The following is a 52,346-nucleotide window of genomic DNA, read 5'->3' on the forward strand; positions in this document are numbered from 1 at the left end:
ATACACAAGATTTAATAATTTTTGTAAAACTTGTAACTTTTTTGTAATCTATTGTTACCAACTATGTAGTATTATTTTATTAAGAATTATTTATTTTGAATTATTTTGAGAATTATTTAAAACTTTACAAATCTTGTATAAAAAATATTTTAATTTAAATTTACTATTTTATCCAATGTATCACTTAAATATACATTTGTAACCTTTATTATATCCTAATAATGGTTTTATGTAAAGTTTTTTACAATTTTCGTCATATTTTCCTGTAGAATTTTTATACTAACAGGTATTTTTTTATGCAATTCTATACTTAATCTCAAAAATCCTTCCTTAATCTATTTATATAAATATCTATTTTATATACATTCATCATTGTTACTCTTTCTATATTATTTTTTAATTTTTTTTGTATTTCTTCAATTTTTTTAAAAATTATTGGACTTTTAATATTCACATTTAAAAATATCTTTATATTATTATTTGCATTAAATACCTCTACTTTATTTACTTTTTCTATTTCATTTATTTGCCTTAACTCATATCTTATAATTTGATGTATGACATTAGGGCTTATATAAAATTTTCCCATATAGCTAAATGTTGGTCTAATAATAGTTTTTTCTATTAGTTTACAATCTTTATTCTTTTTTCTAAATAATTTTTTTATAGAGTTTATACTTAATCCAGTAGCTATTTGTTTTATTTCCACACTTGGTACGGGTATTATATGATTACCCCTTCTTCTAGATTCTCTTGCTATTTCTATCTCCCTATCACTACTTATATCTCTTATATCTATTGATTTATATTCTGTTCCTATTTCCAATCTTTTTACTATTTTATCTATCATTTTTTTTGATGTTCCTAGTATTAATAGATTCTCTACTTGTTCGTTTTTTATCTTTGATTTAACCGATTGTCTATGTAATTCATCATTAAATATAGCTCTTTTTACTGCCTCCATAGTTGTTTTCGCTTGTTTCGCAGATACTCCAGCTAATATCTTATTTTTATGTATAAGAAGACCATCATCTATTATATAATCTATATCTTTTTCATATGCCAACTCTAAAGCTCTATAACTCTTACCTGTCCCACTTGAACCAATAAGTGCATAAATTCTCATAATAACACCTCTATGTCCCATAAATTTTAATACTATATAAATTATTTTCATTTATATTTTTAAGATAACATAATAAATAAGGCTATAGATTAATCTATAGCCTTATTTATTATATATTATAGCAGAATTCTCCATTTTCTTTTAGACTTAAGAAATCTGCATAACCTATATCAAATATTCTATTTTCTAAGTTTTCTATTTCTATCTTATTTTTAATTAAATAAGTTATAGTTCCTATATAAGATATATCACCTTGAGCAATAGCTCCATATATAACATTATCTTTATATATAAATTTCTTGTAATTATTATTATCCTTTCTAATTGCAACTTCGTATGATTCATCTATAGGTTCTACCATTCCAAGGGATACTGTCGCTATTCCCATAAAGTTCATACTATTTTTTGCTGCAAAACTATCATCTATTAATCTTTCTTTTCCGTACATATTATAGGCTGAGACTAAGCCTTGTTTTACAGCTATTGGCCATATAGCATTTTTACCTACTACATCCCCTGCTGCATATACATCTTTTTGCGTAGTTTCACATTTGTCACTTATAACTATTCCTTTATCATAGGATATGTTAGTGTTCTTTATAAAATCTGCATTTGGTCTAACTCCTGTAGCCACAATAATCATTTCGCATTCAACCAAAGTTCCATCTTCTAACAATATCCCTACTATATCCTTATTGTCCTTTATTACTATTTCTTTTATGGCTACACCTTGATATAGCTTTCCACCGTTTTCTATAAATTTTTTCTCATATGTTGATGCACTATACTTATCTAATTGTTTATTAAGTATAAATTGACCTGTGTTTACTAAAGATACTTCAATATTTTTGTACTCTAACAACCCAACAAGAGCATCTATTCCAACTAATCCAGCCCCTATAATGGCTACTTTATTTATTTTTTTAACTTTATCTTTTATATTATATGCATCTTCTATATCTCTTAATGGGTATACATTGTTTGCTTCTCTTAAATTCTTTATTGACGGTATAAATGCAGATGCACCTGTAGCTATTAGAAGTTTATTATATCCTATAGCTTGATTTTCTAATATTACCTTTTTAGAATTTGTGTCTAAAGATTTAACACTTGTTCCTTTTACCCATATAATATTATTTTCTTTCATAAATTCTTCATCTACAAAGTTTATTTCCTCTACAGTTCTATGGTTAGATATAACATGATGCAACATACAACGCGAATATATTTTATCATCCTTCGATACTATTACTATGCTACCCTCCTTATCTAATTCCCTTAATGTTTTAGCTGCACTTATTCCTGCTGCACTTGCACCTAATATAACATAATCAATACTTTTTTTACTTCTAAATATGTTTAATATTTTATCTAACATAATGATTCTCCCTTCTGTAGCTCTAGTGCTCCAGTTGGACAATTTGCTACACACTTAGGATTTTCTTCATTTATACATAAATCACACTTTAATACAACTTGCTTTGTTTTATCATCTACTTTTAAAACCCCATAAGGACAAGACATTATACACATATAACATGAACCACATTTCTTTTCATCATAGGAAACTATTCCTGTTTTTTCATCTTTAACCATTGCTCCACTCATACAAGTTAAAACACATTCTGGCTCATCACAATGTCTGCATATAATTGGCACTGGTTTATTATCTTTATCTAATTCTATATGCCCTCTACTATCATTATCTATATCATCTAGATTAAGTGTATACATGTTGCTATTTTCACTATGCTTTAACATACAAGCTAAAACACAACTTTTACATCCAGTACATAATTCTTTATTAATTATAATTCTATGCATAAGATTCCACTTCCTTTAACCCAAGTTTTTGTCTTCTATCGATTATTATTTCTTCTAATTGCTCTGCTGACGATTTTGGGTCTGGATTAACTATAACGTGGCCTCCTGTTAAATCTTTTAATTTTTCTGTAAGCACTTCTGTTACTAGTTTTCCTCCTGTTATAAATGGTGGTAATGCTAAGTGAAGTGGTAATCCTAGTGCTAAACCAAATGCCCCATCAGCTAATGCTTGCTCCTCTAGCCATTGTGGTGCTGATAGTACAAGTGGTAATTGAGGTAAATCTATACCTAATTCTGCTGCTATTTCTGTAGCAACTATTTCTAATCTTCCTATTGCTAAACATGGTCCAAAGTTTAGTACTGGTGGTATTCCTAAAGACTTACAAACTTCTTTTAAGTTATCCCCTGCTAATTCTTCTGCCCCTGGAGACATAAGCCCTACATTTTCAAGCCCTCCTGTTGAACATCCAGCAGAAAGAACTATTATATCTCTCTTAATTAATTCTTTAGTTAATTCAACTGTATTTATATCGTGTCCACCAGCAGTCATATTTGAGCATCCAACTACAGCAGCTATACCTTTAATTTTTCCTTCTGCAATTAAGTTTATTAATGGTTTCCATGAATCTCCTAAGAATGCTTTTAAGTTCTTTTCACTTACTCCTGTTAAAGATTTTTCGTATCCATGGTCACTTGGTATATCTATTTCTACTACATTTCTTCTTTCTTTATATGCTTCTAATGCTTTATTTATTAGACTTTCGCTTATAGATTCTATATTCTCTCTATCAAATGGTATATACTCTGCATTTGCTTTTTTCGCTACATCATCTAAGCAAACCATCTTAACTTTATATTTATCTGCTATTGGCTCAAGTCCTGGTATTGTACAGTTAAATTCTGATAGTACCATGTCTATAGCACCTGTTGAAAGTACAGCCTCACTAGTGAAGTTATTTCCTGCATGACCCACAAATACCTCTTGGTAATGTTCTCCTCTTAACTGTAAATCTTGACCTACACAAGTACATCCAACTAATTTAAACCCTTTAGCTCCTACCGATTTTGCTAATTCTACTACATCGTTGTCTTTTAATCTATCTTGGAAATGAGAAAATACTGAATGTTGATGTCCTGTTATCATTATATTTATATAATCTTTATCTATAACATTAAATCCTACTGGAGCCATTCTTATAACTGGCTCTCCTAACATAACATCATTTAAAAGGTTAGTTAATGTAAGACCATATAAGCCTGTTGATATACCTAAATTTAAGCAATTAACCAACATATCTACTGGATCACTATTTAAGTTTGTAGATGATTTTACTATTGCATCAAAGACTTCTGACTTAGCTCCATCTGGCATTATTCCTAGCTCTTTCCATTTATCTACTCTTGGTCCATATGCTACCTTTTCAACTAATTCCATTTTCTCGTATCTTGGCTTATATAAGTCATTTAACACCTTATTGGCTATATCTATACATTTTTGATGATTATCTTTAGATTCTATTCCAAACATTTCAGCTAAATTATTTAGTGCATTTAATCCCTTTATATTCCCTTTTTTCTCTCCTAAATCCTTTAGATTTCTAGCTGTAGTTTCTACTACATGTAAATAACAAGCGGAACCTGATGCAACTGCTCTTAAAAAGTTTCTAGCTACTATGGTATCTGCATCTGCTCCACATATACCTCTTGGTGATTTTGGTGTTATTCTACATGGACCATTTGAACATAGTCTACAACACACTCCTTGAAGCCCAAATCCACATTTAATTTTTTGATCTTCTGTTCTATGGAATGATGTTTCTACATCCTTTGAAGCTATAAAGCTTTCTAACCTCTTATCAGCACTTTCACACATTCTACAAGTATTACAAGACATAATATTTCCCCCTTAATATTATTTATTAGATTTTAATTTGGATGAAAATTTAGTTAGAATTGAATTGATTTGACCTTGATGACTTGATTGATTTTTTTTTAACTATAATTTTATATTCAATATTTACCATAAAAATTTTAATCTTAAACATATTTTTTTTAATTTTTCTTGTCTTAATTATAAAACTTTTTTTATATATATTTATTTTTTATAATGATTAATCTGTTCATTATATAATTAAATATTATTTTTTGTTAGTCTATACCCATTTTATTTTATATTAATCTGTCGTTTTATTAATATTCTTGTAAAATTTTTTTCTTTGTTATGTTGGAATTTTTTTGTTATAATATTAATGAATACATAATAAAAAAATCAAGGGAGGATTTTGTGATGGCTTACATGATAAATGATGCTTGCATAAGCTGTGGTGCTTGTGCTGCTGAATGTCCAGTTGAATGTATATCTGCAGGAGATGACAAATACGTTATAGATGCAGATACTTGTGTTGAATGTGGTGCTTGTGCTGGAGTATGTCCAGTTGATGCTCCTCAACCAGAGTAATCTAATATACAAAAACTACCATACATATGTATGGTAGTTTTTTATTTTTATAATTCTTCTTCACTTTCTTTCATTAAGTATGATAGAGTGAATAAGCTTTCTGTTAAATTTACGTTCTCAACTATAACATCCTTTGGTACTTCTAAATCTATAGGTGCGAAGTTCCATATTCCTTTTATACCAACACTAACTAATCTATTGACTGTGTCTTGCGCTCCGTTCTTTGGTATACATAGTATAGCAATATCTATATTATGTTCCTCAACATATTTCTCTATCTCCTCTGAATCTAGTACTTCAAAGTCTCTTATTTTTAACCCTATCATTTTGGGATTTGCATCAAATAATGCTTTAACTTCAAATCCAGCTTTTCTAAATCCAGAATAGTTAGCTATTGCTTGACCTAAATTTCCTGCCCCTATTAGTATTGCATTATACTTTCTATCTAGCCCCAAAATTTTTCCGATTTCATTATGAAGTGCTTCTACATTATATCCATAACCTTGTTGGCCAAAGCCACCAAAATTATTTAAATCTTGTCTTATTTGAGATGCTGTAAAACCGATAATCTCACTTAATTCCTTAGAGGATATTCTATGTATATCCTTATCTAATAACTCTCCTAAGTATCTATGATATTTCGGTAATCTTCTTATGACTGCCATCGATATATTCTTAGAACCCATTTCTTTCACCTCCTGTAAATATGACATAATTATCTATATTTTTAAAACATAGTTTAATATCCTTGATTATATTATATCAAAACATTATAATTTTAGGTAGTTCAAGGAGGTATAAATTTATGATCGTTTTGTCGTGTAATAACTTAAATAAAAGTTTTGGAATAGATTCTATATTAGAAAATGTAAGTTTTACTGTTAATGAAGGTGATAAAATAGGGATAGTTGGTGTAAATGGTACGGGTAAAACTACTCTATTTAAAGTTATCTCTGGAATATATGGTTATGATAGTGGAGATATATATACATCTAAAGACTGTGAAATAGGATACTTAGAACAGCATACCAATTTCCATTCCAACAACACTATTTTAGAAGAAGTTTTAGAAGTATTTAAAGATTTAATAGAAATGGAAAACTACTTAAGAAACTTAGAGGTTAAAATAGCTGAAGAAAGTGCAAATCCTAACTCAAATAAACTTGAAAAAATAATGGATGAATACTCTCACAAATTAGAAAAGTTCTCTGATATGAATGGTTACGGATATAAATCTGAGGCAAAAGGTGTTTTAAAAGGATTAGGGTTTAGCGATGACGATATGAACAAGCCTATCGACGTACTTTCTGGAGGTGAAAAAACTAGAGTACTTCTAGGTAAACTACTTCTTAGAAAACCTACTTTACTTCTATTAGATGAACCTACTAACCACTTAGATGCTGAAGCAATAGAATGGCTTGAAGTTTTCTTAAAACAATATAAAGGTACAGTAATTTTAATATCACATGATAGATATTTCCTAGACCAAGTTGTTAATAGAGTCTTTGAGATACATAATAAGAAATTAAAATCTTATAATGGAAATTACTCTGATTTCGTAAAAGCTTCTATTGTAGAAAAAGAAATAGAACAAAAGAAGTATGAAGACCAGCAAAAGGAAATAAAGAAACAAGAAGAATCTATAGAAAGATTAAAAGCATATGGCAGAGAAAAGCATGTAAAAAGAGCTAGAAGTAAAGAAAAAATGCTTGCTAAAGTCGATGTGTTAGATAAGCCTGATGGTGAAAGAAAGAGAGCTAGAATAGAATTTAATCCATCTGTTACTAGTGGTAATGATGTTCTCCAATTAAGAGATATCTCTATGGGTTATGGTGAAAAAATATTATTTAAAGATATAAACCTTGATATATACAGAGGAGAAAAGGTGGCTCTTATAGGTGCTAATGGTATTGGTAAATCTACTCTGTTTAAAATAATTATGAATGAGTTAACTCCTCTTTCTGGAGATGTTAAGTTTGGTACTAATGTTAATGTATCTTATTTCCACCAGGAGCAAAAAACTCTTAATTTAGAAAATACTATTATAGATGAAATTTGGAATGATAACACTAATTTAACTCAAACTACTCTTAGAAGTATGCTTGGAGCCTTTTTATTTGAAGGTGAAGATGTATTTAAAAAGATTTCAACATTAAGTGGTGGAGAAAGGGCTAGAGTTGCTATACTCAAATTAATTCTTTCAAAAGCCAATCTTCTTCTTCTTGATGAGCCTACTAACCACTTAGATATAGATTCTAAAGAAGTTCTTGAAGAAGCTTTATGTGGGTATACAGGTACAGTGTTTACAATATCCCATGATAGATATTTCCTAAATACTGTTGTAGATAAAATATTAGTTTTAGATGAAACTGGTATAACTGAATACCTTGGTAATTATGACTACTATTTAGAAAAGAAAAAACAAGTTCAAGAAATGAGTACTAATGTTGATGTTGTAGAAAAAACTAAAACACAACTAAAAGATGAAAAACGTAAAGAGAGAGAACAAAGAGAAATAGAAAAGAAAAATAGAGTTAAAAGACAAAATATAGAAAAAGAAATAGAAGAAACTGAATCTGAAATAGAAGAGCTGGATATATTACTATGTCAAGAGGAGGTCTATTCTAATCCTGATAAATCAAGAGAAGTTAGTCAAAAAAAATCATCTCTTGAAGATAAGTTATCTACTTTATATGAAGAGTGGGAATTATTTATGTAGAAGCCATTTATAGGCTTCTTTTTTTGTGGGTAATTCTATAAGATAATATTATAATATAAAATATTTTTAATTTAAATTTCTATTATTTATATAGTTACACACATACTTTATTATGATATTATTTAACAAGATGATTTTAAAATTAAATAAAGGGGTGATATTTTGCAAGGATTATTTTCTTTAAATGATGATAATAAGATGTTCTATAAAGTGCTTGTATCATTATGTATTCCAATAATAATACAACAACTTATATCAACATCAGTAAATGTAATAGATACTATGATGGTAAGTAGTTTAGGCGAAACATCAGTAGCTTCTATAGGTGTTGCAAACCAGTTCTTTTTCTTATTTAGTATGTCACTATCAGGTATTACTGGTGGTGCTGGAATATTTATTTCCCAGTTTTTTGGAAAAGGTGATACAACTAATATTCGTAAGGTAACTGGATTTACTGTTATATTAGCAGTTTTACTTAGCCTAATATTTTTTGTTCCTGCATTAATAATACCAACAGAAATTATTCATATATTTTCATATGACCCTGAAGTAATAAGACAATGCACAGAATACTTTAGTATAGTTGTATTTTGTTATCCTCTTATTGCTATGAGTAGTGTTTTTAGTGTAGGCTCAAGAGGAATTAGAAATCCTAAGCTAGGTATGATTTGTAGCTCAGTTGCGTTAATTGTTAATATAATTCTTAATTACGGCCTTATATTTGGTAATTTAGGGATGCCTATGTTAGGTGTTAAAGGTGCTGCACTTGCTACGGTTATAGCTAGAATAGTTGAATTTTCTTTAATAATTGGATATGTATACTTCTTTAAAAAAGATTATACTTTAAAGTTTGGTATAAAAGAATTAAAACTTATTGATAAAGAATTTTCTTCATCATTTTTAAAAACTAGCTTTCCAATATTTCTAAATGATACTGCATGGGCAATCGGTACAGTATTGTATTCAGTTGCATACTCAAAAGCTGGTACTTCTGCCATAGCCGCTAGTCAAATAGCAACAAGTACAGGTAACTTCTTTATAATGACTGCTGTATGTATAGCCATAGGTGCATCTATAATGTTAGGTAATGAACTTGGCGCAGATAATATTGATAGAGCTATCTCTTATGCTAAAAAGTTTTCTGCTCTTGTATTTATTACAGGGCTAATTTTTGGAGGGTTACTAATATTAAATATTCCTCTATTATTAAATATATTTAGTGTTACACCAAATTTAGCTCCTGATATAACTAAAATATTTATTATAATGGGTATTTTAATGGCTCTTAAGTCATTTAATACATTAATAATAATAGGTGTTTTAAGAAGTGGTGGAGATACTAGATATGCCTTATTTTTAGAGCTTGGATGTATGTGGTTAGTATCAATTCCATTAACATTTATAGCCGCATTTAAAGGTGCTCCTATTTATGTATTAGTATTATTAACTTATAGTGAAGAACTAGTTAAATTTATATTTGGTGTTCCAAGAGCTTTATCTAAAAAATGGGCTGCAAATATAGTAAAAGAAATGAATTAATTTAAAAAATAACTCTGAGAAATTTCTCAGAGTTATTTTTTATCACATTGTACCTATAAGTGCACTAAAAATATATATCACTAAAAATAATGTACTTATAATCCATAAGCCCACGGATATTTTTTTATTTTCTTCATAATAAATATATGATGCTATAAATCCAGAAACTATAGCTCCTGAACATAAAAAGTCTATTATTGATGTAGCTAATGAGCTTGCTAATATAGCATATAAATCTATTATTGATGTAAATACTAATAAAAACATAATTTGAAATATCACTGCTACAATTAACAGTACATTTGCTTTTTTCATAATTTCCCCTTATAACTTACAATTTATTGTGTTTATCTCTGTCCAATTTTTAGATTTGGAACAGCATTTAAACTCATATCATCTATTATTCCATTTATATAATTATAATATCCTGCACAACCTATCATAGCTGCATTATCTGTACATAAATCTACTGGTGGATATTTTATATCTATATTATTTTCTTTTCCTAATTCTGTTATTTTTTCTCTAAGTGCTGAGTTGCAAGCAACCCCTCCTGCTAAAGCAATTGTGCTGTATCCTTTTTCCTTAGCTGCTTTTATAGCCTTTTGAGATAATACTTCTACAACAGCTTCTTGGAAAGATGCACATACATCTTCTACTACTATTTCTTCTTTTTTCATCTTTTTAGCATTTAGATAATTTAATACAGCAGATTTTAATCCACTAAAACTAAAATCATAACCTTCATCTAAATAAGCTCTAGGAAAATCTATTGCATTTTTATTTCCTTGCTTAGCTAACTTATCTACTATAGGTCCTCCTGGATATCCTAATCCCATAGCTCTCGCTATTTTGTCAAAAGCTTCTCCAGATGCATCATCTCTTGTTCTTCCAAGTATTTCATATTTACCATAGTCCTTAACTTCTACTAAATGAGTATGTCCACCAGAAACTATTAAAGTTATAAATGGTGGCTTTAAATCCTTATGAGCTATATAGTTTGCACTAACATGCCCTTCTATATGATTTACCCCTACAAGTGGTTTATTTAAACAAAATGCTAATGATTTTGCATAAGATAATCCAACAAGTAAAGCACCAACTAAGCCTGGTCCATAAGTTACTGCTATATGATCTATATCCTTTAATTCTATTTTAGCTTCATCTAAAGCTTCTTGTAATACTCCATCTATATTTTCTATATGCTTTCTTGATGCAACCTCAGGAACTACTCCACCGAACTTTTTATGTAAATCTATTTGAGTTGAAACTATATTTGTCAAAACTTCTCTACCATTTTTTAAAATAGCTATAGAAGTTTCATCACAACTACTCTCTACTGATAATGTTATTATATCTTTCATTACTACACCGCCTTTATATCACTCCACATAATCATGGCATCTTCTTTGTTGTTGCTATAGTATTCTTTTCTTATTCCTGCTAACTTAAATCCATACTTTTTATAAAGATTTTGAGCAACTATATTTGAAACCCTTACTTCTAAAGTCATTGATACTATATTACTTTCTCTGCAAAGCTCTACTAGTGCTTGTATTAGCTTGTCTCCTACTTTTCTACCTCTATAATCTTCATGTACCGCTACATTAGTGATATGGCCTTCATCAACAACAAACCATATTCCAACGTAACCTACTACTTTATCATCTATTTTAGCAACTAAATATCTAGCAACATCGTTACTTAATTCTTTTTTAAATGCATCTTTAGACCAATAATCTTCAAAGCAGTTTTTTTCAACTTCAAAAACTCCGTCAATATCTTTGGCCGTCATTCTTTCTATAACTATATTATTTTCCATCATTTAACCTCTTCATCTTTTCATCATATTGAACTTCTGCTTGAGATTTTCTAATATATACTGGATTTATAGTATAGCAATCATGAACATTTATATTATTTTTATACTTTTCCATACCTATTACACATAAGCTACTTGCTTTATTTACATTATGAGAAGGTGCTGGTATATGTATATTTTCTATTTCCTTAATCTTGTCTTCATATTTATATACAGCTTCTCCAACTAATATCCACTCTTCATTAGAGTTTGATAATTCTTCTAATAAATCATATATCTCTACTACATCTACACCTTTTAACTCAACTAATTTTCCATTTTCATATTTATATTGTCCCATATAAACTTGAGTTCTTTGTGCATCTAATATAGAGCATATTTTCTTATCACATAAGTCCATATTCCCAGCTAATAATTCTACTGAATTAACACCTACCATTGGTATATTATTTACATGTGATATAGCCTTTGCTGTAGCCATACTTATTCTAAGTCCAGTAAATGATCCAGGTCCTTCACATATAGCTATTAGGTCTATATCATTAACATTTAAATCACTCATCTTAAGCATATTTTCTATCATAGGCATAAGTTTTTGAGAATGTGTCTTTTTTGTATTTACTATATATTCACATATTAATTTATCATCTTCTATAACAGCTATACTTGTAGCAAGCGAAGATGTATCTATTCCTAGTACCTTCATTATCTTGTCAACTCCTCAACTATCTTTTCATATTTTTCTCCCACTGGATTTAATATCATTTCTCTAGACATATCTTTGTATCTTAATTCTATATGTAAGTATTCTTCTGGAAGTATGTCTTCTATTAGATTTGCCCATTCTATTATGCATACTCCTTCTCCATTTATATACTCATCATATCCTATATCATACATTTCATCACTACTACCAATTCTGTATACATCAAAATGGTATAAAGGCATTTTTCCTTCATACTCATTTACTATTGTAAATGTTGGGCTAGTTATATAATCATCTACTTCTAGGGCCTTTGCAAGACTTTGAGTCATTGTAGTCTTTCCAGCTCCTAAATCTCCTATTAAACATATAACACTTCCTGGTGTTAGCAATTTTCCTAATTTATATCCAATTTCTTTTGTTTTATTTTCATCTTCTAAATATATTTTAATCATAAATTCATCTCCATAAATAGTTTGAAAAAATTATCAACTAGATATTATTATATTATAACCATCTGGTATTATAAAGTATTTATAAATATAATATACATTTATGGTTGACTTTTTGAAAATAGTGAACTACTATTTAATTAAGAATATAAGTTAATTGAAACCATGAAGGTTTTTAAAGGTACAGGTGTATGTACTTTTAAAAACCTTTTTTAAATTTACTCTATATTCCTAACCCTTTTTAAAATAATTATTTCCTACTGCCTGTAATGTAGGCAGTTTTTTCTTTTTAGTTTAATATTTTAGCCATATTCATTATAAATAAATTTTTTTATAAAATATGTATATAATCTTTCAATATGATAATAATTATAGTATAAGAAATATTTATTCCCCCAAACAATATATTCCTTATTCCCCTAAAGCACTTGCTAAGAAATTAGTAGGTGCTTTTTACTTTGAATACACATATAATTAAGTTAGAGATATGCAAATAAAGAAACAAAGTTAATAATAAATATATTCTTATATAAAAAAATATTTAATTTCTAAATAAAACGAAAAAATAGAGAGATTAGTTTTTATAATCTCTCTATTTTTTTATTTTATCTAAATTACATAAATTTAAATAGATATATTAAACCTACTATCCCAAGCACTATTAGCCCTATAGCAACATATCTTTCTATCTTAGTAAATTCAGGTTTGTCTGGCTCTATTTCTTTTCTTGCTTTTTTAAATACTGGAATACCTATCGCATAGATAATTAGTGATATTAATAAATATTCTAGCCCTGCTGCATATAATAACCATAATCCATATATAGTACCTATTATGGCAGTTATATATGCATAAGTACGGCTTGCAAATATTTTTTTCGGATAAGCATCCTCTTTTGAAGATATTTTATATAAGTATAAAGTTGAAGCTATATAACAAGGTAAAGCCATAACACTTGTTATACTTAACATCATATTCCAAGCATTTCCGGTAAAGTGAACACATATTAATATTATTTGCATTACAATAGTAGATGCAAGTAATGAAAATGATGGTGCTTCTTTTTTATTTTCTTTTGTAAATACTTTAGGGAATGTTCCATCTTTTGCCGCTGCATATGGTAATTCTGTTAACATAACTGTCCATATAAGCCAAGAACTTAGAATGGCTATAATTACACCAACATTCATTATTATACTACCCCATTTGCCCATTATAGTCATTAAGACTGCTGCAGTTGACGGTGGTGCCATTTTAGATACAGCCCCTTGAGGAACTACACCAAGTGGTAATAATGAAAGCATAGTGTATAGTAAAAGACAAGTTAAGAACCCTAAAAATGTAGCTTTCCCAACATCTTTTTGTGATTTAGCTCTACCAGATACAACAACCGCTCCTTCTATACCTGTAAATACCCATAAAGTTACCAGCATGGTACTCTTAACTTGAGGCAATAATCCACCTAGCGCGCTATCATGAACTGATGCAACAGTTTTTAAGCCCCAAAAATCAGTAAAGAAGAGTGAAACTTTAAATGATATAGCTAATACTAATATAAATATAGCTAATGGAACTAGTTTACCGATTGTTCCTATTACATTTAAAAATGCAGCCTGTTTAACACCTGATAAAACTGCAAAATAAATAACCCAAAGTACTATTGACCCACAAACAATAGACAACCAGTTATTCCCACCTGTAAAATATGATGGAAAGAAATAGTTAAGTGAATCCATCAATAGTACTGCATATCCTACATTGGCAAAAGAATTACATATCCAATACCCCCATGCCATTAAGAAACCTGTAAATTTACCAAATCCTAACTCACCATAAGCATATATACCAGTTGTCACATCTGGTCTGGCTGCTGCAAGCACTCTAAAAGTGTTTGCAATAAACCACATACCAAAACCAGTTATTATCCATGCAATTAGTATTGCACCGGCAGATGCATGCTGAGCCATATTTTGTGGTAGATTATAAACTCCACCACCTAGCATAGCGCTTATTACTACGCCCGCTAGAGCAACTACACCAAGCTTTTTAGTGCTATTATCTTTCGCTTCGCTACCGCTACTTTTATCGCTCATAATAGCCCTCCTAAATTTCATTAAGTTTTATGAAAATTACTAGCTTTAAGTGCATTTTGTAATTTAAACTCTTAACAAAATGTACTTAAAATAATTATTTCTGAGTACATTCTGTTAATGGCTTAAATTCCATCTCATCTAACCACTCATTAAGTGTTAATTGATTTAAACTTGAAAATCCGCTTTCAGGTACTGCGTCTCTTGCTAAAGTTACATATGGAGCACAAGTTAATGCATTTCCGATTTCACCTGGTTTCATTATTGTATATGCAAATCCTACATAAGTTCTATCAAATACTACATGTGAATCTCTACCACACTCTTTAACTGACCAAGCAACTGCTTTTCTGTGTTTTTCTAAGAATTTTTTTAGATCTTCTTCATTATCATTTTTTGTCCAAAGTCCCGCATCTTCTATAAATAAATCCGCACAATTATCTCTATCATTTGATAATGAAATTGCTATAAATGACCAAACTCCGTAAGCTTCTCCTTCTTTTAAAGGTCTATTTTCTTTTGGTCTATAAGATGTAACACTCTTGTTTGCGCATATTACATGAGCTCCTGGTATTGTTGGGAAACGTCTATTTTTTTCTGTACCGAATAATTCAATACCTGCTTCTAATAAAGGTTTAGCGTCATACACTTTAAGTGGTGTTCCATCAAATTGTTCTACATCAAATAATGGTTGTTCTTTTTCATCCGCTATATTCATATGTGTTGCTAAATCATAACCCCATACTTGCCCTGCTATACCACAAAAAGATGAAGCTGTAAGCATATTTATTTGACCGACATATGCATCATTTATTTCCGCTCTATCATATGAAACTATTCCGTCTAATAAGAAGTCATCTGTTTTTTTAACTGTACCAACAGAAACTGTAAGAACTGAAACATATCCATTTCCATAAGCTCCTGGCATTCCGTATCCATCACAGTAACGATTGTATGGACTTATAGCTGTTTTATCTACCTTAGCCGCTCTTACTTTTCTTACCTTTCTGGGGCCTACCCCTATAGTTCGATTTCTCTGTTCTTCTAAATTTTTGTTCATTTTGAACACCTCCCAAAAATTATATACAGCAAATCGCTGTACATGAGTACATATACCCTTGACAAAAAAAACAAAATCAGAAAACGTTTATTTCTTTATATTTAGAAATTTACTAAAGTTCTATATACTTGTACATTATTTTAATGATTATTTATATCATACGCTTTATTAGATATAATAAATTTTTCCTTTAATAATTATAGATTTTTTCAATTTAACCTATTTTTTTGCATACATTATAATAAACCTAAAAAAATTTAATATGAATATAAAATTAATATCTATAGATATATATGATGCTCTTCTAATAAATCAATAAACTATTTCTAAAAAAATAAAACTGCTATTAAAAATGCTTTTACTAAAGGTATTTATGTTGCTATCACTACTGGCAGAGTATATGATTGTGCTAAATTATACTCTGATTAAATCGGATTAAACACTAATAATATCCTCTAATAAGGGTTTTATTGATAGAAGTGATGGGCAAGCTATTTTAAATAACTCATTAACATCTAATGAATTTAAATATTTTTTAGATACTCAAAAAAAATATAGAGTGTTTTCTTATTTAACTGCGAACTTTGGTATTGCATCAATTAATGTGCTTTCAGAAAATTATATTTATAAATTTTTAAATAATCATCTAAAAGACGATGGAAAAATCAAATTTGAAATTTTAAAAAAGATGAAATTATACATAGAAGTAATAGCAAAAATATTTATCAATGATTGAATACGCAGAATTTAGAGTTGCTATGGAGAATATAATTTATAAAGCAAAAAATTCGCTCAATATATAACATCATTAAATACTAATTCAGATGTTGCTAATCTATAGAAAAATTCGTATTAAAAATATGTAACAATTAATGAAATATTACATATAAATTAGTTATAAATAATATCAAAATATACTTATATGTACATGTGACTCAAAAATAATTATATGGTGAAAATATGAGGAGAATATCTTTCCCAAGTACCTCGTACTAGTATAGTAAGTTTTAATTTTGGGAGGTATTATATGAAAAACTGGATATACTCTTTATTATCTCTTATCGTATTGATTACTACTAATTTTTTAATCTCTAAATTATTTAATACATCATTTATAGAAATGTCATTTTTAACAGGTTTATTAATATCAATGATTATTTTTTATTTCTCTAGCGAAGGTGGATTTTTTACTTCCAAAACTGACCTACCAATTAAGCACTTATTAGAAAGTAAATCTCGTAGAAATACACATTTTTTAAGATTTTATATAAATACTCCTTTTATAGTTTCTGTGCTATATACTATAATTGCTGCTATTTTAAGTATAATTGTATATTGGGAGTATTTTTAGTTAAAATTTAACTTGCCAACATATTTATTATTTTATATAACTTTTTAAATTTATCATCATATATAAAATTTATAAAAATAAAGCTATCCCTTCTAAGAGATAGCTTTATTTTTATTTCATTCTATTTAAAACTTTTTCAGTTTTTTTATACATTGGTAATGTTAGTAAAGACATTATCGTTGCTTTTAATATGTTAAATGGTGCTATTATCCATATAACAAAGCTTAATTTATTTACTATTGCTGGATTTATAGCCGCTCCCATTTCTATAACTGCCTCAATTGGCATTATGGTACTATAAAATGGTAACATTATAAAATAATTAGATAAACATCCTACTATTGTCATTACTATAATTCCTAATAAAAGACCAATTATAAGACCTTTCGTTTCTCTTTTTTTACTGTATATATATGATACCGTCCATACAAATGACCCGCCTATTATAAAGTTTGCTAGCTCTCCTACTCCGCCTGTAGTAGACATTCCTGTTATAAATTGTAGCAAGTTCTTTAAGAAAGCTATCATAACACCAGCAGCAGGTCCTAAAGTTATTCCTCCTAAAAGTGCTGGTAAATCCGATACATCTATTTTTAAAAAATCTGGAAACAGTAATGGTATCGGGACTGATATGAACATAAGTATATATCCGATAGCCGATAATATCCCTACCTTTACTAATGTAGATGTAGAAAACATCCTATTACTTTTAAGTGTTTGTTGCATAATTTTTACCTCCTAATTTTTATTAGGAAAAATAAAAAGCTCGAAGATCTTACCTTCGAGCCTTTATGGATATAGCAAAAAACTATAAATATGTCCTTATATATAGATATTTCCATAAATATCTTCTCTCATCCAGACTTTACTGTCGGCTTTGGAATTTCACCAAATCATGCTACTATTGTAGCTCGCGGGCTATAACCGCCGGTAGGGAATTTCACCCTGCCCCGAAGATCTTCAGAAACTATTTAATTTTCCGTATACTTTAATAATATTAAATAGTTTATTCAAAGTCAACTGGTTATTAGATATAATTTTGGGGTATAGTTTTATTTCAATTACAATATTATTATACCCATAACTATCTTCTATAAACTATTTTTCCATCTATAATAGTCATTAGTACATTACTTTGTATTTCTAGAGGGCAACCGTCCCATACAACTATATCTGCATCTTTTCCAACTTCTAAAGATCCCACCCTATCATCTACTCCTAAAGTTTTGGCTGGATTTATAGTTATAGCTTCTAATGCTTTTTCTTTTTCCATACCATGTTTTACTGCTATTCCAGAGCATATTGGCAAGTACTGTACTGGTATTACAGGATGATCTGTTGTTAATGAAACTTGAAGTCCTTCTTTTGCAAGTATTCCTGCTGTATCAAAAGTCAGATTTCTAAGCTCTATTTTAGATCTTTCTGATAATGATGGTCCTACTACAACAGGATATCCTTCTTCAGCTAATTCATCTGCTATAAGATGTCCTTCTGTACAATGATCTAGAGTTAACTTTATATCAAATTCTTTAGCTATTCTTATAGCTGTGAATATATCATCTGCTCTATGTGCATGAACTTTAAATGGTATTTCACCCTTTAATATAGGTATCATACATTCCATTTTCATATCATATTCTGGTTTATCATGATCTTCATGTTCTTCGTATAACTCTATTTCTTCTAAATATTCTTCAGCTTTTTTTAAATGTTCTCTTAAAAGTGCAGCTATAGCCATTCTAGTTTGAGGCATTTTTTCATCTCTACCATAACAACTCTTCGGATTTTCTCCAAATGCAATTTTTGACGCTACTGGATTTTTTAGAACCATTTTATCTATTCTTTTTCCATAAGTTTTTATAGCTATACATTCTCCACCCATCACATTAGCACTTCCAGGTGTCGTACATACTGATGTTATACCACCTTGGACTGCTTCTGTAAATGTATTATCCATTGGATTTATACCGTCTATTGGATTTAAGTGTGGTGTTATAGGGTCTGTTTCTTCATTTCCATCAGCACCCTCAAATCCCATTCCATCTTCCCATAATCCTAGATGCGTATGTGCATCTATAAATCCTGGAAATACAAATTTTCCTTCTACATCTATTATTTTTATATCCTCTTGAGAAGTTATATTACTTCCTATTTCTTTTATTTTTCCATTTTCTATAAGGATATCTCCTTCAATTATTCCATTTGTTATAGTGTTTATTACACCATTTTTTATAAGAAGCATATCTTCCCTCCTAATATAGTTTATATGTTCATAGATAAAGCTACTCTTTGTTTATCCATATCTACTCCTATAACTTTTACATCTATGATATCTCCTACTGTAACTATGTCCATAGGATCCTTTACAAAACTTTTACTCATTTGAGATTTGTGAACTAATCCGTCATTTTTTATACCTATATCAACAAATGCGCCAAAGTCTACTACGTTTCTAACTGTTCCTTTTAATACCATTCCTTCTTTAATATCTTCTATTTTTAAGACATCTGTTCTAAGTACAGGTTTCATGCCGTCTTCTCTAGGGTCCCTACCTGGCTTTTTAATTTCAGATATAATGTCTTTTAATGTTAATTCTCCAACTTCTAACTCTTCACTTAATTTTTTAAGCCCTATTTGTTCAACTTTAGCATCTATACCTTCTATATTTTTATTTCTTAAGTCATCCATTGAGTATCCTAATAATTTTAACATACTTTCACAAATCTTATAACTTTCTGGGTGAACTGAAGTATTATCTAAAGGATTCTTAGCATCTAATATTCTCATAAAACCTGCACATTGAGTGAAAGCTTGAGGACCTAGTCTTTTTACTTTTTTAAGTTGTGCTCTAGATGTGAAATCTCCATTTTCTTCTCTATATGCTACTATATTTTTAGCTATACTATGGCTTATACCAGCAATGTGCTCTAATAAAGAATATGATGCAGTATTTAAATCTACTCCAACACTATTAACTGAATCTTCAACAACTCCGCCTAGAACCTGCTCTAATCTTTTTTGATTAAGGTCATGTTGGTATTGACCTACACCTATACTCTTAGGGTCTATTTTTACAAGCTCTGCTAATGGGTCTTGTAATCTTCTAGCTATTGATATAGCACCTCTTATAGATACGTTTATGTCTGGATGTTCTTCATTTGCAAGTTCTGATGCAGAATATACAGATGCTCCTGCTTCGTTTACTATTATGTATTGAACTTCTTCATCCATCTCTTTAATCATATCTGATACTATTTTTTCTGATTCTCTTGATGCTGTTCCATTTCCTATAGATATTATATCTATGGAATATTTTCTTATTAATTCTTTTAACTCTTTTTTAGCTTCTTCTACTTTGTTTTGTGGCTGTGTAGGATAAACAGTTGTAAAATCTAATAATTTACCATTTTTATCTACAACAGCTATTTTACATCCTGTCCTAAATGCTGGGTCAAATCCCATGACTACCTTATCTTTAACAGGTGGTTGTAATAATAAACTTTTTATATTTTTACCAAATACACTTATTGCTCTCTCTTGTGCATTTTCTGTTAGTTGATTTCTTATTTCTCTTTCTATAGATGGGAATATTAATCTCTTATAAGCATCCTCTATAGATGATATTATTTCTTCTTTTGATTTATTCTTTTCTTTTACATATTCACTTACTATATGATTTATTACTTTATCATTGTTTATTTCTAATTTAACTTTTAAGAATCCTTCCTTTTCCCCTCTATTTACTGCTAGTACTCTGTGAGGAGCCATTGTCTTTACTGCTTCATTGTAGTCGTAGTACATATCATAAACTGATTTTTCATCTTTAGAATTTTTTGTACTAATCATACCTTCTCTTAATGCTAATTCTCTTATATATTTTCTTATCTTAGCATCTTCTGAAACTACCTCGGCAATTATATCTTTTGCACCTTTTATAGCATCATCTTCACTATTTACGTCTTTTTCCGTATTAATGTATTTTTTAGCTTCTATACTTATATCTTCTACTTCTCCATTTAGTATAGCTAAAGCAAAATTTTCTAATCCTTTTTCTTTTGCTATAGTCGCTCTTGTTCTTTTCTTTTGTTTAAATGGAGCATAAATATCTTCTACTTCCTGAAGTGTATTTGCTTTTGCTATGTTTTTCTGTAATTCTTCAGTAAGTTTTCCTTGCTCTTCTATGATTCTTATGACATCTTCTTTTCTACTTTCTAAATTTCTTAAATATACTAGCTTATCATGAAAAGCTCTTAATACAACATCGCTCATTTCGCCAGTCATTTCTTTTCTATATCTAGCTATGAAAGGAATTGTATTGCCTTCGTCTATAAGCTTGATAGTATTTTTTATTTGTTCATCTCTAAGGTTAAACTCTTTTTTTAAGATTTCATTTATTTTCATATTTGTCCTCTTCTTTCGTAGAAATTTATATGTAGCCTCAAAATAGGGCTCGAGAATAAAATTCTCAAGCCCTTATTTTACTATTTACTAGATTTATTCATTTTTAAATATTCATTTATAAATAAATCTATATTTCCATCCATTACACTATCTACATTACCTACTTCTGCATTAGTTCTATGATCTTTAACTAACTTGTATGGTTGGAATACATATGACCTGATTTGACTTCCCCAAGTTATTTGAGAATATTTACCTTGAATGTCTTCTATCTTTTCTTTTTGCTCTAACTCCTTAAGTTCTATAAGCTTTGCCATAAGCATTCTCATTGCGGTATCTTTATTTTTATGCTGAGATCTTTCGTTTTGACACTGAACTACTACCCCTGTAGGAATATGTGTTATTCTTACAGCTGAATCTGTAGTATTTACATGCTGTCCTCCTGCTCCAGAGGCTCTATATGTGTCTATTTTCAAATCAGCTTGGTTAATATCTATATTTATACTTTCATCTAACTCTGGTAGCACATCTATTGATGCAAATGAAGTATGTCTCTTTCCTGATGGATCGAAAGGAGATATTCTTACTATACGATGAACTCCCTTTTCACTCTTTAGGTATCCATATGCATTCATTCCTTCTATTAGAAGTGTTGCACTTTTTATACCTGCTGCTGGGTCTGATAGCATATCTAAGACTTTAACCTTATAATCCTTACCTTCTCCCCATCTAATATACATTCTTAGTAGCATTTGTGCCCAATCTTGAGCATCTAAACCACCAGTTCCTGCATTTATAGATAAAATTGCATTATTTTTATCATATTCTCCGCTAAGTAATGTTTTAATTTTAAGAGTATCTATTTCTTTTTCAAGGTTCGATATAGACTCTTCTATTTCTTTTTCTATAGATTCATCATTTTCTTCTAGTCCTAATTCTATTAAAACTTCGATTTCTTCTAATGAATCTTTTAAAGTGTTAAATTCTCCTACGGTTTCTTTTAAAACCTTATTTTCTTGAAGAACCTTCTGAGCAAGTTCATTGTTGTTCCAAAAATCTTGCTCGTTCATTTTTTTCTCGTTTTCTTCTATTTTAGCTAGTGCACCAGCAATGTCAAAGAGAAACCCTCATTTCATCTAGATTTGAAGACATTGACTCTATGCTATTTCTATAGTCTTGTAATTTTAACATTTCTGTCCTCCGAAATTATCTACCACAACATTTTTTGTATTTCTTTCCACTCCCACAGGGGCAATCATCATTTCTTCCTACTGTTTCTTCTTTTCTAACAGTTTTGTTTGATGATTCTTCATCAGTATTTGATGATAAGTGATTAACATCTATAACCTGTTTTCTTTCTACAGGCTCTTCTATAGTTATATTAAATAGGTATCTTACAGTATCTTCTTTGATATGCTTAGTCATTTCATCAAACATATCAAATCCTTCCATTTTGTATGCAACTACTGGATCTTGTTGACCTATTGCACGAAGACCTATACCTTGACGCAATTGATCCATTGCATCTATGTGATCTATCCAATGGTTATCTACTGATTGAAGTAATACTACTCTTTCAACTTCTCTCATTCTTTCAGATCCTATTCTTTCCTCTTTACCTTGATATATCTTCATTGCTATGTTATAAACCTCTTCTACTATTTGAGTAGTATTAAGTTTTTCCACATCTGGTATTTCTATACTTCCTTTTGGTAGGAATACATGATATAAGTAATCCCTAAATCCAACGAAATTAAATCCATTTTCTAAAGTATATGCAGCTACTGTGTCTTCTATTATAGATAAAATCATGCCTTGTATTTGTTCTTGTAAGTTTTCACCCTCTAATACACGTCTTCTCTCAGCGTAGATTATTTCTCTTTGCTTATTCATAACATCATCATATTGAAGTACATGTTTTCTTATACCAAAGTTTCTACCTTCAACTTTCTTTTGAGCACTTTCTATTGATTTAGTTAACATCTTATGCTCTATAGGCATATCTTCTTCAAGACCTATTTTTTCGACAACAGAAGTTATTCTCTCACTTCCGAATAATCTCATAAGGTCATCTTCTAAAGATATATAGAATCTTGAACTACCTGGGTCCCCTTGACGACCAGCACGTCCTCTTAACTGATTATCTATTCTTCTAGATTCATGTCTTTCTGTACCTATGATAGCTAAACCACCAGCTTTTAAAACTTCTTCTTGCTCTGCTTGAGTTTGCGCTTTATATTTTGCATATAATTTTACGTATTCTTCTCTAGCTGCAAATAAGTCTTCATTTCCTTCTTTTTCTATTCCCTCTAATGATGAATCTACTTTATTTATAATGTCTTCTTCGTATCCCATTTTCTTCATTTCTTTTTTAGTTAAGAAAGTAGGGTTACCTCCTAGAACTATATCCGTACCACGACCTGCCATGTTAGTTGCTATTGTTACTGCTCCTAATCTACCAGCTTGTGATATTATTTCTGCTTCTTTTTCATGGTATTTTGCATTTAATACTTCATGCTTTATTCCTCTTCTTTTTAATAGATGAGATAATAATTCTGAAGTTTCTATTGAAACTGTACCTACTAGTATAGGTTGCTTTGTTTTATGTCTTTCTATTATATCCTCAGCAACTGCATTAAATTTACCTTTCATATTTTTATATACAGAGTCTGGTAAATCTTCTCTTTGTATCCCTTTATTTGTAGGTATTTGAACAACATCCATTTTATATATTGCTTTAAATTCTTCTTCTTCAGTTTTAGCTGTACCTGTCATACCTGATAACTTGTTGTACATTCTGAAGTAATTTTGGAATGTTACAGTAGCTAATGTTTTTGATTCCCTTTGTATTCTTAAACCTTCTTTAGCTTCTATAGCTTGGTGTAATCCTTCAGAGTATCTTCTACCAAACATAAGTCTTCCTGTAAATTCATCAACTATAACTATTTCTCCATCTTTAGATACATAGTCAACATCACGCTTCATTATAACGTGCGCTTTTAATGCTTGGTTTATATGATGATATAACTCTATATGAGCTACATCAGTTATATTATCAACATTAAAGTAAATTTCTGATTTTTGTATACCTGATTCTGTTAAAGATACCGCTTTTTGTTTTTCTTCTATCTCATAGTCATCTGGCTTTAGTGTTAATACAAATGTATTTGCATCCGAATATAAGTGAGTAGATTTATCTCCAGGTCCTGATATGATAAGAGGAGTTCTTGCTTCATCGACAAGTATTGAATCGACCTCATCCACTATAGCATAGTTTAATTCTCTTTGAACCATTTGTTCTTTATGTATTACCATATTATCTTTTAAGTAATCAAACCCATACTCATTATTTGTTCCATAAGTTATGTCACATTGATATTGTTCTCTTCTAACTTCTGGAGTTTGACCGTGAACTATTACACCTACAGTCATTCCTAAAAACTCATATACTTTTCCCATTTGCTCTTTATCACGTTTTGCTAAGTAATCATTTACAGTTACTACATGTACCCCTTTTCCTGTAAGAGCGTTTAGGTATACTGGAGCTGTTGCAACCAATGTTTTACCTTCCCCTGTTTTCATCTCTGCTATTCTACCTTGATGTAGCACTATCCCACCTATAAGCTGTACTCTATAGTGTCTCATACCTAGTACTCTTTTAGATGCTTCTCTAACTACAGCAAATGCTTCTGGTAAAATACTATCTATACTTTCTCCACCATCTAGTCTTTCTCTGAATATATTAGTCATATTCTTAAGTTCTTTATCTGTCATAGGCTCGAACTTTGATTCTAAAGAGTCTATTTCATCAACTATCTTATTGAATTTTTTTAGTTCTCTTTTATCTGCCATATTGAATAAATTATCTAAAAAACCCATGTTTAGCATCTCTCCTCGCTCATTTATTGTACTATTATACATTTTACCATAAAAACAATAGATTTTATATTGTTATATTTACCATGTATTTACTTGATCTCGCTTAATATCTACAAACAAAATAAATGCCACTAACAAAGATTTTATATGTCTTTAATTAGTGGCATTATTTTTAATATATAAATACATTAATACAGATTACTCATGTTCTATCATCCCATATCCACCATTTCTACGTCTATAAACTATAGAAATATCATCAGTATCAACATTTCTGAACATATAGAAATCATGTCCTATAAGATCCATTTGTAAAACAGCTTCTTCTGCACTCATAGGCTTCATATCAAATTTCTTATGTCTTTCTATAACTATGTCTATATTTTCTTCATCCTCAGAATAATCACTATCCTCTAATAAATCATCTGTTTGATATCTTATACTCTCATTTACATGGTGTCTATCCTGCAATCTTTTTTTATATTTTCTTAATTGCGTATTTAATTTATCGTATACAACATCTATAGCAGCATATAAATTTTCTTCTATATCTTCTGCTCTTATTATTGGTCCACTTATAGGGATTATTGTTACTTCTATTTTGTGTCTAGCTTTTTTAGCACTAACAGTTACTTTAGCCTCTGTTGATGGATGAAGATAATAATCTAACTTACCTATTTTTTCTTCTATCGATGACTTTATTCCATCTGTTAGTTCTATTTGTTTTCCAGATATAATTATATTCATAAGAACATCTCCCTTCGGTTATAACGGTATAAAACTTATATTTTATACTTACATAATATATTCTATATCGACTTATACAATCCTTTATTTTTATTGTTTACTTTTATAATTTATTATATTCAAATAAAGTTATATTATTTTATTTATTAATATTTACTATTATCATGTGGATTAATGTTTTTATTACCTTTGTGGATAATGTGGATAAATTTGTTAATAACTCTTAAATACTGTATTTCTAGCTATTCATAATTCTTCAACTATCCACATATATCAATAATAGTTGTGATTAATTTGTGAATTATTGTCGTAATTTAAATTTTTGTAAAAAAAAAGCACCTCTGAAGGTACTTTTGAATATTTAGCTGACCTGGTTTTTGACCCCACACTCGCCTACTGGAGGGTTCGCTTGGGTTTGCCGCACTACTAGCTCTCTCGATTTTATATCGGTAGGTCTTACTTCTAAGCCGCACCATGATCATTAACCCAATTTTTAGTGTTAACTTACGTGGATCCCTTTGCCTGCGACTGGCTTGGACTTTCAACCACAGACCTAAATATTACTTATCCATTTTAATATTTTAGTAACTTAATGTCAATAGTAATTTTAGGTATCAATGGTTCTAGTTAAAAATGTTATCACTGTAACCCTATTTACATTATTTAACTTTAATATTTTTGATATTTCATTTACTGTTGACCCTGTTGTAAAAATATCATCCACTAATAAAATATTCTTATTTTTTAATTTGAATGATTCTTCCTTTAATTCAAATACATTCTTTAATTCTTTCTTCCTCTCTTCTTTATTCAATTTGTAAAGTCTTTTTGTATTTTCAGTTCTTACAATTATATCTAAAACATCTTTACCTAATATCTCACCTAAGTACTTAGCTATTTTCTCTGATTGATTAAAACCTCTTTTTCTTTGTCTTTTTTTATGAAGTGGAACAAACAAAATATAATCAAATTCTAAAGGCTCTAGGTCTATCCTTTCTTTCATTATAGTCGCTATATATCTACTCATATATGTCTTACTATTATACTTTAATCCAAAAACTACTTTTTTGCTAAATTCACTATATTCTATACATGATATAGCTCTATCAAAATAAAAAGATTTACATTTACAATATCTACAATTGTAAGTATCTATTTCTCCTAAAGAATCATTGATAGTTGGTTTTCCACATTTTAGGCATCCATCTAATATAAAATGTAATTCCTTAAAGCAAGATGTACATAATGAATATGTATTTGTAGTTTTTATAGGATTGTTGCAAATTATACAAGATATATTATCTGGATACAATAATTCTAAACTTGTATGAAATATTTCTCTTATTAGTTTTTGTTTATGTATTAAGAAATTATACATCTATTTAATTAACAAACCTTCTTCCTTAAATTTATTTAGCTTATAGGATAAATTTGAATGTCTATTATTAATTCTATTGTTCTTTATCATGTATTCTAAATACTTTACATCTCCTACTAGTACAACTAGTTTTTTTGCTCTAGTTACTGCTGTATATAATAAATTTCTACTTAAAAGCATTGGTGGAGCCCAGGTTATAGGTATTACAACTACTGGAAACTCACTTCCTTGACTTTTATGAATAGTAGTACAATAACTATGATCTAACTCATCTAGCTCATCATAGGTATATGATACAATTTTGACTTGATCAAATATAACGTATACTATCCTTTTATCTTTATCTATATGATATACATATCCAATATCACCATTGTATATACCTTCTCCACTATCAGTTTTATACTCATTCTCCCATTTTCTAGTATAATTATTTTTTATTTGCATGACTTTATCGCCAACTCTAAAAATCCTTCGTTGGAAATTTTCTTCTACCTTATACTTTTCTGGTTTATTAAGATGCTTTTGAAGTTCTATATTTAGATTTGTAACTCCTAAATCTCCTTTTCTCATAGAAGATAAAACTTGTATATCTTTTAATTTATCTACATTATAAAATTTAGGTAATCTCTCACTTACTAAACCTATTATTTCATTTATTATCTCTTCATTGGTATTTTTTCTTATAAAAAAGAAGTCTTTTCCTTTGGAGTTTAAATGTAATGGCTGTCCATTATTTATTTTATGGGCATTAACTACTATCATACTTTCTTGAGCTTGCCTAAATATCTCAGTTAATCTAACTACTTTTATAACGCAAGAATCTATCATATCTTTAAGTACATTTCCTGCACCTACTGATGGTAATTGGTCACTATCACCAACTAATATAACCCTTGTTCCAGGTTTAATTGCCCTTAGTAAAGAGTACATTAGTAAAATATCAACCATAGAAACCTCATCTATTATTATTACCTCGGCTTTTATTGGCTCTTCTTCATTTTTCATAAATTGAAGTTCATCACTATCTGTTGCATATCCCATTTCTAGCAATCTATGTATAGTCTTAGCCTCTTTACTTGAAGTTTCACTCATCCTCTTTGCTGCTCTTCCTGTTGGGGCAGCTAATACAACTTCTTGATTATTATTTTCAAATATTTTTATTATGGTGTTTATAGTAGTGGTTTTTCCTGTTCCCGGACCACCAGTTATTATTACTACTCCACCTTCTATTGCTTCTTTTACAGCTAACATTTGATTGTTAGCAAGCTTTATACCTTCTTCTTTTTCTACTACTCTTATCTCTTCTTCTATATCTATATTTAAATCTTTAAATTCATGCTGAGATAATTTTATTATTTGTTTACATACTCCATTTTCCGATAAATAGTATGGTATTAAATATATTAGATGTTGATTATCTTTTTTCTCTATATGTATTTTTTGATCATATGCAAGTTCTAGTATACACTCTTTTACAAGCTCTCCTTTTACATCTAATAATTTAATAGCTTCTTGTATAAGGATATTTTCTGGTAGGTATGTATGACCATTCCCTAATGATTGGTTTAGAGTATAGAGTATCCCTTGAGAGACTCTATCTTTTGAATTTTTTTCAATTCCTATTTTACTAGCTATATTATCTGCTATTTTGAATCCAACACCTCTTATATCTTCCGCTAATTTATATGGATTCTTGTTTATAACTTCAATAGCTTTGTTTTTATACTTTTTATATATCTTCATACAGTAGTTAGGAGTTATTCCATATGGAGAAAGTTCTATTATTATATTTCTAAGCTCTCTATTTTCTTCATAGCTTTTTACTATCTGATCTATTTTCTTTTGACCTATACCATCCACTTCACTCAGCCTATGAGGATTATTTTGAATTATATCTAATGTACTTACTCCAAACTTATCCACTATTTTTTTTGCCATTTTTTCTCCGATTCCATGTATCATACCAGAAGATAAGTATACATATATCCCCTCCAGAGATGTTGGTGTTACTGGCATAAATTTATTTACTTCAAACTGAGTTCCATAAGTTTTATGATTTGTCCATTTTCCTTCAACTTCTATGCTTTCCCCCACCGATAAAGTAGGCATACAACCAACTATGACTACTTCATTATCTGAGTTAGCCAAGTGGGCTATAGTGTACCCATTATCCTCATTTTTAAATACTATATCACTTATCATTCCTTCTAATCTTTCCATATTCATCTCCTACAACCCATAATATTTCTATCGTTCACTTAAGTTGTATTTATTATACCTTTTATACCAAAAAAATTCACCCCTTTAAATGGGGTGAATTATCTATAGTTATTTTAAATTATTGTCCTAATGCTTCTTTTCTTAATAGCTCTGCTTTATCAGTTCTTTCCCATGGTAAATCTATATCTGTTCTACCAAAATGACCATAAGCTGCTACTTGCTTGTATATAGGTCTTCTTAAGTCTAAGTCTCTTATTATTGCTCCTGGTCTTAAATCGAAGTGTTTATTTACTAATTCTACTAATTTAGATTCTTCAACTTTTCCAGTTCCAAAAGTATCTATAAATACTGATAATGGTCTAGCAACACCTATTGCATAAGCTAACTCTATTTCACATTTATCTGCTAGTCCTGCTGCTACTATATTTTTAGCTACATATCTTGCTGCATAAGCTGCTGATCTATCAACCTTTGTTGGATCTTTTCCTGAGAATGCTCCTCCACCATGTCTTGAGTATCCTCCGTAAGTATCTATTATTATTTTTCTTCCTGTAAGACCTGTATCTCCTTGTGGTCCTCCTATAACGAATCTTCCTGTTGGGTTGATGTATATTATAGTTTCTTCATCCATTAAATCTGCTGGTATAACAGCTTTAATAACATGCTCTATTAAATCTTTTCTTATTGTTTCGTTAGTAACTTCTTCTCCATGTTGAGTTGATATAAGTATAGTATGAACTCTAACAGGAGTATTTCCATCGTATTCTATTGTAACTTGAGTCTTTCCATCCGGTCTTAAGTACTCTAAAGTTTTATTTTTTCTAACTTCTGTTAATCTTCTAGATAGCTTATGAGCTAAAGATATTGGAAGTGGCATTAACTCTTCTGTTTCATTACAAGCGAAACCAAACATTATACCTTGGTCTCCTGCTCCAACCTTTTCTATTTCATCTTCAGCATTTTCACCTTCTCTATTTTCTAAGGCTTCATCAACACCCATAGCTATATCGCCTGATTGTTCATCTATTGCAGTTATTACTGCACAAGTATCACAGTCAAATCCATATTTAGCTCTGTCATACCCTATTTCTCTTACTGTTTCTCTTACTAATTTAGGAATGTCTACATATGTATTAGTACTTATTTCTCCTGCTACTAATACTAATCCTGTTGTAGTTGTTGTTTCACAAGCTACCCTTGCATGTGGATCTTTCTCTAATAATGCATCTAGTATAGAATCTGATATTTGGTCACAGATTTTATCTGGATGCCCTTCAGTTACTGATTCCGACGTAAATAAATGTCTTGCCATTTGTATCTCCTCCTTAATATAATTCATTTTATTTAGATTTGATTTCTAATCATTTATAATGATTTTCACTAAAATACAACCTAATTAAATCTTAAGAGCTAGGAGTTTAGTAATTATTTATCTAATAAAAAAACCTCTTCTTATTAAGAAGAGGTTAATTATTTCGTATATGCTAATTAACTAACCTCATCTCTCAAAACTATAAAGTCTTGTAGGATTTAGCACCTTTTCCCTAATGGGTGGTTGCTGGGCTTCACAGGGCCTGTCCCTCCGCCGCTCTTGATAAGGTAATCAAGAATTTATTAAGTTATTATTTTGTATCACTAACTTATATGTTACTACCTTTTTTATATACTGTCAATCTTTTATGCAATAATTTTTTGCTTGTCTATTCAAACTATCTTGTATCCTATTTAATAATTTTTTCATATTATATCTTATAAATCTATATAGGTCTTTTTTTATCCTATATTTCATATATTCTTGTGAAGGGGGTGTTCCTATGTATCTGGCCAAGGTCAATTATAATAAAGAAAATGTTGTTGAAATCCTTTGTTCTGTACTTAGAGACATAATAAATGATAATACAGTTGTGGTCTGTATAGGAACAGATCGGGCTATAGGTGATGCTCTTGGCCCTTTAGTTGGCACTATGCTTAAAAATAGCGACTTTAATTTCCCTGTCTACGGAACCTTAGATAATCCTATTCATGCTTTAAATATATATGAGTCTATCGAACATATAAAAAAGGCTCATCCTAACGGAAATTTTCTAGCTATTGATGCATGTCTGGGTGCAAAAAATAATATAGGAAATATCCAAGTCAGAGAAGGTCCTATTCTTCCTGGCAAGGGGGTAGGTAAAAAATTACCTCAAATAGGAAACTATTCTATTGTAGGTATTGTAGATAAGATAGATGAAAATAATAGATTTTCTTTTAATAACGTTCGACTTAGTTTTATATTAGAACTTGCCGAACTTATATCTTTATCTTTACTTCTTTCTACATGACAAATCAATATTTAATATAGCCTGTTCTTTAGCTTAAATTTTTATAGGTTAGGCTATTTATCTGCTTTTTATTATTTTTAATGTTCTGCATACAAATTTTGACATATAACATATTTCAAAACAATTTTACTTGATTGTTTTATCTAATAATTTACTTACATCATATATCAATCTTAGAAAAATAAAAATAAGGCTATTTCCTTTAAGGAAATAGCCTTATTTTTATTTTTCTACAAGAGCAAACATTAACTCTCCACTACATACTAATTCTTCATTAACAAAAGCTTTTGCCAAAGCTTTTCCAATATTTCTTCTTATAGATGTCATTTCAACTTCCATAGTTAATGTATCCCCAGGTCTTACTTCTTTTTTAAATCTAACTTTATCTATACCTGCAAATACACCTAATTTTCCTCTATTCTCATCTACTGACATCATAGCTACACACCCTACTTGAGCCATAGCTTCTATTATAAGTACTCCTGGCATTATCGGGTATTCTGGGAAATGACCTTGGAAAAATAGTTCATTTACACTTACATTTTTTATACCTTTAGCTCTTTTTCCCTCTTCTAATTCTATTATCCTATCTACTAATAAAAATGGATATCTATGTGGTATTAATTCTTTTATTTGGTCTATATTTAACATTTAAGTACCCTCCTAATTATCTCCTTTTGAAGGTACCTCCTGTTTCAAGTAAATCTAAAGAACTTAAAGCAATTCCTGTACCTTTTGCAACACAAGATAAAGGTTCATCAGCCACTACAACTTTAATTCCTGTTCTATCTTCTATTCTTTTGTCTAGTCCATATAACAATGAACCTCCACCAGTCATTATTATTCCAGTATCACTTATATCTGCTGCTAATTCTGGTGGTGTTTTCTCTAGGACAGAAAGCGTTGATGCAACTATCTGCTCTGAGCATTCATTAAGAGCTTCTAGCATCTCAGTTGAATTTATAACTATGGATTCTGGTAATCCTGTAATTAAATTACGTCCACTTATTTTAATGCTCTTTTCATCTTCTCTTTTATATGCACAACCTACTTCTATTTTGATTTTTTCTGCAGTTCTTTCTCCTATAAGAAGGTTATATTGTTTTCTGATATATCTTACTATAACTTCATCAAATCTATCTCCACCCATTTTTATGGATTCACTAACTACAGCTCCTCCTAGAGATGTCACCGCAATATCTGCTGTTCCTCCACCAATGTCTATAACCATGCTTCCATTAGGTTTAGCTATATCTACTCCTGCTCCTATAGCCGCTGCTATTGGTTCTTCTATTATATATACATCTCTCGCTCCAGATTGTCTTGTAGCTTCTTCTACAGCTCTTTTTTCAACATCTGTGACCCCTGTAGGAACACATACCATTATTCTTGGCATAAAAAATCTACCAAAACCTTTTTTATCTACAGCTTTATCTATAAAATAAGTTAACATTTTTTCAGTTACATCATAATCAGAAATTACACCATCTCTTAGTGGTCTTATAGCTACTATATTACCAGGTGTCCTTCCTATCATTCTTCTAGCTTCTTCTCCTACCGCTAAGACAGATTTAGTTCTTTTATCGATTGCTACAACAGAAGGCTCTTCTAATACAATCCCTTTTCCGCTAACGTATACAAGAACATTAGCAGTACCTAAGTCTATCCCTATGTCCGCTCTAGACATGTTCTCAACTCCTTTTTGCATATTTTATATCTAAACGACTCATTGTCTAAAACACTCCTATAATACAAAATATACAAAAATACTACTTTAGTCAAGAATAATAAAAAAAATGTAGGCTTAACCTACATTTTTTTTGGAGCTCTTTTCATATTTAAGCTTTGTAGCCATTCCTCCTCTTATGTGTCTTTCAGATTTATTTTTTTCTAAAACCATCTTAACTTCTTTAGCTAGAGACGGGTTTATTTCTTCTAAACGTTCTGTTACATCTTTATGTATTGTACTTTTACTAACTCCAAATGTCTTCGCTGTTTGACGAACAGTTGTATTTTTCTCTAGTATATATTTAGCCACAACGATTGCTCGTTCCTCTATATGAGATCTCAAAGCTTTCCCTCCTCACATACTAGCCTTAATCATATATATGTGAGAAAGAAAAGAAATATAACAGACTTAACCAAATTTGATTAAGTCTGTTATATTTTATTTTATTAAACTCATTGGATCTATTGATTCTTTTCCTTTGAAGGCTTCTATATGAATATGTGGTCCCTCTGCACTCTCAACTACAGATGTATTTCCTGCTAAAGCTATTACATCTCCTTCTTTGACTGCTTGTCCGTCTTTAACTTTAATATCTTCACTTAAATTAGAATATATTACTGTTTTACCTTCACTTTCAACCTCAACTGACATACCATTAGCATCATCTTTAAAAATGTTAGTTACTTTTCCTGATAATAAACTTTTTATACTTTGTCCTTCTTTACAACTTACGTCTAAACCTTTATGCACTTCCCATAAGTTCAATGTTTCTGAGTAACTAGGTTCCTTTGCTGAATATTCTCTAATTACTTTTTCTCCTACAAATTCAAGTTTCGATGTTTTTTTAACCTCTTTATTTTTTGCTGTTTCTAAGTTTTCCTTTGATTCTGTAGAAGTTGGCACAGCTTCTTTATTTTCATTTTCTATTAGATGAACTTCATCTTCTTTTTTACTATTTTCTTTATCATTTACTATTTCATTATTTGATGCTAGGTCGTTAACATCATTCTTTACAAACCAAACTCCTCCGACCGCAAGTAAACTAATGCATACAAATAATGCCAAATAAAATCCATCTTTTTCTAGTAGCTTTTTCATACAGCACCTCCAAATATATTTATGTATTTGTATTCTTATCTTTTATTTATATTTTTATACAATTTATACATATTTTGGATTAATTAAAAATGAATTTTATCTATTAATATATATGAAACTGACATATTTCCAAAGATTTCTCCCGTTTTTTTAATACCTTTTTTATACTTTTAAAATTCTTGCTATATTATCTGTACAAACTATTAACAGTTCTATACTTAATATAAAAAAGAGCTTGATAAAAGCTCTTCTAATTAATATAAGTCTGTTATATCTGTTTCTTGATAATAATGATTTAGTATTTCATAATATCGATACCCTTCCTCTGCCATACCTTGTGCTCCCCACTGACTCATTCCAACACCATGTCCATATCCTTTTACTAAAAAATCTATATGATTCTCTCCAAATTTTAATTCAAAATTGGATGAATTTAATTTAAATATACCTCTAATTTCTCTTCCTCTAATCTCCTTATTCCCAATTTTTATCTTATCTACAGATCCACCATCACTTCTATTTAAAATTTTTATTTGATTCTCTAGGTTAGATGGATTTAAACCTGCATTTTTATAATTACTATTTATAGCATTTATAAAATCTTTATTGCTTATCTTTAACTCAGAAGTATATTTAGGAGAGTACTGTTTATCATAAGGGCTTTCGACAGATTGCAAATATGGATATGCTTGTGCAAATACTTCTTCACAGTTTTCTGTCTTTCCTGATGATGTAGAGAAATATAGTGTAAGTATAGGTTCTCCCTTATAAGTTATTATCTGACCCTTTGTATCTCGTACTGCTTGCTGTATTTTAGGGTAATATTTGTCCATCCAATCTTGTCCATTCTTTGCTTTTAATTCTTCATAATTCTTATATTCTTGGCAATGATTATAGTCAGTACATACGACTGCATTACTATGCTGATTTGATTTTCCTTGATTTTTTTTATACATTACATAAGTTCTTGCTGCTACAGCTTGTGCTTTAAGAGCTTCAATATTAAAGTCTACAGGCATCTCTCCTGCTAAAACTCCACATAAATATTTTTCTATATCCATCTTCTCAGTCTTATTAGTTTTATGATTGTATATATTTATTAAAGGAGATTCTTTATCAACTGTTTCATAGTTGATTATCTTTTTTTTAGGATTGCTTAATGCCGATTCGTTTTGTATAGCCTCTATCCCATCGTAAGATACTACACTTAAAAATACAGGAACTGCTATAGACAAACCAACTATACTTCCTAAAAATACTAAAGGGTTATTCATATATTTTCCTCCTTAGTTAATTACTTGTACTTAAAATATATGAATAACCCTATTTATTTATTACTATTTATTTTTAGTCTTCTATTATCTCTATGTTTCCACCTAAAGCAGTTATTTTCTTATCTATATCAACATATCCTCTTTGTACGTGATATATTTCTCCTATTTGAGTTTCTCCTTCTGCTATAAGTCCACATAATATAAGTGCTGCACCAGCTCTTAAATCTGTCGCATTAACTTTAGCACCATATAATTGGTTTACTCCATTTACTATTGCGCTCTTTCCTTCTATTTTTATGTTTGCTCCCATTCTATTAAATTCGGCAACATGCATAAATCTATTTTCAAATACAGTTTCTGTAACTACCCCAGTTCCATTAGCTATTGTAAGCATAGCCATGAATTGAGCTTGAACATCTGTTGGGAATCCTGGGTGAGGTAAAGTCTTTATATCTATTGGCTTTAACACTTCAGGTCCTATAACTCTAACTGTATTATCTTTTTCTATTATTTCACATCCAGCTTCTATTAATTTAGCTGTAACTGGTTTTAAATGTTCCATCATTACATTTTCTATTGTTATATCACCTTTTGTCATAGCTGCTGCAACCATATAAGTAGCTGCTTCTATTCTATCAGGTATTATTGTATGCTCTGCACCTTTTAATTCTTTAACACCTTTTATTTTTATAGTGTTAGTTCCTGCACCTTTTACATTAGCTCCCATTTCATTTAAGAAATTAGCTAAATCTACTATTTCTGGCTCTTCTGCAGCATTTTCTATTATAGTTGTTCCTTCAGCTAAAGCTGCTGCCATCATTATGTTTTCAGTAGCTCCTACTGATGGGAAATCTAAGTATAATTTAGTACCCACTAATTTATCAGTTGTAGCTTCTACGAATCCATGATCCATATCTACTTTTGCTCCTAAATGCTTAAATCCTTTTAAATGTAAATCTATAGGTCTTGTTCCTATAGCGCATCCTCCTGGCATAGATATTTTTGTGTGGTTAAATCTAGCAAGTAATGGCCCCATTACTAAGAAAGATGCTCTCATCTTACTTACTAACTCATATGGTGCTTCACAAGTAGTTATGTTGCTTGCATCTACTGTTAAAGTGTTATCCTTATATTCTACTTTTGCTCCTAAGTGTCTTAATAAATCAGATATAACATGAACATCTTTTAAGTTAGGTACACACTTTAAAGTTGACTTACCGTTTGCTAATAACGTCGCCGCTATTATTGGTAACACTGCATTTTTAGCTCCGTCTATTTTAACACTTCCATTAAGTGGATTACTCTTTTTTACTATTATCTTTCCCATTTTTATTGTCTCTCCTCATAATTAATAATCTAATTTTATAATAGGTGTAGCAATATAAATTAATGTTTTATCTTCGTCTTCGCTATACCTCATCCCTATATTCAAATTAATATTATTTCCTAAATATTCTAAGTCATTTCCTTGTAAGATCTTACTATCTGCTGTAACAGATATAAAATTTTCCTCTTGTATTCTATCTACTTCTTGTGCATTCATATTATATAATATTTTCGTTAAAATATCATCACATTTGCTTAAATGTAACTTTTCTGAATATTCTCCAGATATACATGTATTTATATCTGCATTAATTGCAAATTTTTCTAATGTATTCTCAAGAACTGTATAAACGCCCACTATATTTTTATATACTTTATTCTGTAATATGTCAACCATTATGTGAGCCTCTTCGTCATTTTTCTTTATGAAAATTATGGAAATGCTTTCATCTTCTATTTTACCGCTTAAATGAATCTGTTTCTCATCTTTATTCCATATTTCTTCCCATGCTAAATCACTTTCTTCTAGTCCTAAATTATTAAGTATTTCTGTGCACATATCAACCATTTCTTCTTTTGATATGTTGTAATTTATAGAACCATTTGCTTTTATGTTATAAAAATTGAACTTAGCCTCTGTGTTTATAAATGTTCGTATTAATTCATTATATTCATTTTTTGATTTTGTATCCGCAAAAGATATTAGTATACCCATCATCATTAATATTAAAAATATACATATCATTTTAATTAGTTTCATGTAAAAGCCCCCATTAATTTATATATTATACTTAAATTATTAACATTTTTGGATATCATATACAAAAATAAAGCACTAAGATGACTTTAATCATCTTAGTGCTTTATTTTATTATTATGCTATATATTTATTTGCAAATTCCTTGAATTCCTCAACATTAGATCCTAAATATTCTTCAAAATTAATATTTTTTTCATCTAATAATAATCCTAAATTATATAAAAACTCTGGTATTTTATCACTAGCTATATCTCCATAAACTTCCCCAAGTTTTACGTTATCTTTTTTAGCCACACCACCTACATATAAAGTAAATGCTTCTTTTAACTCTCCATCTATTTTTTTCTTTTTACCTCCAAATCCAATTATACCTATTTGATGAGTTCCACAAGAACTTGTACATCCTGATATATGAATTCTTGGTAATTTATTTGTTGTATAGTTTTTCTTTTTGAAGTAGTCTAATATACTATGTAATAAACCTTGACTCTCTCCTATACCTATCTGACAAGTAGGGACACCTATACAACATGAAGTTTGTTCTATTGGAGTATTTCCACCCATAGTTTTTGTTAACTCTAATATATTTTTAGCTTCCTCTACATTAAGATTTCTAAAATAAACACCTTCGCTCATAGAAAGTCTTATTTCTAAATCTTTAATTGACTCTAAGGCATTTATTAATGCTTCTAAGTCAGTTAGTTTTAGCTGTCCTCCAATTGGATGAAGATATACACTATATAATCCCTCTTGTTTTTGAGGTATTAGTCTTATATCTTGTAAATCTATTTTTGATCCTTGCTTTTTACAAGTTTTATTTTCTATATTTAAATCTAAATTTTCTCTTTCTTTTACTTCTTTTAGATGTTTTTTATAACATTTTAAGAACTCTTCTTCACCCATACTAGCTACAATATATCTTGTACGAGCTTTATTTCTATTTTCATAGTTACCCTCAGCTATAAATAACTCTATCATAGCTTGTACATGGTATAAAACATCACTCTTTGGAACTAACTCATCATATTCAACTGCTTTTGCAGGATTCTTACCAATTCCACCTGCTATATAAAGCTTGAAAAATTCTTCTCCATTTTCTTTTACTGCTAAGAAACCTAAATCTTGTACAGTACAGTTAGCTGTATCTTCGCTACTATTTGAGAAAGATACTTTTAATTTTCTAGGTAACTTATATTTATATATGTCTTTCATTAAATATTCATTTACTTTTAAAGCATATTCTGTAACATCAAATGCTTCCCCTATTTCTACTCCTGATAATGGTGATAAGGCAACATTTCTAGGGAAGTTTCCTCCTCCACCTCTTGTATATATACCATGCTTTAATCCATCTTCCATTATGTCACAAACTTCATCTATTCCTAAGCCATGTAATTGTATAGCTTGACGAGTAGTTAAATGTACTTTATCTAGATTATATTTTTTAGCGCAATCATATATATATTTAAGCTTTTCTATATCAAGAACACCACTTGCTGTTCTAAGTCTTATCATAAATTCTTTACCACCACGATGAGCATATACACCCATTCCTCCTGATGCATGTTTGAATTCATTTACTGAAATTTCACCATTTACAAATTTATGACCTTTTTCCCTAAATTCAGGTATCTCATTTAATAATATATCTCTTAGCTCTTCCAATGTGTTTCCCTCCATTATAAAATAGGTTTTATTTAAATTGTAAATCTATGTAAGTACTTTGTAAACCCTAGCACCTATGCGATATTTTTATGGTTACTATATAATAATTTGATAGTTATTTTTATAACTATTGAATCATTATATATACATAACAAATTAATATAAGAACATGCTTTTGTTATATACTAATATTAATATTATGTAGCTACAAAGAATATATATTCTAAAAAATAAAAAGTTTGATTCCCTAATGTAGACAACGACTTCATCCGTTAATTAAAGTGTCCTTTTAAAAATTTTAAACTTATTAATATATCTTGTATATGAATTTTTAATAGTTCTATATTTAATAAAAAATCTTTATATGTAAAAAAGGACTACATTAGTAAGGTAGTCCTTTATATATCTTTTAATTTAAAATTTATTCAACTGTTACTGATTTAGCTAGATTTCTTGGCTTATCTACATCACAACCTCTTTCAACTGCAACGTAGTAAGATAATAATTGAAGTGGTAAAACTGTTAATATACTTGATAATATATCATCCACATTTGGTATATATATTACCTTATCAGCAGCTTTTTCAACTTCTTTATTCTTTTCTTGAGCTATTGCTATAACATAAGCTCCTCTAGCTCTAACTTCTTCCATATTAGATACCATTTTTTCAAATAGTTCTTCTTGAGTAGCTATAGCTATTACTGGAGTTCCTTTTTCTATTAAAGCTATTGTACCATGCTTTAACTCTCCAGCAGCAAATGCTTCAGCATGTATATAAGATATTTCTTTTATCTTTAATGCACCTTCCATAGCTAAGTTATAATCTAATCCTCTACCTAAGTAGAAAGCACTACTTGCTTCTCTTAATGTTTTAGCTACATCTTCTTTTATATAAGTTTCTTGTTCTAATGCTTTTGAAACTTTTTCTGGCATTTCTTTTAATTTTTCTATCATTTCATTGTAGAACTCTTTTGTTATAGTTCCTTTCTTTATAGCAAAGTCTAATGCTATCATGTAGAATGAAACTAATTGAGTTGTGTATGCCTTAGTTGATGCAACAGATATTTCTGGACCTGCCCATGTATAGAACACATCATCTGATTCTCTAGCTATAGAAGAACCAACAACGTTAGTTACTGATAATATTCTAGCTCCTCTTTCTTTAGCATATCTTAATGATGCTAAAGTATCAGCAGTTTCTCCAGATTGACTTACTAATATTAATAAAGTATTTTCGTCAACAAATGGATCTCTATATCTAAATTCAGATGCTATATCAGTTATTACTGGTATCTTTGCAAACTTTTCTATAGCAAACTTTCCTACAAGACCTGCATGATATGCTGTACCACATGCAACTATATAAACTTTATTTATTTTGTCTAAGTCTTCCTTAGTCATTTTTATATCATCTAATTGGATTTCTCCATTTTCATTTAATCTTCTTATTAATGTTTCTTTAACTCCGTTTGGTTGTTCGTATATTTCTTTTAACATGAAATGCTCATATCCACCTTTAGATGCAGCTTCAACATCCCAAGTTATTTCTGTAACTTCTTTTTTAACTTCTTCTCTATTTTCATTTAATACTGTTAATTTATCTCCAACTATATGAACAAACTCTCCATTTTCTAAGAAGTATACATTTCTAGTATACTTTAGTATTGCAGGTATATCTGATGCTATAAAGTTTTCACCTTCACCAAGACCTACTACTAATGGGCTATCTTTTCTTACTGCAACTAATTCACTGTTATTATCTTTACATATAACACCTAATGCATATGCTCCTCTTAATCTTTCAGTTGCCTTATAAACAGCATCTAATAGGTTTCCTTCGTAGTATTTATCTACTAAGTGAGCTACTACTTCTGTGTCTGTTTGAGATAAGAATACTACACCTTCTGCTTGTAATTCTTCCTTTAATTCCATGTAGTTTTCTATTATACCATTGTGAACTACTGCTATTGTCTTATCCATATTGAAATGAGGATGTGAGTTTACATCTGATGGTTCTCCATGAGTTGCCCATCTAGTATGTCCTATTCCTAATCCACCTTCTATAGGATTTTTTTCTAAATCTTCAGCAAGTATTGCTAACCTTCCCTTGAACTTTCTTATTTCTAATTCATTTCCAGTGTTTACTGCAACACCAGCCGAGTCATATCCTCTATACTCTAATTTTGAAAGTCCTTCTACTAATACTTCTGTTGCTTGTCTGTGTCCTAAATATCCAACTATTCCACACATATTAAAATTCCTCCTAAAAATATTTTTTGTTTTATATATTTTAAGAGTTAGGTCATATTTACTTAAGTTTTCCCTTTGTCCAAAGAATTACTCCCTTGTTTTAAAGAAACTTTTACGATGGTAAATTCACCGCAGAGCATCCGCCGATAATTCGATAAACTCTGTCCTCGTCAACTTAGAAATTTTATAAAGTATTTCTTATAGCTAAGTTCTGGCGCTTTATAAAGTGAATACTAAGAAATATCTTAGCAATTCACCCTTTTAACTTTTACGCTTGGGGAATACTAGGCCTTAGCATTCACTTTTTAAATTACGATAGTTTTTCTTGTATAAGGTTAGCTAAATTTGTAGCTAATTCTTTTATTTGACCTTCCTCTTTACCCTCTAACATAACTCTTACTAATGGTTCTGTTCCTGATGGTCTTATTAATACCCTTCCACATCCATCTAGTAATTTTTCTATTCTTTCTATTTCACTCTTTATTTCTGGGTATTCCATGTATCTATTTTTATTTTCATTCTTTATTCTAGCATTAACTAACACTTGTGGATATTGAGTCATCACTGCTGCTAATTCTGATAACTTCTTACCTTCTTCTAATACTATTTGGGCTAATACTAATGAACTTAATACTCCATCTCCTGTAGTATTATAGTCTAAGAATATCATGTGCCCTGATTGCTCTCCACCTAAGTTATATCCAGTGTTTTTCATTTCTTCAAGTACATATCTATCTCCTACAGCAGTAGTAGCTAGATTTATTCCATGTTCCTTAGCTGCTATAGTAAGTCCTATATTACTCATCACTGTAACTACTAATGTATCCTTTGCTAACTTACCTTTATTCTTTAAGTGTATTGCACTTAATATCATTATATGGTCGCCATCTACAATGTTTCCATTTTCATCAACAGCTATTAATCTATCTGCATCACCATCATATGCAAGACCTAAGTCAGCATTATTCTCTACAACAGCTTTTTGTAATCCCTCTGGATGTGTTGAACCACATTTATCATTTATATTATTTCCATTTGGTTGACTATTTATTGTTACAACGCTTGCACCTAATTCTTTAAATATTATTGGTGCAACATTATAAGATGCTCCATTAGCACAGTCTAACACAACTTTTAATCCTTTAAAATCTACTTTTACTATAGATTTTAAGTAGTCTATATAGTCTCTCTGTGCATCATGTACATATACCTTTCTTCCAACATTTTCTCCTACTGGAAGATAATCAACCTTTTCTATATTGTCTATATAATTTTCTATTTCTAATTCTACAGAATCATCTAATTTATATCCATCTTTATTGAAGAACTTTATACCATTGTACTCAACTGGATTGTGAGATGCTGATATAACAACACCACAATCAGCTTCATATTTTCTAGTTAGGTATGCAACTGCTGGTGTTGGAACTACCCCAACTGTCATTACATCACATCCAACAGACATAAGCCCTGCTATTAAAGATGCTTCTAACATATCTCCTGATACTCTTGTGTCTTTTCCAACTACTACTTTAACTTTTTCTTTTCCTTGAGCTAGTACATATCCTCCAGCTCTACCTAATCTGTATGCTAAATCACAAGTAAGCTCTGTATTTGCTACACCTCTTACTCCGTCTGTTCCAAAATACTTTCTCATAAAAAATCTCCTTTCGTGAAGAAAAGCTCGTCAATTATAATATATTATTATACACATTTAAGTGTTCTTAGTTCCAAGTTTATTCCATAAAGACATTTTAATACATATATAAAAAAAGGACAATAGAATTCTTTCTATTGTCCCCTTTTTTGTAACTTTTTATATTATTTTATAGAACTCGATCCTTTTTGTAAAGCTTCCTTATTTAATGGAACGAATTTTTCTTTACTTGGTCCAAATACTTTCTTGAATGCTTCTAAAACTGAGTCTACCTCTACTGTTGGTTCAGTTTTTAAATAAGCCCCTAACATTACCATGTTAGCAACTCTAGGATTTCCTAACTCTAAAGCTATATCATTAGCTGGTATATAATAAACATCAACATCATCTCTTTCTACTTTTCTTTCTATAAGAGAACTGTTAACTAATATTTTCCCACCTGGCTTAACTTCACTTTCAAACTTATCAAGTGATGGTAAGTTCATTACTATTGCACAAGTTGCATCTCCTGCTATAACTGGAGAACCAACTGGCTTACTAGATACAGTTACTGAACAGTTAGCTGTACCTCCACGCATTTCTGGTCCATAAGATGGTAACCAAGAAACTTCTTTACCTTCTAGCATGCCTGCATATGTAAGTAATTGTCCCATAGACATTACCCCTTGACCACCAAATCCTGCACATATTACTCTAGCTGTAGACATATTACTTCACCTCCTCAGCGATTTCAACATCTTTTATATTGCCTATTGGATAGTATGGCATCATATTATCTCTTAACCATTGTAATGCATCATTTGGATTTAATCCCCAGTTAGTTGGACATGTAGATAGAACTTCTACTATACCAAATCCAAGTCCTGCTTGTTGTACTTCAAATGCTTTCTTTATAGCTTTTTTAGCTTTTCTAACATTAGCAGGAGTATCTACAGAAACTCTTTCTACAAACACTGCACCTGGTAATGTAGCTAGCATTTCACTCATTCTTATTGGGAATCCTTGCTTATCTATTTGTCTACCATATGGAGCTGTTGTAGCCTTTTGTCCAACTAATGTAGTTGGAGCCATTTGCCCACCAGTCATTCCATATATAGCATTATTTACGAATATTGTAGTGAATTTTTCACCTCTAGCTGCTGCATGAACTATTTCAGCTGTACCTATAGATGCTAAGTCTCCATCTCCTTGGTATGTAAATACTGTCTTATCTGGATGAACTCTCTTTATTCCAGTAGCTGCTGCTGGAGCTCTACCATGAGATGCTTCTTGCATATCACAATTAAAATAGTTGTATGCTAAAACTGAACATCCAACTGGAGCTACACCTATAGTGTCTCCTAATACATCTAACTCTTCTAATACTTCTCCTACTAATCTATGGATTATACCATGAGTACATCCTGGGCAGTAGTGTGTTTGAGCATCTGTTAATCCCTTAGTTTTCTTAAATACAACTGACATTATCTAGCACCTCCTACAGCTAATTCACTTTCCATTACTTCTTTTGCTTTATTAGCTATACTTTCTGGATCAGGTATCATTCCTCCTGCTCTTCCGTAGAAGTGTACAGGTAATCTTCCTTCAACAGCTAATCTTACATCCTCTACCATTTGTCCCATACTCATTTCAACAGTTAATAAGTTTTTAGCTTCTGGTATTTGATTGAATGCTTCAAATGGGAATGGCCATAAAGTCTTAGGTCTTATTAAACCAGCTTTAATTCCTTCTTCTCTTAACATATCTATAGAGTTTTTAACTATTCTTGCTGTAGTACCGTAAGCTACAAATACTAATTCAGCATCTTCAGTCTTATACATTTCATAATCAACTTCATTTTTTTCTATTTCTCTGTACTTAGCTTCTAACTTTATACAGTGTTTTTCTAATTCATCTGGTTGTAAGTATAAAGAATTTATTACATTAGGCTTTCTTTCTCCTTTAGTTCCTACTGTAGCCCAATCTTTAGGTTTTAATTCTCTAGTTTTAGGAGCTTTAAATTCTACTGGCTCCATCATTTGTCCTATCATACCATCTGCAACTACCATAACTGGAGTTCTATAGTAATCAGCAACATTGAAAGCTTCCATTATCATATCAACAGCTTCTTGAACTGTAGCTGGAGCATAAACTGGAGTTCTATAATCTCCATTTCCTCCACCTCTTGTAGACATAAAGTAGTCAGATTGAGAAGGTTGTATTCCTCCAAGTCCTGGACCACCTCTCATTACGTTAACTACAACACATGGTAATTCAGCACCTGCTGCATAAGTTATACCTTCTTGTTTTAAAGCTATTCCTGGTGAAGATGAAGAAGTCATAACTCTAGCTCCTGCTCCTGCTCCACCATATATCATGTTTATAGCAGAAACTTCTGATTCAGCTTGAACAAATACTCCTCCAACATTAGGTAGTTCTTTAGACATATATTCTGGTAACTCATTTTGTGGTGTTATTGGATAACCGAAGAAATATTTACATCCAGCTTCTATAGCTGCTTTCCCAAATGCTTCGTTACCCTTCATAAGTATCTTAGCCATTTACAAATCCCCCTTATATTTTAATTAGTCTCTCTCAACTGTTATAACTGCATCTGGACACATAGTCGCACAGTTTGAACAACCTATACATTTATCCATTTCTACTACTGTAGCTGGATTGTATCCCTTTTTGTTGATTTTGTTATTATCAATTACTACTATTTGCTTTGGACATGCAGCTACACATAATGCACATCCTTTACAAAGGTCTTGATTGAAAGTTACAGTTCCCTTAGCCATATTCCTTTGTCCCCCTTAGAAAAATTTATAATTATTTTACTAATAAACTACATCCAAGCTTCTCTCATATAAAGCTTGATAGGGAAAATTTCTCCCTCTAAACCTTCTGGAAGTTGTGGAACTAATTCTTCTAAACATACTATATATTTAACTGGTATATCATACTGTCTAGACACTTGCTCAACTAATTTTTGACCTTTTAAAACATCATCAATTGTAGTTGACCTTACTAAATGTGTATTGTTTACTAGCCCAGTAACCTTAAGACCAGAAGATTTCTCAATTGCTCTTATATGACCTATTACATCTTCTACTGACTGAGTATATTCTCTATTAGCGTTTACTACGCAAAACATATCGTAGTCAGCTTTTTCTATTAATTCGTGGAATCTACCTACCACTCTAGCTCCTACGTTGTCCCCTCCTACATCCATAACATAACTATAAGAACTATCTGTTATTGGTGACATTATTTGAGGAGATATAGCTGGTAAATCTAAAGTTGGTGCGTCTATTGAACTATATATAGGAAGGATATCTAAAGAATTTAACAAATCCTTTTTTTCCCTTGTTCTAAAATAAACATTTACTACATCTAAATCTGATAAGGCAACTTTACCTTCTACCTCATTTCTTAATTTGGTAACATAGTTCATAGCAAACTCACTTTTACCACTACCATAGTGTCCTATTATAATTCTTATCCTCTTATCATCTATTATCATTAGTTACCACCTATTAAGTCAATTTTGTATTTATATTAAATTTATATCATTAACTATATTGAACTTCATATCCATAATTTTTTGGTTCTTCTTCTTTATTTAATACTCTAAGTCCACCTTGAGCTAATGCTATCATTTCATCTTCACCTGGGTAAACTTTTACATCAGATATAAAATTAACTCTCTCTTTAATCATTCCTGTAAACATCTTAGAGTAAGCTATTCCACCAGTTAAAAGGATTGCATCTACATTACCTTTTAATACTGATGCACAAGAACCTATTTCTTTACTTACTTGGTAAGCCATAGCTTCATATACTAATTTAGCTTTTTCATCACCAGCTTCTATTCTAGATTCAACTTCTCTACCATCATTAGTATTTAAGTATCCTACTAGACCACCATTTCCTTTTATCTTTTTCTTTATTTCATCTTGAGTGTATTTTCCACTAAAGCACATCTTCACTAAGTCTCCGACCGGTAATCCACCACTTCTCTCTGGTGAAAATGGCCCTTCTCCATCTAAAGCATTGGCAACATCTATTACTTTACCTTTTTCATGTGCTCCAACAGATATTCCTCCACCCATATGTGCTACTATAAAGTTACAGTCAAAATACTCTTTTTCTAATTCTTTAGCTGCTCTTCTAGCAGTAGCCTTTTGGTTTAAAGCATGGAATATACTCTTTCTATCTATATCTTCACTCCCTGATATTCTAGCTACATCATCCATTTCATCTACAACTACTGGATCAACTATGTAAGATGGTACATTTACTGTATCTCCTATTTCTTTTGCTATAATTCCGCCTAGATTTGATGCATGTTCCCCTAATACACCAACCTTTAAGTCATCAATCATAGCTTCATTAACAATATAAGTTCCACCTTCTATAGGCTTAAGAAGTCCACCTCTACCTACTACTGCATCTAAATCAGATGTTTTTATTCCACCTTCTGTTAATGCATCTTCAATCACTGTTTTTCTAAACTCAAACTGATCTGAAATCTTCTCATACTTGCCTATTTCTTCAGAAGAATGTCTTAAAGTTTTTTCAAAGACTAAATCCTCATTATCAAATACTGCAATCTTCGTTGATGTTGAACCAGGATTTATAGTTAATATTTTGAATACCTTATTCAATTGTGTTACCCCCTTAATAAACTAGGCTTTAGCTGCCATTAATACCCCTAATGCTATAGAATTTAGTTTAGTTTCTTCATTGTCTGCTCTTGATGTTAATATAATAGGCGCTTTAGCCCCTACTATCACACCTGCATTTTTAGATTTTGAGAAAAATACTAATGATTTATATAATATATTTCCAGCTTCTATATCTGGAGCTAATAATATATCTGCTTTACCTGCTACTGGATGATTTATTCCCTTATGATTTGCGGCTTCTATTGATACAGCATTGTCTAATGCAAATGGACCTCCTACTATGCATCCTTTTATTTCGCCTTTTTCACACATTTCTTCTAATTCTTTGGCATCTATTGTATCTTGCATTTTAGGATTTACTTTTTCTTTAGCACATAATGCTGCTACTTTTGGTGTGTTGATATCGAGTGCATGAGCTACCGTGCATGAATTTTCTATGATTTGTTTTTTGATATTTACATCTGGTGATAAGTTCATAGCTGCATCAGTTATAAAGAATAATCTATCATAACCTTCTACATCAAATACAGCTACATGGCTTAGTACATTCCCTGTTCTTAAACCAACCTCTTTATTTAATACAGCCTTTAGAATTATAGATGTATCTACTAAGCCTTTCATTACCATATCAGCTTTTCCTTGAGATACTAATTCTACTGCTTTTAATGACGCTTCTGATAAATCTTTTATATCTTTTAGTTCATAGTTATTAAGGTCTATACCTACATCATTTGCTATTTCTCTCGTTTTTTCTATATCCCCTACTAATGTAGCCTTTGCTATCCCTTCTTTTCTCGCCATTTCTACTGCCATTAATACTTCTTTATCTTGGCAACATGCTACAGAGATAATTTTAGGACCTCTTTCCTTAGCGAATTTTATTACTTCTGTAAAGTTTTTCATCTAATCCACCCCATTTTGTATGCAATAAATATAGATTGGTACGTTTAGCTTTTAATAAACATCTCTATCCCCTTAATTCTGTTAATTTTTAAGCTAATTACTAATTTGTCTCATACCTATATTATATATATTCTAACAACGTTTTCCCACTATATTTATAATTTTTAAATTTTCAGAATTATTTCACTTTTATATAATGTCAATTATCCTTTTAAAAAATCTTCAATATATATCATTATGTATAATTATACCTTTAATAGTTATAATCCTTTATAATTGACAGATTTTTAATTATTTTTTTATTTGCTGATATGTTAGTAAACTATTTTAGTAAATCTAAGAGCCATATTATTTCATATTAATTAAAAAAGACATAAGAAAAATACTATATTTTCTTATGTCTTTATATTATTATATCTCACTTGGATCTATAACTATTTTATTAAATTTATAACTAGAATCATATTCTATCTTATATTTTTGATTTTCATTTGGCTTAGATAAATCTATGTATAGTTTTATATCTGATTTTTCTAAGTTTTCTATTGTGCTAGGATAATCAACAGTAACCTTTACAGATTCTGGAATATCGATATCTGATGTATTCTTACCATCTGAATTTCTTAATTCTATTTCATCTTTGCTATAAGTAAATTCCTTCTGTAATGATTTATCGCCATTAAGCTTTATAGTAATATATTTTGTATCTGATGATATACCTTTTGGAATATTTAACTCTACATCCTTAGGAAATCCAGATGTTATATCATCTAAATTAACCTCTTTAGTTTCTATATATTCTATACCATCGATTAAATCTTTACTCCCTTTTATGACGATATTGCTTTTACTAAGCTCATAACTCGGTACTTTTTCATTATCTGATGTATTTTCTTTTAATTTAACCCTTATTGGAACAGTTTTTTCTTTTAATAACGTTGCTGATACTTTTAATGTTGATTGATATAACTTTACGCCTTTAACTTTATTTCCATTTTTATCTACTGGTGTTAAATTAATTTCACTTGAAAAATCTTGTGTTCTTGAGCCTACATCTAATACTCCAATCACTTTAGTTACCTCATTCACTAAAGTCCTTGGACCTAATACTTCTATGCTCTTTTTATCTCCATCTATACTTACTTTATCTATATTACCTTTAGAATTTCCTTCTAATTTAACTTCTATATTTTTATTTTCTTGTACTATTTTATCTAAATTAACTGCTATAACATTACTCTTTAGCTCATGAGTCATTCCTGGCAAAGTCGGTACCCTTAAGTATACTTGATTTTTTCCTTCCATAGGATTTTCTATAGTACCATAAACGTGTATATCTTCTTTTTTTACCTTTTGTATCTTAGATAATTTGCCGGAAATAGAAACATCAATAGTCAATTCTCCATCTGGATAAATTACAAAACCTTTTTCTTTTAATTCATTCATATTACTTATAACTATAGGGACATTCTCAAATAGCTTAGTATCCGTCGGATCCACTATTGCCATTACATATAGCCATAATGTTATTGCGCTAAGCAGGGATATTAATTTTATTTTTGTATTATGCTTTAATTTATTCATCATTTAAATATCCCACCTTTTAAAAAGCTTTTTTCATCAACTTTAGGCTTTAAATTTTTCTTAAGTATACTTTCCATTCTTTCTTTTGGTATATTTCTATATATTTTTCCCGCTTTTGCAATTGATACATCCCCTGTTTCTTCTGATACTATAAGGGATATACAGTCAGAAACTTCACTTACTCCGACTGCTGCTCTATGTCGTGTTCCTAGATCCTTACTTAAGTCTTTACTCTCTGTTAAAGGAAGGAAACATGCAGCAGCTTTTACCTTTGAATCTCTAATGACAACTGCTCCATCATGTAATGGTGTATTTGGAATAAATATATTAATTAGTAATTGTCTTGATACCTCTGCATCTATTATAGTTCCCGTATTTATTATATCACCTATCTTAGTTTCTCTTTCCATTATAATAAGAGCTCCTATTTTTTGTCTTGATAGTGAATATAAAGCCTCGACAATCTCTTCTATCATTTTATTAAATGTTTCTTCAGATGTATTAGGACTTCCTTTTAGAAAGAATTTAAATCTCGTCCTACCTATATGTTCAAGTCCTGCCCTAAGTTCTGGCTGGAATATTATTATCGCAGCTAAAAAACCAATCTCAAGAGCATTTACTAATAGCCAGTGAAGTGTATGCAATTTAAAAGTCTCGCTCAACTGAGTCGCTACTAATAAAAATATTATTCCTTTTAAAACTTGCTCTGCTCTTGTATCCTTTATAAACATAAATATTTTATAAAATATATATGCCACTATGGATATATCTATAATATCATTTACAGTTACTTTATTGATAATATCCAAAAAACCACTGAAAAAAGAATTTATATCCAACACAGTTTTGTCCTCCTGTTTGACAGCTTCTTCATTACTATATTAAGTATTATACTATATTAATATAAGTATATACAAACTATTTAGCTCCTATCATTTTTTATAATTTAAAAATAAACATAAAAAAAAGTTTCACTATAGTGAAACTTTATATTGGTGAGCGCACAGGGATTCGAACCCCGGACACACGCCTTAGAAGGGCGTTGCTCTATCCAGCTGAGCTATGCACCCATGTAATTAAAATGGAGCGGGAAACGAGATTCGAACTCGCGACTTCAACCTTGGCAAGGTTGCGCTCTACCGCTGAACTATTCCCGCAGATTCAATGGCGGGAATAACAGGACTCGAACCTGTGACCCATTGATTAACAGTCAATTGCTCTACCAACTGAGCCATATTCCCGCGTATTTAATTAAGTGGCGACCTGGAAGGGACTCGAACCCTCGACCTCCAGCGTGACAGGCTGGCATTCTAACCAGCTGAACTACCAGGCC

45 protein-coding genes, 4 tRNA genes and 2 riboswitches are annotated in these 52,346 nt (G+C 30.1%); of the genes, 5 read left to right on the forward strand and 44 right to left on the reverse strand.

All coding sequences use genetic code 11. The features are described from left to right. Positions 1 to 316: 316 nt before the first annotated feature. The 4 genes from ABCP60_RS13100 to cooS all read right to left on the reverse strand — a co-directional run bounded on the left by ABCP60_RS13100 (position 317) and on the right by cooS (position 4,844). Positions 317 to 1,126: an ATP-binding protein gene (locus ABCP60_RS13100; protein ID WP_092921960.1), complete on the reverse strand. Its 810-nt coding sequence runs from the start codon at positions 1,124 to 1,126 to the stop codon at positions 317 to 319. Positions 1,127 to 1,235: 109 nt separating this feature from the next. Next, positions 1,236 to 2,504: an FAD-dependent oxidoreductase gene (locus tag ABCP60_RS13105; RefSeq protein ID WP_343101859.1), complete on the reverse strand. Its 1,269-nt coding sequence runs from the start codon at positions 2,502 to 2,504 to the stop codon at positions 1,236 to 1,238. After that, on the reverse strand, positions 2,498 to 2,950 hold the full coding sequence (locus ABCP60_RS13110; protein WP_092921957.1) for a 4Fe-4S dicluster domain-containing protein: 453 nt from the start codon (positions 2,948 to 2,950) through the stop codon (positions 2,498 to 2,500). Before ABCP60_RS13110 ends, ABCP60_RS13105 begins: the two co-directional genes overlap by 7 nt. Then, positions 2,943 to 4,844, reverse strand: a complete 1,902-nt coding sequence (gene cooS / locus ABCP60_RS13115) for an anaerobic carbon-monoxide dehydrogenase catalytic subunit (protein WP_343101860.1) — start codon at positions 4,842 to 4,844, stop codon at positions 2,943 to 2,945. The genes ABCP60_RS13110 and cooS overlap by 8 nt, the downstream gene beginning before the upstream one ends. A 393-nt stretch (positions 4,845 to 5,237) precedes the next feature. Between cooS and ABCP60_RS13120 the strand changes: the two genes are divergently transcribed. After that, positions 5,238 to 5,408 (forward strand): 4Fe-4S binding protein, encoded by a 171-nt coding sequence (locus ABCP60_RS13120; RefSeq protein WP_092921951.1) that lies wholly within the window; start codon positions 5,238 to 5,240, stop codon positions 5,406 to 5,408. A gap of 47 nt (positions 5,409 to 5,455) precedes the next feature. On the opposite strand, the gene ABCP60_RS13125 is transcribed toward ABCP60_RS13120, so the two are convergent. Then, positions 5,456 to 6,094: a redox-sensing transcriptional repressor Rex gene (locus ABCP60_RS13125; RefSeq protein WP_092921948.1), complete on the reverse strand. Its 639-nt coding sequence runs from the start codon at positions 6,092 to 6,094 to the stop codon at positions 5,456 to 5,458. Positions 6,095 to 6,213: 119 nt separating this feature from the next. Between ABCP60_RS13125 and ABCP60_RS13130 the strand changes: the two genes are divergently transcribed. Both ABCP60_RS13130 and ABCP60_RS13135 read left to right on the forward strand, forming a co-directional pair. Further along, a complete protein-coding gene (locus ABCP60_RS13130; protein WP_195581654.1) occupies positions 6,214 to 8,127 on the forward strand; it encodes an ABC-F family ATP-binding cassette domain-containing protein in 1,914 nt (637 codons plus the stop codon). Between the two features lie 162 nt (positions 8,128 to 8,289). Beyond that, positions 8,290 to 9,666, forward strand: a complete 1,377-nt coding sequence (locus ABCP60_RS13135) for an MATE family efflux transporter (protein ID WP_092921942.1) — start codon at positions 8,290 to 8,292, stop codon at positions 9,664 to 9,666. Between the two features lie 42 nt (positions 9,667 to 9,708). On the opposite strand, the gene ABCP60_RS13140 is transcribed toward ABCP60_RS13135, so the two are convergent. The 7 genes from ABCP60_RS13140 to hdcA all read right to left on the reverse strand — a co-directional run bounded on the left by ABCP60_RS13140 (position 9,709) and on the right by hdcA (position 15,793). Further along, entirely contained in the window at positions 9,709 to 9,981 is a 273-nt protein-coding gene (locus ABCP60_RS13140; protein WP_092921939.1) for a hypothetical protein, read from the reverse strand. A gap of 32 nt (positions 9,982 to 10,013) precedes the next feature. Next, positions 10,014 to 11,030: a tRNA (adenosine(37)-N6)-threonylcarbamoyltransferase complex transferase subunit TsaD gene (gene tsaD / locus ABCP60_RS13145; RefSeq protein ID WP_195581653.1), complete on the reverse strand. Its 1,017-nt coding sequence runs from the start codon at positions 11,028 to 11,030 to the stop codon at positions 10,014 to 10,016. 2 nt (positions 11,031 to 11,032) lie between these two features. Next, positions 11,033 to 11,488 carry a ribosomal protein S18-alanine N-acetyltransferase gene (rimI, locus tag ABCP60_RS13150; RefSeq protein WP_242871280.1) on the reverse strand — a complete coding sequence of 152 codons (456 nt, stop codon included), beginning with the start codon at positions 11,486 to 11,488 and terminating at the stop codon, positions 11,033 to 11,035. Beyond that, positions 11,478 to 12,194 (reverse strand): tRNA (adenosine(37)-N6)-threonylcarbamoyltransferase complex dimerization subunit type 1 TsaB, encoded by a 717-nt coding sequence (gene tsaB / locus ABCP60_RS13155; RefSeq protein WP_092921934.1) that lies wholly within the window; start codon positions 12,192 to 12,194, stop codon positions 11,478 to 11,480. Before tsaB ends, rimI begins: the two co-directional genes overlap by 11 nt. Then, entirely contained in the window at positions 12,194 to 12,646 is a 453-nt protein-coding gene (tsaE, locus tag ABCP60_RS13160; RefSeq protein ID WP_092921932.1) for a tRNA (adenosine(37)-N6)-threonylcarbamoyltransferase complex ATPase subunit type 1 TsaE, read from the reverse strand. Before tsaE ends, tsaB begins: the two co-directional genes overlap by 1 nt. A gap of 611 nt (positions 12,647 to 13,257) precedes the next feature. After that, positions 13,258 to 14,736 carry a basic amino acid/polyamine antiporter gene (locus ABCP60_RS13165; RefSeq protein WP_166506102.1) on the reverse strand — a complete coding sequence of 493 codons (1,479 nt, stop codon included), beginning with the start codon at positions 14,734 to 14,736 and terminating at the stop codon, positions 13,258 to 13,260. Positions 14,737 to 14,830: 94 nt separating this feature from the next. After that, entirely contained in the window at positions 14,831 to 15,793 is a 963-nt protein-coding gene (gene hdcA / locus ABCP60_RS13170) for a histidine decarboxylase, pyruvoyl type (RefSeq protein WP_092921928.1), read from the reverse strand. 1,027 nt (positions 15,794 to 16,820) lie between these two features. Between hdcA and ABCP60_RS13175 the strand changes: the two genes are divergently transcribed. Further along, positions 16,821 to 17,144, forward strand: coding sequence for a hypothetical protein (locus ABCP60_RS13175; RefSeq protein WP_092921927.1), 324 nt, complete (start codon positions 16,821 to 16,823; stop codon positions 17,142 to 17,144). A gap of 111 nt (positions 17,145 to 17,255) precedes the next feature. On the opposite strand, the gene ABCP60_RS13180 is transcribed toward ABCP60_RS13175, so the two are convergent. The 9 genes from ABCP60_RS13180 to metK all read right to left on the reverse strand — a co-directional run bounded on the left by ABCP60_RS13180 (position 17,256) and on the right by metK (position 31,084). Continuing rightward, complete coding sequence (locus tag ABCP60_RS13180) at positions 17,256 to 17,870, reverse strand: ECF transporter S component (RefSeq protein ID WP_176698627.1); 615 nt, start codon at positions 17,868 to 17,870, stop codon at positions 17,256 to 17,258. A 116-nt stretch (positions 17,871 to 17,986) separates the two neighbouring features. Next, positions 17,987 to 18,106: riboswitch (FMN riboswitch) on the reverse strand. A 122-nt stretch (positions 18,107 to 18,228) separates the two neighbouring features. Further along, positions 18,229 to 19,386: an amidohydrolase gene (locus tag ABCP60_RS13185; protein ID WP_092921925.1), complete on the reverse strand. Its 1,158-nt coding sequence runs from the start codon at positions 19,384 to 19,386 to the stop codon at positions 18,229 to 18,231. Positions 19,387 to 19,406: 20 nt separating this feature from the next. Continuing rightward, positions 19,407 to 21,545 (reverse strand): Tex family protein, encoded by a 2,139-nt coding sequence (locus ABCP60_RS13190; RefSeq protein ID WP_092921923.1) that lies wholly within the window; start codon positions 21,543 to 21,545, stop codon positions 19,407 to 19,409. An 80-nt stretch (positions 21,546 to 21,625) separates the two neighbouring features. Further along, positions 21,626 to 22,736, reverse strand: a protein-coding gene (gene prfB, locus ABCP60_RS13195) for a peptide chain release factor 2 (RefSeq protein ID WP_181949436.1) whose coding sequence is annotated in 2 segments (ribosomal slippage) — positions 21,626 to 22,660 and positions 22,662 to 22,736 — 1,110 coding nt in all. Because the reading frame shifts where the segments join, the coding sequence is not laid out codon by codon here. A 15-nt stretch (positions 22,737 to 22,751) separates the two neighbouring features. Beyond that, on the reverse strand, positions 22,752 to 25,424 hold the full coding sequence (secA, locus tag ABCP60_RS13200) for a preprotein translocase subunit SecA (protein ID WP_092921919.1): 2,673 nt from the start codon (positions 25,422 to 25,424) through the stop codon (positions 22,752 to 22,754). A gap of 198 nt (positions 25,425 to 25,622) precedes the next feature. Continuing rightward, positions 25,623 to 26,171 (reverse strand): ribosome-associated translation inhibitor RaiA, encoded by a 549-nt coding sequence (raiA, locus tag ABCP60_RS13205; RefSeq protein WP_092921917.1) that lies wholly within the window; start codon positions 26,169 to 26,171, stop codon positions 25,623 to 25,625. Between the two features lie 607 nt (positions 26,172 to 26,778). After that, positions 26,779 to 27,549, reverse strand: coding sequence for a ComF family protein (locus ABCP60_RS13210; RefSeq protein WP_092921915.1), 771 nt, complete (start codon positions 27,547 to 27,549; stop codon positions 26,779 to 26,781). Beyond that, positions 27,550 to 29,772, reverse strand: a complete 2,223-nt coding sequence (locus ABCP60_RS13215) for an ATP-dependent RecD-like DNA helicase (RefSeq protein ID WP_343101861.1) — start codon at positions 29,770 to 29,772, stop codon at positions 27,550 to 27,552. Between the two features lie 118 nt (positions 29,773 to 29,890). Continuing rightward, positions 29,891 to 31,084: a methionine adenosyltransferase gene (metK, locus tag ABCP60_RS13220; protein ID WP_092921911.1), complete on the reverse strand. Its 1,194-nt coding sequence runs from the start codon at positions 31,082 to 31,084 to the stop codon at positions 29,891 to 29,893. Between the two features lie 183 nt (positions 31,085 to 31,267). After that, a riboswitch (SAM riboswitch) is annotated at positions 31,268 to 31,373 on the reverse strand. A 213-nt stretch (positions 31,374 to 31,586) separates the two neighbouring features. Here metK and yyaC point away from each other — a divergent pair. Further along, entirely contained in the window at positions 31,587 to 32,096 is a 510-nt protein-coding gene (gene yyaC / locus ABCP60_RS13225; protein ID WP_092921909.1) for a spore protease YyaC, read from the forward strand. Between the two features lie 222 nt (positions 32,097 to 32,318). Here yyaC and fabZ read toward each other — a convergent pair whose 3' ends face one another. From fabZ to ABCP60_RS13340, 23 genes are all read right to left on the reverse strand, one after another. Beyond that, complete coding sequence (gene fabZ, locus ABCP60_RS13230) at positions 32,319 to 32,747, reverse strand: 3-hydroxyacyl-ACP dehydratase FabZ (protein WP_092921907.1); 429 nt, start codon at positions 32,745 to 32,747, stop codon at positions 32,319 to 32,321. A gap of 16 nt (positions 32,748 to 32,763) precedes the next feature. Beyond that, positions 32,764 to 33,783: a rod shape-determining protein MreB gene (gene mreB, locus ABCP60_RS13235; protein ID WP_092921906.1), complete on the reverse strand. Its 1,020-nt coding sequence runs from the start codon at positions 33,781 to 33,783 to the stop codon at positions 32,764 to 32,766. Positions 33,784 to 33,900: 117 nt separating this feature from the next. Further along, complete coding sequence (spoIIID, locus tag ABCP60_RS13240) at positions 33,901 to 34,167, reverse strand: sporulation transcriptional regulator SpoIIID (protein ID WP_092921904.1); 267 nt, start codon at positions 34,165 to 34,167, stop codon at positions 33,901 to 33,903. 96 nt (positions 34,168 to 34,263) lie between these two features. Beyond that, a complete protein-coding gene (locus ABCP60_RS13245; protein ID WP_195929260.1) occupies positions 34,264 to 34,923 on the reverse strand; it encodes a M23 family metallopeptidase in 660 nt (219 codons plus the stop codon). Between the two features lie 254 nt (positions 34,924 to 35,177). Next, entirely contained in the window at positions 35,178 to 36,197 is a 1,020-nt protein-coding gene (gene spoIID / locus ABCP60_RS13250) for a stage II sporulation protein D (RefSeq protein WP_343101862.1), read from the reverse strand. A 73-nt stretch (positions 36,198 to 36,270) separates the two neighbouring features. Next, positions 36,271 to 37,524 carry a UDP-N-acetylglucosamine 1-carboxyvinyltransferase gene (murA, locus tag ABCP60_RS13255; protein ID WP_092921898.1) on the reverse strand — a complete coding sequence of 418 codons (1,254 nt, stop codon included), beginning with the start codon at positions 37,522 to 37,524 and terminating at the stop codon, positions 36,271 to 36,273. Between the two features lie 21 nt (positions 37,525 to 37,545). After that, a complete protein-coding gene (locus tag ABCP60_RS13260; protein WP_240275474.1) occupies positions 37,546 to 38,283 on the reverse strand; it encodes a YwmB family TATA-box binding protein in 738 nt (245 codons plus the stop codon). 114 nt (positions 38,284 to 38,397) lie between these two features. After that, positions 38,398 to 39,948 carry a nitrite/sulfite reductase gene (locus ABCP60_RS13265; RefSeq protein ID WP_343101863.1) on the reverse strand — a complete coding sequence of 517 codons (1,551 nt, stop codon included), beginning with the start codon at positions 39,946 to 39,948 and terminating at the stop codon, positions 38,398 to 38,400. A gap of 421 nt (positions 39,949 to 40,369) precedes the next feature. Further along, positions 40,370 to 42,199: a glutamine--fructose-6-phosphate transaminase (isomerizing) gene (glmS, locus tag ABCP60_RS13270; RefSeq protein ID WP_092921894.1), complete on the reverse strand. Its 1,830-nt coding sequence runs from the start codon at positions 42,197 to 42,199 to the stop codon at positions 40,370 to 40,372. A 310-nt stretch (positions 42,200 to 42,509) separates the two neighbouring features. Then, a complete protein-coding gene (gene glmM / locus ABCP60_RS13275) occupies positions 42,510 to 43,856 on the reverse strand; it encodes a phosphoglucosamine mutase (protein WP_271894426.1) in 1,347 nt (448 codons plus the stop codon). Positions 43,857 to 44,020: 164 nt separating this feature from the next. Beyond that, the gene (locus tag ABCP60_RS13280) at positions 44,021 to 44,563 is read right to left on the reverse strand and encodes a 2-oxoacid:acceptor oxidoreductase family protein (RefSeq protein WP_195929253.1); all 543 of its coding nucleotides are present in this window, start codon (positions 44,561 to 44,563) and stop codon (positions 44,021 to 44,023) included. Position 44,564: 1 nt separating this feature from the next. Beyond that, positions 44,565 to 45,320 carry a thiamine pyrophosphate-dependent enzyme gene (locus ABCP60_RS13285; protein ID WP_092921888.1) on the reverse strand — a complete coding sequence of 252 codons (756 nt, stop codon included), beginning with the start codon at positions 45,318 to 45,320 and terminating at the stop codon, positions 44,565 to 44,567. Further along, complete coding sequence (locus ABCP60_RS13290) at positions 45,320 to 46,396, reverse strand: 3-methyl-2-oxobutanoate dehydrogenase subunit VorB (RefSeq protein ID WP_195581979.1); 1,077 nt, start codon at positions 46,394 to 46,396, stop codon at positions 45,320 to 45,322. Before ABCP60_RS13290 ends, ABCP60_RS13285 begins: the two co-directional genes overlap by 1 nt. Before the next feature lie 24 nt (positions 46,397 to 46,420). Continuing rightward, the gene (locus ABCP60_RS13295; protein ID WP_092921884.1) at positions 46,421 to 46,636 is read right to left on the reverse strand and encodes a 4Fe-4S binding protein; all 216 of its coding nucleotides are present in this window, start codon (positions 46,634 to 46,636) and stop codon (positions 46,421 to 46,423) included. A 47-nt stretch (positions 46,637 to 46,683) separates the two neighbouring features. Next, on the reverse strand, positions 46,684 to 47,361 hold the full coding sequence (locus tag ABCP60_RS13300) for an ATP-binding protein (protein WP_176579626.1): 678 nt from the start codon (positions 47,359 to 47,361) through the stop codon (positions 46,684 to 46,686). Positions 47,362 to 47,410: 49 nt separating this feature from the next. Further along, positions 47,411 to 48,505, reverse strand: coding sequence for a butyrate kinase (gene buk / locus ABCP60_RS13305; RefSeq protein ID WP_092921880.1), 1,095 nt, complete (start codon positions 48,503 to 48,505; stop codon positions 47,411 to 47,413). A 21-nt stretch (positions 48,506 to 48,526) separates the two neighbouring features. Further along, positions 48,527 to 49,429: a phosphate butyryltransferase gene (ptb, locus tag ABCP60_RS13310; RefSeq protein WP_092921878.1), complete on the reverse strand. Its 903-nt coding sequence runs from the start codon at positions 49,427 to 49,429 to the stop codon at positions 48,527 to 48,529. Between the two features lie 411 nt (positions 49,430 to 49,840). Beyond that, the gene (locus ABCP60_RS13315; RefSeq protein ID WP_343101864.1) at positions 49,841 to 51,016 is read right to left on the reverse strand and encodes a CdaR family protein; all 1,176 of its coding nucleotides are present in this window, start codon (positions 51,014 to 51,016) and stop codon (positions 49,841 to 49,843) included. After that, a complete protein-coding gene (cdaA, locus tag ABCP60_RS13320) occupies positions 51,013 to 51,855 on the reverse strand; it encodes a diadenylate cyclase CdaA (protein ID WP_092921874.1) in 843 nt (280 codons plus the stop codon). The genes ABCP60_RS13315 and cdaA overlap by 4 nt, the downstream gene beginning before the upstream one ends. 151 nt (positions 51,856 to 52,006) lie before the next feature. Next, positions 52,007 to 52,083 (reverse strand) — tRNA-Arg (locus tag ABCP60_RS13325). A 12-nt stretch (positions 52,084 to 52,095) separates the two neighbouring features. Beyond that, a tRNA-Gly gene (locus tag ABCP60_RS13330) sits at positions 52,096 to 52,170 on the reverse strand. Positions 52,171 to 52,178: 8 nt separating this feature from the next. Continuing rightward, positions 52,179 to 52,254: transfer RNA gene (locus ABCP60_RS13335), tRNA-Asn, on the reverse strand. Between the two features lie 15 nt (positions 52,255 to 52,269). Beyond that, positions 52,270 to 52,346, reverse strand: a tRNA-Asp gene (locus ABCP60_RS13340).

The organism is Romboutsia sp. MSSM.1001216sp_RTP31141st1_G3_RTP31141_220114 (assembly GCF_039031195.1).
GTDB classification, from domain to species: domain Bacteria; phylum Bacillota; class Clostridia; order Peptostreptococcales; family Peptostreptococcaceae; genus Romboutsia_C; species Romboutsia_C hominis.

Excerpts from the sequence above, each read along its gene's own strand:
- ABCP60_RS13100 (WP_092921960.1), bottom strand. The coding sequence starts at position 1,126 with ATGAGAATTTATGCACTTATTGGTTCAAGTGGGACAGGTAAGAGTTAT.
- ABCP60_RS13105 (WP_343101859.1), bottom strand. The coding sequence starts at position 2,504 with ATGTTAGATAAAATATTAAACATATTTAGAAGTAAAAAAAGTATTGAT.
- ABCP60_RS13110 (WP_092921957.1), bottom strand. The coding sequence starts at position 2,950 with ATGCATAGAATTATAATTAATAAAGAATTATGTACTGGATGTAAAAGT.
- cooS (WP_343101860.1), bottom strand. The coding sequence starts at position 4,844 with ATGTCTTGTAATACTTGTAGAATGTGTGAAAGTGCTGATAAGAGGTTA.
- ABCP60_RS13120 (WP_092921951.1), top strand. The coding sequence starts at position 5,238 with ATGGCTTACATGATAAATGATGCTTGCATAAGCTGTGGTGCTTGTGCT.
- ABCP60_RS13125 (WP_092921948.1), bottom strand. The coding sequence starts at position 6,094 with ATGGGTTCTAAGAATATATCGATGGCAGTCATAAGAAGATTACCGAAA.
- ABCP60_RS13130 (WP_195581654.1), top strand. The coding sequence starts at position 6,214 with ATGATCGTTTTGTCGTGTAATAACTTAAATAAAAGTTTTGGAATAGAT.
- ABCP60_RS13140 (WP_092921939.1), bottom strand. The coding sequence starts at position 9,981 with ATGAAAAAAGCAAATGTACTGTTAATTGTAGCAGTGATATTTCAAATT.
- tsaD (WP_195581653.1), bottom strand. The coding sequence starts at position 11,030 with ATGAAAGATATAATAACATTATCAGTAGAGAGTAGTTGTGATGAAACT.
- rimI (WP_242871280.1), bottom strand. The coding sequence starts at position 11,488 with ATGGAAAATAATATAGTTATAGAAAGAATGACGGCCAAAGATATTGAC.
- tsaB (WP_092921934.1), bottom strand. The coding sequence starts at position 12,194 with ATGAAGGTACTAGGAATAGATACATCTTCGCTTGCTACAAGTATAGCT.
- tsaE (WP_092921932.1), bottom strand. The coding sequence starts at position 12,646 with ATGATTAAAATATATTTAGAAGATGAAAATAAAACAAAAGAAATTGGA.
- ABCP60_RS13165 (WP_166506102.1), bottom strand. The coding sequence starts at position 14,736 with ATGAGCGATAAAAGTAGCGGTAGCGAAGCGAAAGATAATAGCACTAAA.
- hdcA (WP_092921928.1), bottom strand. The coding sequence starts at position 15,793 with ATGAACAAAAATTTAGAAGAACAGAGAAATCGAACTATAGGGGTAGGC.
- ABCP60_RS13175 (WP_092921927.1), top strand. The coding sequence starts at position 16,821 with ATGAAAAACTGGATATACTCTTTATTATCTCTTATCGTATTGATTACT.
- ABCP60_RS13180 (WP_176698627.1), bottom strand. The coding sequence starts at position 17,870 with ATGCAACAAACACTTAAAAGTAATAGGATGTTTTCTACATCTACATTA.
- ABCP60_RS13185 (WP_092921925.1), bottom strand. The coding sequence starts at position 19,386 with ATGCTTCTTATAAAAAATGGTGTAATAAACACTATAACAAATGGAATA.
- ABCP60_RS13190 (WP_092921923.1), bottom strand. The coding sequence starts at position 21,545 with ATGAAAATAAATGAAATCTTAAAAAAAGAGTTTAACCTTAGAGATGAA.
- secA (WP_092921919.1), bottom strand. The coding sequence starts at position 25,424 with ATGGGTTTTTTAGATAATTTATTCAATATGGCAGATAAAAGAGAACTA.
- raiA (WP_092921917.1), bottom strand. The coding sequence starts at position 26,171 with ATGAATATAATTATATCTGGAAAACAAATAGAACTAACAGATGGAATA.
- ABCP60_RS13210 (WP_092921915.1), bottom strand. The coding sequence starts at position 27,549 with ATGTATAATTTCTTAATACATAAACAAAAACTAATAAGAGAAATATTT.
- ABCP60_RS13215 (WP_343101861.1), bottom strand. The coding sequence starts at position 29,772 with ATGGAAAGATTAGAAGGAATGATAAGTGATATAGTATTTAAAAATGAG.
- metK (WP_092921911.1), bottom strand. The coding sequence starts at position 31,084 with ATGGCAAGACATTTATTTACGTCGGAATCAGTAACTGAAGGGCATCCA.
- yyaC (WP_092921909.1), top strand. The coding sequence starts at position 31,587 with ATGTATCTGGCCAAGGTCAATTATAATAAAGAAAATGTTGTTGAAATC.
- fabZ (WP_092921907.1), bottom strand. The coding sequence starts at position 32,747 with ATGTTAAATATAGACCAAATAAAAGAATTAATACCACATAGATATCCA.
- mreB (WP_092921906.1), bottom strand. The coding sequence starts at position 33,783 with ATGTCTAGAGCGGACATAGGGATAGACTTAGGTACTGCTAATGTTCTT.
- ABCP60_RS13245 (WP_195929260.1), bottom strand. The coding sequence starts at position 34,923 with ATGAAAAAGCTACTAGAAAAAGATGGATTTTATTTGGCATTATTTGTA.
- spoIID (WP_343101862.1), bottom strand. The coding sequence starts at position 36,197 with ATGAATAACCCTTTAGTATTTTTAGGAAGTATAGTTGGTTTGTCTATA.
- murA (WP_092921898.1), bottom strand. The coding sequence starts at position 37,524 with ATGGGAAAGATAATAGTAAAAAAGAGTAATCCACTTAATGGAAGTGTT.
- ABCP60_RS13260 (WP_240275474.1), bottom strand. The coding sequence starts at position 38,283 with ATGAAACTAATTAAAATGATATGTATATTTTTAATATTAATGATGATG.
- glmS (WP_092921894.1), bottom strand. The coding sequence starts at position 42,199 with ATGTGTGGAATAGTTGGATATTTAGGACACAGACAAGCAACAGAAGTA.
- glmM (WP_271894426.1), bottom strand. The coding sequence starts at position 43,856 with ATGAGAAAGTATTTTGGAACAGACGGAGTAAGAGGTGTAGCAAATACA.
- ABCP60_RS13280 (WP_195929253.1), bottom strand. The coding sequence starts at position 44,563 with ATGTCTACAGCTAGAGTAATATGTGCAGGATTTGGTGGTCAAGGGGTA.
- ABCP60_RS13285 (WP_092921888.1), bottom strand. The coding sequence starts at position 45,320 with ATGTCAGTTGTATTTAAGAAAACTAAGGGATTAACAGATGCTCAAACA.
- ABCP60_RS13290 (WP_195581979.1), bottom strand. The coding sequence starts at position 46,396 with ATGGCTAAGATACTTATGAAGGGTAACGAAGCATTTGGGAAAGCAGCT.
- ABCP60_RS13295 (WP_092921884.1), bottom strand. The coding sequence starts at position 46,636 with ATGGCTAAGGGAACTGTAACTTTCAATCAAGACCTTTGTAAAGGATGT.
- ABCP60_RS13300 (WP_176579626.1), bottom strand. The coding sequence starts at position 47,361 with ATGATAATAGATGATAAGAGGATAAGAATTATAATAGGACACTATGGT.
- ptb (WP_092921878.1), bottom strand. The coding sequence starts at position 49,429 with ATGAAAAACTTTACAGAAGTAATAAAATTCGCTAAGGAAAGAGGTCCT.
- ABCP60_RS13315 (WP_343101864.1), bottom strand. The coding sequence starts at position 51,016 with ATGATGAATAAATTAAAGCATAATACAAAAATAAAATTAATATCCCTG.